At 71.7% G+C, this 57066-nt stretch carries 47 protein-coding genes (1 of these 47 only partly in view); 23 read left to right on the top strand and 24 right to left on the bottom strand.

Annotated features, from left to right (window positions below; all coding sequences use genetic code 11):
• From G6O68_RS23660 to G6O68_RS23640, 5 genes are all read right to left on the bottom strand, one after another.
• A protein-coding gene (locus G6O68_RS23660; protein ID WP_165251128.1) for an FG-GAP-like repeat-containing protein crosses the window boundary here: on the bottom strand, nt 1–1913 show its 5' portion. The gene continues 1009 nt to the left of window position 1, outside the view; 1913 of the gene's 2922 nt are visible here — the first part of the coding sequence; its start codon is at nt 1911–1913; the stop codon falls past the left edge of the window.
• Nucleotides 1914–1971: 58 nt separating this feature from the next.
• The gene (locus G6O68_RS23655; RefSeq protein WP_165251127.1) at nt 1972–4845 is read right to left on the bottom strand and encodes an FG-GAP-like repeat-containing protein; all 2874 of its coding nucleotides are present in this window, start codon (nt 4843–4845) and stop codon (nt 1972–1974) included.
• A 133-nt stretch (nt 4846–4978) separates the two neighbouring features.
• Nucleotides 4979–6061 (bottom strand): DUF1559 domain-containing protein, encoded by a 1083-nt coding sequence (locus tag G6O68_RS23650; protein ID WP_165251126.1) that lies wholly within the window; start codon nt 6059–6061, stop codon nt 4979–4981.
• 112 nt (nt 6062–6173) lie between these two features.
• A complete protein-coding gene (locus tag G6O68_RS23645; RefSeq protein WP_165251125.1) occupies nt 6174–6434 on the bottom strand; it encodes a hypothetical protein in 261 nt (86 codons plus the stop codon).
• A 576-nt stretch (nt 6435–7010) separates the two neighbouring features.
• Nucleotides 7011–8201, bottom strand: coding sequence for a heparan-alpha-glucosaminide N-acetyltransferase domain-containing protein (locus tag G6O68_RS23640; RefSeq protein WP_240911480.1), 1191 nt, complete (start codon nt 8199–8201; stop codon nt 7011–7013).
• 330 nt (nt 8202–8531) lie between these two features.
• Here G6O68_RS23640 and menC point away from each other — a divergent pair, with 330 nt between their 5' ends.
• From menC to G6O68_RS23625, 3 genes are read left to right on the top strand one after another with little or no spacing between them, the layout of a single operon-like run.
• On the top strand, nt 8532–9644 hold the full coding sequence (menC, locus tag G6O68_RS23635; RefSeq protein WP_165251123.1) for an o-succinylbenzoate synthase: 1113 nt from the start codon (nt 8532–8534) through the stop codon (nt 9642–9644).
• Between the two features lie 31 nt (nt 9645–9675).
• Entirely contained in the window at nt 9676–10815 is a 1140-nt protein-coding gene (locus G6O68_RS23630; RefSeq protein WP_165251122.1) for a M20 family metallopeptidase, read from the top strand.
• A gap of 25 nt (nt 10816–10840) precedes the next feature.
• Nucleotides 10841–11665, top strand: a complete 825-nt coding sequence (locus G6O68_RS23625; protein ID WP_240911479.1) for a hypothetical protein — start codon at nt 10841–10843, stop codon at nt 11663–11665.
• A 13-nt stretch (nt 11666–11678) separates the two neighbouring features.
• Here the strand turns inward: G6O68_RS23625 and G6O68_RS23620 are convergent, their stop codons facing one another.
• Nucleotides 11679–12245, bottom strand: coding sequence for a hypothetical protein (locus G6O68_RS23620; protein ID WP_165251121.1), 567 nt, complete (start codon nt 12243–12245; stop codon nt 11679–11681).
• A 131-nt stretch (nt 12246–12376) separates the two neighbouring features.
• On the opposite strand from G6O68_RS23620, the gene G6O68_RS23615 reads away from it, so the two are divergent.
• Nucleotides 12377–13519 (top strand): cellulase family glycosylhydrolase, encoded by a 1143-nt coding sequence (locus tag G6O68_RS23615; RefSeq protein ID WP_165251120.1) that lies wholly within the window; start codon nt 12377–12379, stop codon nt 13517–13519.
• Between the two features lie 103 nt (nt 13520–13622).
• On the top strand, nt 13623–14948 hold the full coding sequence (locus G6O68_RS23610; RefSeq protein WP_165251119.1) for a hypothetical protein: 1326 nt from the start codon (nt 13623–13625) through the stop codon (nt 14946–14948).
• A 95-nt stretch (nt 14949–15043) separates the two neighbouring features.
• Here G6O68_RS23610 and G6O68_RS23605 read toward each other — a convergent pair whose 3' ends face one another.
• Nucleotides 15044–16243: a pyroglutamyl-peptidase I family protein gene (locus G6O68_RS23605; protein WP_165251118.1), complete on the bottom strand. Its 1200-nt coding sequence runs from the start codon at nt 16241–16243 to the stop codon at nt 15044–15046.
• A 639-nt stretch (nt 16244–16882) separates the two neighbouring features.
• Nucleotides 16883–17392, bottom strand: a complete 510-nt coding sequence (locus tag G6O68_RS23600; RefSeq protein ID WP_165251117.1) for a hypothetical protein — start codon at nt 17390–17392, stop codon at nt 16883–16885.
• Nucleotides 17393–17654: 262 nt separating this feature from the next.
• On the opposite strand from G6O68_RS23600, the gene G6O68_RS23595 reads away from it, so the two are divergent.
• Together G6O68_RS23595 and G6O68_RS23590 are read left to right on the top strand one after the other, a co-directional pair.
• Complete coding sequence (locus G6O68_RS23595) at nt 17655–18560, top strand: spermidine synthase (protein WP_165251116.1); 906 nt, start codon at nt 17655–17657, stop codon at nt 18558–18560.
• Nucleotides 18561–19030: 470 nt separating this feature from the next.
• Nucleotides 19031–21970, top strand: coding sequence for an ATP-binding protein (locus tag G6O68_RS23590; protein WP_165251115.1), 2940 nt, complete (start codon nt 19031–19033; stop codon nt 21968–21970).
• A 34-nt stretch (nt 21971–22004) separates the two neighbouring features.
• On the opposite strand, the gene G6O68_RS23585 is transcribed toward G6O68_RS23590, so the two are convergent.
• The 4 genes from G6O68_RS23585 to G6O68_RS23570 form a co-directional block, all read right to left on the bottom strand.
• Nucleotides 22005–22277: a hypothetical protein gene (locus tag G6O68_RS23585; RefSeq protein ID WP_165251114.1), complete on the bottom strand. Its 273-nt coding sequence runs from the start codon at nt 22275–22277 to the stop codon at nt 22005–22007.
• A 156-nt stretch (nt 22278–22433) separates the two neighbouring features.
• Entirely contained in the window at nt 22434–23786 is a 1353-nt protein-coding gene (locus tag G6O68_RS23580; protein ID WP_240911478.1) for an NAD(P)/FAD-dependent oxidoreductase, read from the bottom strand.
• A gap of 146 nt (nt 23787–23932) precedes the next feature.
• Complete coding sequence (locus G6O68_RS23575) at nt 23933–24496, bottom strand: YqgE/AlgH family protein (RefSeq protein WP_165251113.1); 564 nt, start codon at nt 24494–24496, stop codon at nt 23933–23935.
• A gap of 89 nt (nt 24497–24585) precedes the next feature.
• Entirely contained in the window at nt 24586–25614 is a 1029-nt protein-coding gene (locus G6O68_RS23570; protein WP_165251112.1) for a GMP reductase, read from the bottom strand.
• Nucleotides 25615–25869: 255 nt separating this feature from the next.
• Between G6O68_RS23570 and def the strand changes: the two genes are divergently transcribed.
• Nucleotides 25870–26400 (top strand): peptide deformylase, encoded by a 531-nt coding sequence (gene def / locus G6O68_RS23565; protein WP_165251111.1) that lies wholly within the window; start codon nt 25870–25872, stop codon nt 26398–26400.
• 38 nt (nt 26401–26438) lie between these two features.
• Here def and G6O68_RS23560 read toward each other — a convergent pair whose 3' ends face one another.
• The 3 genes from G6O68_RS23560 to G6O68_RS23550 all read right to left on the bottom strand — a co-directional run bounded on the left by G6O68_RS23560 (nt 26439) and on the right by G6O68_RS23550 (nt 29675).
• A complete protein-coding gene (locus G6O68_RS23560) occupies nt 26439–26780 on the bottom strand; it encodes a cupin domain-containing protein (RefSeq protein ID WP_165251110.1) in 342 nt (113 codons plus the stop codon).
• Between the two features lie 54 nt (nt 26781–26834).
• Nucleotides 26835–29144: a nitric-oxide reductase large subunit gene (locus G6O68_RS23555; protein WP_165251109.1), complete on the bottom strand. Its 2310-nt coding sequence runs from the start codon at nt 29142–29144 to the stop codon at nt 26835–26837.
• Nucleotides 29145–29234: 90 nt separating this feature from the next.
• Nucleotides 29235–29675, bottom strand: coding sequence for a group III truncated hemoglobin (locus G6O68_RS23550; protein WP_165251108.1), 441 nt, complete (start codon nt 29673–29675; stop codon nt 29235–29237).
• Between the two features lie 164 nt (nt 29676–29839).
• Between G6O68_RS23550 and G6O68_RS23545 the strand changes: the two genes are divergently transcribed.
• A complete protein-coding gene (locus G6O68_RS23545; RefSeq protein ID WP_165251107.1) occupies nt 29840–30340 on the top strand; it encodes an RrF2 family transcriptional regulator in 501 nt (166 codons plus the stop codon).
• 317 nt (nt 30341–30657) lie between these two features.
• Here G6O68_RS23545 and G6O68_RS23540 read toward each other — a convergent pair whose 3' ends face one another.
• From G6O68_RS23540 to ligD, 3 genes are all read right to left on the bottom strand, one after another.
• Complete coding sequence (locus G6O68_RS23540) at nt 30658–31386, bottom strand: tetratricopeptide repeat protein (protein WP_165251106.1); 729 nt, start codon at nt 31384–31386, stop codon at nt 30658–30660.
• Between the two features lie 117 nt (nt 31387–31503).
• Entirely contained in the window at nt 31504–32232 is a 729-nt protein-coding gene (locus G6O68_RS23535) for a DUF72 domain-containing protein (RefSeq protein ID WP_165251105.1), read from the bottom strand.
• A 7-nt stretch (nt 32233–32239) separates the two neighbouring features.
• On the bottom strand, nt 32240–33700 hold the full coding sequence (gene ligD / locus G6O68_RS23530; protein ID WP_165251104.1) for a non-homologous end-joining DNA ligase: 1461 nt from the start codon (nt 33698–33700) through the stop codon (nt 32240–32242).
• A 563-nt stretch (nt 33701–34263) separates the two neighbouring features.
• On the opposite strand from ligD, the gene G6O68_RS23525 reads away from it, so the two are divergent.
• The 3 genes from G6O68_RS23525 (at nt 34264) to G6O68_RS23515 (ending at nt 37024) form a co-directional block, all read left to right on the top strand.
• Nucleotides 34264–35277: a DUF1559 domain-containing protein gene (locus tag G6O68_RS23525; RefSeq protein ID WP_165251103.1), complete on the top strand. Its 1014-nt coding sequence runs from the start codon at nt 34264–34266 to the stop codon at nt 35275–35277.
• 399 nt (nt 35278–35676) lie between these two features.
• Entirely contained in the window at nt 35677–35880 is a 204-nt protein-coding gene (locus G6O68_RS23520; RefSeq protein WP_165251102.1) for a hypothetical protein, read from the top strand.
• A gap of 580 nt (nt 35881–36460) precedes the next feature.
• On the top strand, nt 36461–37024 hold the full coding sequence (locus G6O68_RS23515; protein WP_165251101.1) for an H-X9-DG-CTERM domain-containing protein: 564 nt from the start codon (nt 36461–36463) through the stop codon (nt 37022–37024).
• Between the two features lie 344 nt (nt 37025–37368).
• Here G6O68_RS23515 and G6O68_RS23510 read toward each other — a convergent pair whose 3' ends face one another.
• Nucleotides 37369–37914, bottom strand: a complete 546-nt coding sequence (locus tag G6O68_RS23510; RefSeq protein WP_165251100.1) for an RNA 2'-phosphotransferase — start codon at nt 37912–37914, stop codon at nt 37369–37371.
• A gap of 54 nt (nt 37915–37968) precedes the next feature.
• Nucleotides 37969–38475: a hypothetical protein gene (locus G6O68_RS23505; protein WP_165251099.1), complete on the bottom strand. Its 507-nt coding sequence runs from the start codon at nt 38473–38475 to the stop codon at nt 37969–37971.
• A 175-nt stretch (nt 38476–38650) separates the two neighbouring features.
• Here G6O68_RS23505 and G6O68_RS23500 point away from each other — a divergent pair, with 175 nt between their 5' ends.
• Nucleotides 38651–39643 (top strand): aldo/keto reductase, encoded by a 993-nt coding sequence (locus tag G6O68_RS23500; protein ID WP_165251098.1) that lies wholly within the window; start codon nt 38651–38653, stop codon nt 39641–39643.
• 270 nt (nt 39644–39913) lie between these two features.
• Here G6O68_RS23500 and G6O68_RS23495 read toward each other — a convergent pair whose 3' ends face one another.
• From G6O68_RS23495 to G6O68_RS23485, 3 genes are all read right to left on the bottom strand, one after another.
• The gene (locus G6O68_RS23495) at nt 39914–40399 is read right to left on the bottom strand and encodes a carboxymuconolactone decarboxylase family protein (protein WP_165251097.1); all 486 of its coding nucleotides are present in this window, start codon (nt 40397–40399) and stop codon (nt 39914–39916) included.
• Nucleotides 40384–41316: an RNA polymerase sigma-70 factor gene (locus G6O68_RS23490; RefSeq protein WP_165251096.1), complete on the bottom strand. Its 933-nt coding sequence runs from the start codon at nt 41314–41316 to the stop codon at nt 40384–40386. Before G6O68_RS23490 ends, G6O68_RS23495 begins: the two co-directional genes overlap by 16 nt.
• A gap of 436 nt (nt 41317–41752) precedes the next feature.
• A complete protein-coding gene (locus tag G6O68_RS23485) occupies nt 41753–42238 on the bottom strand; it encodes a YfcE family phosphodiesterase (RefSeq protein ID WP_165251095.1) in 486 nt (161 codons plus the stop codon).
• A gap of 373 nt (nt 42239–42611) precedes the next feature.
• Here G6O68_RS23485 and G6O68_RS23480 point away from each other — a divergent pair, with 373 nt between their 5' ends.
• Both G6O68_RS23480 and G6O68_RS23475 read left to right on the top strand, forming a co-directional pair.
• Nucleotides 42612–42914: a hypothetical protein gene (locus tag G6O68_RS23480; protein ID WP_165251094.1), complete on the top strand. Its 303-nt coding sequence runs from the start codon at nt 42612–42614 to the stop codon at nt 42912–42914.
• A gap of 459 nt (nt 42915–43373) precedes the next feature.
• On the top strand, nt 43374–43940 hold the full coding sequence (locus tag G6O68_RS23475; protein WP_165251093.1) for an Hsp20/alpha crystallin family protein: 567 nt from the start codon (nt 43374–43376) through the stop codon (nt 43938–43940).
• 33 nt (nt 43941–43973) lie between these two features.
• On the opposite strand, the gene G6O68_RS23470 is transcribed toward G6O68_RS23475, so the two are convergent.
• Entirely contained in the window at nt 43974–45680 is a 1707-nt protein-coding gene (locus G6O68_RS23470; RefSeq protein WP_165251092.1) for an L-lactate permease, read from the bottom strand.
• 209 nt (nt 45681–45889) lie between these two features.
• On the opposite strand from G6O68_RS23470, the gene G6O68_RS23465 reads away from it, so the two are divergent.
• The 8 genes from G6O68_RS23465 to hemL all read left to right on the top strand — a co-directional run bounded on the left by G6O68_RS23465 (nt 45890) and on the right by hemL (nt 56608).
• On the top strand, nt 45890–46231 hold the full coding sequence (locus tag G6O68_RS23465) for an HPF/RaiA family ribosome-associated protein (RefSeq protein WP_165251091.1): 342 nt from the start codon (nt 45890–45892) through the stop codon (nt 46229–46231).
• 225 nt (nt 46232–46456) lie between these two features.
• Complete coding sequence (locus G6O68_RS23460; RefSeq protein ID WP_165251090.1) at nt 46457–46927, top strand: PTS sugar transporter subunit IIA; 471 nt, start codon at nt 46457–46459, stop codon at nt 46925–46927.
• Between the two features lie 179 nt (nt 46928–47106).
• Entirely contained in the window at nt 47107–47439 is a 333-nt protein-coding gene (locus tag G6O68_RS23455) for an HPr family phosphocarrier protein (RefSeq protein ID WP_165251089.1), read from the top strand.
• Nucleotides 47436–49388 carry a phosphoenolpyruvate--protein phosphotransferase gene (gene ptsP / locus G6O68_RS23450; RefSeq protein WP_165251088.1) on the top strand — a complete coding sequence of 651 codons (1953 nt, stop codon included), beginning with the start codon at nt 47436–47438 and terminating at the stop codon, nt 49386–49388. Before G6O68_RS23455 ends, ptsP begins: the two co-directional genes overlap by 4 nt.
• A 315-nt stretch (nt 49389–49703) precedes the next feature.
• Complete coding sequence (locus G6O68_RS23445) at nt 49704–50372, top strand: TIGR03936 family radical SAM-associated protein (protein WP_165251087.1); 669 nt, start codon at nt 49704–49706, stop codon at nt 50370–50372.
• Nucleotides 50373–50494: 122 nt separating this feature from the next.
• Nucleotides 50495–53854 (top strand): Rne/Rng family ribonuclease, encoded by a 3360-nt coding sequence (locus tag G6O68_RS32465; RefSeq protein WP_206108193.1) that lies wholly within the window; start codon nt 50495–50497, stop codon nt 53852–53854.
• 398 nt (nt 53855–54252) lie between these two features.
• Entirely contained in the window at nt 54253–55257 is a 1005-nt protein-coding gene (gene hemB / locus G6O68_RS23430; protein WP_165251086.1) for a porphobilinogen synthase, read from the top strand.
• Nucleotides 55258–55273: 16 nt separating this feature from the next.
• A complete protein-coding gene (hemL, locus tag G6O68_RS23425; RefSeq protein ID WP_240911477.1) occupies nt 55274–56608 on the top strand; it encodes a glutamate-1-semialdehyde 2,1-aminomutase in 1335 nt (444 codons plus the stop codon).
• Nucleotides 56609–57066 lie beyond the last annotated feature (458 nt).

The raw sequence follows: 57066 nt of genomic DNA, 5'->3' as shown, positions 1-57066 counted from the left end.
TGCGCCTCGAAGAGCGCGGGGGAGCAGTGGAGCGCCCGGCCGGTGCCGTCGCGACACTCCGGGACGTTCACCGGGTCGGCCGAGACGTAGGTGACGACGAACAGGTCGAGGTCGCCGTCGCCGTCGAAATCGCCGAAGCCCGCCGCCGTCGTCCAGCGGTCCGAGCCGACGCCGGCCTTCTCGGTGACGTCCTCGAACGTCCCGTCCCCCTTGTTCCGATACAGGACCGTCCGGCCCAGCCCGGTGACGAACAGGTCGTCGCGGCCGTCGCCGTCGTAATCGCCGACGACGCAGCCCATCCCGTAGCCCTGGCCCGGCGCGCCGGCCTTCTCGGTGACGTCCTCGAACGTCCCGTCGCCCCGGTTGCGGTACAGCTTGTTGGGGCCCGGGGGGTCGGCCGGGTCGTACGGCAGGCGGCAGCCGTTGACGAAATAGATGTCGAGCCGGCCGTCGTCGTCGTAGTCGATCAACCCCACGCCCCCCCCCATCGTGTCGCCGAGGTAGAGGTCCCCCTTCGCCGCGCAGTCATACTGGTACGAGATCCCGGCGGACGCGGTGACGTCCTCGAGCTGGAGCCGCACGACCGGCGAGGCCGTCTGGGCCGCCGAAGCGGCGAGCCGACCGACGTCCGACGCCGCCTTCGCCCGGACGGGGCGCGAGAGGGCCACCGGGGGGGGCGTCGGCGCCTCGGGCAGCTCGCCCAGGGCCGATCGCGCCGAGGCGCTCGACGGGTCGACGCCGGCGGCGAGTTCGTACCAGGCCCGCGCCTCGGCCGTCAGGCCGGCCCCGCGGCAGAGTGCGCCGAGAGTTTCGTAAGGCGGGTCGACGTCGAATCCTTTGCGGAGGGCGGCGTCGAACGCGCGGCGGAACTCGACCTGCTCCGCCTTGATCGCGGCGGCCCGGTCGAGGCTCCGACGGGCCTCGTCGGCGCGGCCCAGGCGGTTGAGCGCCTGGCCGAGCCGGTAGTGCGCCTCGGGGTCGCGCGGGTTCGCGGTCGCGGCCTCGCGGAAGCTGGCGAGCGCGTCGTCCGGGCGGTCGAGGGCCTCCTGCAGCCGGCCGCGCAGGACGGACCAGCGCGCCGCGTCGGCGGGGGCCTCCGGGCGCGGGCCGAGAATCGATTCGTCCCCCCGGAACCGGCCGAGCGTGAGCAGGCACTCCGCGAGCGCGAATCGCCCGACCGGGTCGTCGGCGAGGGCCTCGGCCGCCGCCTCCAGGTGGGGGAGCGCCTCGGCGGGCCGGCCCTGCATCGCCAGCGCCAGGCCCTTGATCCGGCGCAGGAACGGGTCGGTCGGCGTGCGGGCGAGGAACTCGTCGACCTCGGCGGTGAACCCGCGCGCGTCGTTCTCGTAGGCCGAGAGGTTCTGCACCAAGCTGGAGAGCACGCGCGGGTCGCGGGTGGCGCGGAACAGCTCCCAGAGCACGTCGCGGGCCTCGCCGTGGCGTTGCTGGAGGCTCAGGAGATAGATCAGCCGGCGGCGCGGCTCGGCCTCCTTCGGATCGGCCGCGGCCTGGCGGAAGGCGCGCTCGGCCTCGGGGGCGTCGTGGAGCCGGAGCGCGATCTCGCCGACGGTCGTCATCGCCCGGACGCGCTCCGGCGCCGAATCGGGCACGCCCCGGAGCAGCTCGGCCGCGTCCGCCGACTTGCCGATCCCGGCCAGCAGCATCCCGCGCATCAGGCGGGCTTCGCCGTCGCCCGGATGGGCCTCGATCCAGCGGGCGAGGCGGCCGTCCACCTCGGCCCAGCGTCCCTGGGAAGCGGCGGCGCGAATGGCGGCCATCGAGTCGGCGGGGCGCGAGTCGCGGGCGGAGGCCGCCAGCCAGAAGGCCGCCCCCACGGCGACCGCGGCGAGGACGACCAGGACGAGGGCGACCCGCCAGACCCTGCGACGGGCCGGTTTCCGCTTGGCGGCCATGCTCACCACCCCTCCCGAACGAACGATCCCAGGCCGCCGTGCTCGCCCCTCGCGCATCTTACGGCCCCCCCGGACGCGCGGTCAACGCGGCCGGTCGCGGAGCCGCCTCCGGCGAACCCTCGCGCAGCCGGTAGGTCGCGCCGGCGGCGAGGCCCTCGTGGCGATCGACGCGGCCCGAGGGCCAGCGGACCTCGACTCGCTCGGCCTTCGCCGCCTCGCCCAGCCCGACGTGGAGGATCGGCGAAGACGCCGACTGGTAGCTCCCCCCGCCGATCCGCTGCACGACCCGACGCCGCCCTTCCGGGTCGACCACCGTCACCGTCGCGCCGACGCCGTCGCGGTTGGACTCCGTCCCCTCCAGCTCGAACGCGATCGAACGGCCCCCCTCGGAGACGTTGCGAAGATAGGCGGCGGGCTCGTCCTGCGACTGCACCACCACGTCGACGCGGCCGTCGCCGTCGAGGTCGCCGACCGCCAGTCCCCGCGCGATCCGGGGGACGGCGAACGCCGGCCCCGCGTCGGCCGAGACGTCGACGAGGCGGCCGCCGGGCGTCCCCTGCAGAAGCTGAAGGGGCATCTTCCAGGGATAGACGGGGCGGCCGTCGTGGATGTGGCCGTTGGCCGTCATCAGGTCGAGCCGGCCGTCGTCGTCGGCGTCGAGGAAGTCCATCCCGAACCCGAGCAGGTTCCGGCTGGCGGCCTTGAGGCCGATCGCGGCGGTCCGGTCGGCGAACAGGCCGTCGCCCAGGTTCTGGAAGAACGAGGTCGACTCGCTGTAGAAATTGGTCACCGTCAGGTCGGGCCGGCCGTCGCCGTCGAGGTCGCCGCAGGCCACCCCCATCCCGGCCTGGTAGCCGCCGCTCGAATTCGCCGCCACGCCGGCCTCCAGCGCCCGCTCCTCGAACCGCATCCCCCCCTTGTTCAGGAAGAGGTAGTTGGCCGACATGTCGTTGGCGACGAACAGGTCGACCCGGCCGTCGCCGTCGAGGTCCGCCGCCAGCACGCCCAGCCCTCGGCCTTCGCGTTCGAGGACGCCGGATTCCTCGGTCACGTCGACGAACCGCCCGCCGTCGTTGCGGAAGAGGTGGTCGGGGAGCGCCGGGAAGTCGCGCGGGTTGCAGTTGTAGCGCGAGGGGTCGTCGGGGTCGACGCAGGTGCGGTCGTCGCGATCGTCCCAGGCGAGGTAGTGGCAGACGTAAAGATCCAGGTCGCCGTCGCCGTCGAGGTCGGCGAACGCGGCCGACGTCGGCCAGTCGCGGTCGCCCGCCAGGCCCCAGGACGCGGTGGCGTCCTCGAACGTTCCGTCGCCCCGGTTCCGGTACAGGGCGTAGCTCCGCCAGCGGGTGACCAGCAGGTCGGGGAAGCCGTCGCCGTCCACGTCCCCCACGGCGACGCCGTGGCCGTAGCCGTGCGCGCCGCCGAGGCCCGCGGCCCGGGTCGCGTCCTCGAACGTCCCGTCGCCCCGGTTGCGGAACAGGCGGTCGCCCGGGTCGGCGGAGTCCGGCCCCTGGGGGAAGCGTCCCGACTGCACGAGGAACACGTCGAGGCGGCCGTCGCGATCGTAGTCCAGCAGGGCCACGCCGCCCGAGAAGGTGACCGGCGGGATGAGCCGGCCCGCGCCCGCGCCGCTCTCGTGGACGAACCGCAGCCCGGCCGACTCGGCGTCGTCGCGGAAGCGAGGGCGGGCCCGAGGCGTCTCGTCGGCGAGGGCGGGACCGGGCTTCGCCGCCGTCAGGGCCGCGACCACCTCGGGCATCGCTTCGGCCAGCGTCCGCCCGGGGGCGGATCGCGGGGCGAGCTTCCGGCCGGAGGCCCGCGCCGTCCAGAATTCGGCGTCCGCGACCCGGCCCGCGTCGGCCGCCAGGGTCGCCAGCTCGGCGGGGCGGTCGGCGGCGTCGGCCGTCCCGAGCCGGCGGAGGTAGGCGAGGAGCTTCCGGTCGTATTCGGCCCGTCGCTCGCGGTATCCGGCCGCCTCGTCGCCCCGGCCGGCCTCGATCGCCAGCTCGGCCAGCCGTTCCAGGGTGCGCGGGCTGGCCGGCCGGGCCTCCAGGGCGCGTCGCTCCGCCTCCGCGTCGCGGCCAAGTCGCGCCGCCCAGACGCGAAGCTCGGCGATGCGCGGCTCATCCTGCGGGCCGGCCGGCAGGTGGGCCATCGCCCGCGCCACCAGGTCGGGACGCTCGGCCTGGAGCCCGCACTCCAGGACCATCTCCCAGGTCGGGCGATCGTCGGGCCGGCGCAGGAGGCAGATTTCCAGCAGCTCCAGGGCCTTGGGGAACTCCTGCGCGCGGATCGCCAGGTGGGCCAGGCCGAGCCGGACCCGGTCGTCGTCGGGCGCGAGGCCCGCCGCCGTCGCGAAGTAGTCCCGCGCGGCCTCGGCGGGGAACGGCTCGATCTCCAGCCGGTACAGGCTCTTCAGGGCCTCGACCGGGTCGGGCTGCTCGTCGAGCCCGTCGGCGAACAGCCGACGCGCCTCGGCCCCGCGCCCCTCCAGCGACAGGAGCTGCACAAGGGCCCAGCGCACGCGGGGGCTGGGCGATGCGGCCAGGGCGGCGCGGAGGCGGTCCTCGGCGTCGGCCAGGCGGCCCCGCTCGCGGTCCAGCTCGGCCCATTTCGTCGCCGCCATCCCGGCGTGGGGCGCCTCGCCGGGCGCGATCCGCGACCAGGACGCCCGGGCCCGGTCGTTGCGGCCGAGGGCCATCTCGCCGAGGCCGATCAGGTAGTGGACCTCGCCCGTCCCCGGCCTCCCGGTGGCGAGGGGCTCCAGCCGTCGCAGGGCCTGGGCGGTCCGGCCGGCGAGCAGATCCTGCTTGGCCGCCTCCAGGTCGGCCTGGAAGCGACGCTCCGAGAACGCCCGCCAACCGATGGCGGCGAGCCCGGCCGCGACGATCAACAGGGCGACGCCCCACCGGGAGACGGAGCCTTTCCGCTGCATCGGCGATCCCTCGGCGGTGGGGACGTGAAAGGGCCGGCCGGCGAGACGGGCTCGCGGGCCGACCCTTGGATTGGGAACTGCGACGAGGCCGGCCGGGGCGTTCCGGCCCCGGCCGCCGCGGTCGATCGATCGATCAATACTGGTCGGCGCTGATGATCTCGCCGCCGGCCCGCGTGTGCAGGGCCTGGTAGATGCCGTAGGGGGGCAGGGCGCCGCCGCCGGTGCCGGTGTAGGGCTGGGTGCGGTCGGTGAAGTTGACCAGGAGCGGGTTCCAGGAGTTGATCGAGTCCTTGAGGAACCGGACCGAGCCGTCGCACATGCCGACGTTCACGCCGCCGGGGTGGAGGCTGGTCGCCGTGCAGGTGTAGTTGTTGCCGGTCGGGAACTTGTTCGGCACCAGCAGCGCCGCGGCCCGCGACTTGAAGAAGTTGGGCGGGAAGATGGCGGAGTAGGCGCCGTCGCCAACCATGCCGGTGGTCCACCAGTTGGGATCCCACCAGTTGACGTTGGTCCCTTGGGCGGCCTTGGTATACGACTTCTCGCCCATCATGACGGTGTTGCTCGTGCCGTCGGTGATGTCGCCGAGCTTGATGCACTTGCCGTTGGGCTCGGCGCGGGGGGGGTTCGCCGTCGCCGGGCGCCCGGCGTGCTCGAAGATGCCGCTGTTCTGGCTGACCAGGGCCTGCGGGACGTTGTCGCGGCCGGCGTAGTAGTAGAGCACGCCCGCGTTGGCGCCATAGCTGGTGAAGGTCATCGGGATCGGGGCGTCGTCCCAGCCGTCGGTCGGCTGGCCGGCGTAGCGCTTGCCGACGATGTCGCCGTCGCTGGGGCACCACAGCGCGCTGAGGCCGATCCCGTTGACCGTGGCGTTGGTGGCCACGTACAGGAAGACCTGGTTGTTGTACGCGTTGTAGACGTTCGACTGCTCGATGAACGCCGCCATCGCCAGGAAGGGGCCGGCGTTCTGCCGCACCCAGCCTCCCGTCCAGTAGCCGAACTGGTCGCCCATCGGGAACGACCCGTTGACGTCCTGATAGTTGTGCATCGCCAACCCGAGTTGCTTGAGGTTGTTCGTGCACTGGATACGGCGGGCGGCCTCGCGGGCCGACTGGACGGCCGGCAGGAGCAACGCGATGAGCACGGCGATGATGGCGATGACCACCAGCAGCTCGATCAGGGTGAAACCGAATCGAGGATTCCGACGCGACAATGTCATGGATGGCACTCCACTCGAGGGACGAAATGAGGACCGAGAAAGGGGAACGGGCCCGGTCGCCGGGTTGGGGCGAGATGCCCCGCCGACGCGGCCCGTGAAGAGACGAGGGACGTCAGGAGCGCCGCTTCTTGCCCTTGCCCTTGGCGGCCGCTTCCTGCTTCGACTCCTCGATCTCCTGGCGGCGCAGCTCGCCGCGACCGAGCTCGGCGTTGGGGTCGGCCTTGACGGTCGCGCCCTCGGGCTTGGGGAAGTCCTGGCTGTAGGCGACCTGGCCCTCGCCCTCCCCGCAGCCGGTGAAGGCGAGGCCGGACGCGAGGACCAAGGGCGCGAGGCACCGGAACCGCGTACGCGAGATCGACGCTGCAAGAGGCATGGGTGGGAGTCTCCACTCGACGTTCGGGAAGCTGCGACGCAACCGACGAAGACGCAACGTTGCGGGGCCCACCTTCAGCGTGGGCCAGGGGACCGTCACGGAAGCAAGCGACGAGTGAGGCGGGACGGGAAAGTGCCAGACGGTGCGTGAACGCCGCCCATCGACACGCGCTCATCCTTGATCGATCGTTCCTTCGTGTCAACTGAAAATCGACTCACGGTGAGACGACGCCGGGAAGTCCGTCGGGCGGGCCGCGAGACTTCCTTGAAGTCGGGGCGAGCGGGTCGCGGGCGAGATCGCTTCGCCGCGGCTCAGGCGCCGCAGGCGTCGGCGATCACGCCCGCTCTACGTATTTCCTCGGAGTCGCAACGAATATCTTCGGGGTCGCCGGAGCATCCGTCATGAATGGACGGAGCTTGCCGGCATGCAGCGAGGCCTTGAATTGGGACATCGAGAATGGTACCGCGCGACCGCGGAAAACGAAAACGGATTCCCGATGATTCATCGATTTTTCAGGGGCTCGTCATCATAGGCTCGCCGAACGTGCCGAAAATCAACAAATGACGACGCGACGGCCTAAAGCCTCAGGTAGATCTTGCGGCTTTCCAGGGACCTGACGAACATCCAGGAGATCCCGAAGAACACCGCCAGCGCGATCAGGCAGTACCAGAGGGGCGAATCCTTGGGTGTCACCCCCAGGACGGACTCCTCGACGTAGTGGTGGATGATGTACGCCGCCAGCGGGTTCTGCCCCAGGGTGCGGAAGAGGCCCACGTGCACCCCGGCCACGTCGCAGGCGGGGATGAACAGCGCGTAAAGCGCGATCGCGAAGCCCGACGAGAAGAACATGAACGGCAGGCTCACCAGCTTCTTGTTGATCTGCCAGTAGTTCACCGGCAGCACGTCCTTCGGCGGCGGCTGGATGAACGGCGGGGTCGCCAGCAGGCTGGTCAGGCCTCGGCCCGAGGCGTTCCCCCAGGGGGGGACCACCGGCGACGCCGCGACGTTCTTGCCCGCGACCTCGACGCTCCCCTGCCGCGTGTCGTAGAGCGTCGCCAGGCAGTTGAGCCCGTAGCCGACGGCCATCATCGCGACCCCAGCCGCCAGCAGCCGCCGCGCCGCGACCGCCGGGGCGTGCGCCGTCATCACGTCGTAGACCAGGGTGCCGAAGAGCATCGGCACGGCCCAGCTCAGCGGTCCGAAGAAGCCGCCGTCCCAGGCCCCCTTGCCCGTCGTCCCCCAGAGGTCGTCCATCCAGTTCGGCAGGCCGTAGATGTAGAAGACGTTGAACGAGTACGCCATCCCCAGCGCCAGCGCCATCAGCGCCGCCGTCGCCGCCGCCCGCACCCGGAATCCCGCCGCGATCACCGGCATGATCACGATCTGGGTCACCCCGATGATCGCCAACACCTCCCACAGGTCGGCCTTCAAGACCCCCAGGATGAACCGCCCCGGGGCGTCGGCCAGGTCCTCCCACTTGCCGACCCCGAAGTCCTCCCGGCCGTACATCACGATCGAGATCAGGACCAGCGCCAGGCTCCGGACGAAGAACCCGCCGTAGGTCGCGGCCGCCCCCTTCTTCTCCAGCCGGCGCAACACCGACAGCCTGTACGAGAAGCCCGCCGCGAACAGGAACGCGGGCATGATCGTGTCGGCGTAGCTGAAGTAATGGTCGTGATGCTTGAGCACTTCCGGGAGCGCCTTCAGACCCCCCACGAAGTTCACCACGAACATCCCGGCCACCGTGTAGCCGCGGAACTGGTCCATCGACACGATCCGCGGCGCCGCGGTCGGGGTCGACGGGGGACTGACGGGGACGGCGCTCATGGGCGACCCTCGATTCGATTCCAAGGCGAAGGGATCCGGCGCGCGACGGGGACGCCGGCCCCGAAGGACCGGGCGCGAATGATCCTATCGGCTCGCCCCCGCCCCAGCAACGAGCCCGATCGGGCGGTTGTCGATTTTCACCAATCCGAACGACTTCATCCTCAAATCATCGCCCGATCCAAACGTCTTTATTAAAGCCCCGGCCGCGGCGCCGACTCGCGGAGGCCGGCGATCCTTGACATCCCCCGGCCGGAAAACGAAGCTGGGACGATGCGTATCGAACAGATCGACCTCGCGATCGTGCGGCTGCCCTTGATCCGTCCCTTCCAGACGAGTTCGAGCCGGAAGGCGCACCTGGACCACATCCTGGTGCGGATCGTGGCCGACGGCGTGGAAGGCTGGGGGGAATGCGCCAGCCCCTCCGACCCGTTCTACTGCCCGGAGACGACCGAGACCTGCTGGCACATCCTCCACGACTTCCTCGCCCCGATGACGCTGGGGAAGCCCTGGGCGACGATCGAGGAGCTGACCGCCCTCTACAAGAAGGTGAAGGGGAACGGCTTCGCCCGCGCCGGGCTGGAGATGGCCTGCTGGGACGCGCTCGCCCGGTCGCAAGGGATGCCGCTGCACCGGCTCCTGGGGGGCACGCGCGGCGAGGTCCTCTCGGGCGTCAGCCTGGGGATCGAGTCGAATATCGGCGCGGTCTTCGAGAACATCGACCAGTACCTGGCCGAGGGCTACCGCCGGATCAAGCTGAAGATCGCGCCCGGCTGGGACGTCGACGTGGTCCGCCAGGTCCGCGAGCGTCATCCCGACGTCGCCTTGCAGGTCGACGCCAACTCGGCCTACACGCTCGACGACCTGGACCTGCTGAAGCGGCTCGACGAGTTCGACCTGCTGCTGATCGAGCAGCCGCTGGCGCACGACGACATCATCGACCACGTGAAGCTCCAGGCCGCGCTGAAGACGCCGGTCTGCCTGGACGAGAGCATCCACTCGGCCGAGGACGCCCGCAAGGCGATCGAGCTGGGGGCCTGCCGGGTGATCAACATCAAGGTCAGTCGGGTGGGCGGCCCGCTGGAGGCCCGCCGGATCCACGACGTCTGCCGCGAGCGCGACGTCCCGGTCTGGTGCGGCGGGATGCACGAGTTCGGCATCGGCCGGGCGGCCAACGTGGCCGTCGCCAGCCTGCCCGGGTTCTCGCTCCCGGGCGACGTCTCCGGGTCGGACAAGTATTACCGCGAGGACGTGGTCGAGCCGGCGATCCTGGCGACGAACGGGTCGATCGCCGTCTTCAATGGCCCCGGCCTGGGGGTCGAGCCCGTCCCCGACCGGATCCGCAAGAACACCCTCCGCGCCGCGACCCTCCGCGCGGGCGCCTGAGCCTCCATCCGATCCCGAGCCCGAGCCCGCCATGACTCCGCAAGCCGTCCGCACGTTCGTCGAAGACCGCCTCGAAGGCTACCTCGCCGAGCTGAAGGGGCTGGTCGAGCACGAATCCCCCAGCGGCGACAAGGGGCGGCTCGACCTGCTGGCCGGGACGATCGCCGAACGCTGGGCGGGCCTCGGCGGGGCCGTCGAGCGCGTCGCCAACGACTCCGGGGGCGACCACCTCGTCGGCCGGTTCTTCGCCGAGGCGCCCGGCCGCGCGGCGCTGGTCGTCGGCCACTTCGACACCGTCTGGCCGGTCGGCACGATCGGCCGCCTCCCCTTCCGCCGCGAGGGGGATCGGCTGTATGGCCCGGGCGTTTACGACATGAAGACCAGCCTGATCCTGGTCGCCGCCGTGCTCGAAGCGTTCGCCGCGCACGGCCTCGCCCCGGCCCGGCCGATCACCCTGCTGTTCACGTCGGACGAGGAGGTGGGGAGCAAGACCTCGCGGCGTTTGATCGAGGCCCTGGCCCGCGAGAGCGCCCACGCCCTGATCCTGGAGCCCCCCCTGGCCGACCGCTCGCTCAAGACCGCGCGGAAGGGGGTCGGCCGATTCACGCTGACGGTGGACGGCAAGGCGGCGCACGCCGGGGTCGCGCCCGAGCTGGGGGCGAACGCAATCGTCGAGCTGGCGCATCAGGTCCTCAAGATCGTCGCCCTGAACGACCCGGCCGCCGGGACGACGCTGAACGTCGGGCTGGTCGCGGGGGGGACGACCCCGAACGTCGTCCCCGCGAGGGCGACGGCCGAGATCGACGCCCGCGCCGTGACGATCGCCGGGGCCGAGGCGGTCGAGAGGGCCATGCTCGGCCTGACGGCGGTCACCCCCGGCACCCGCGTGACCGTCGAAGGAGGCTTCAACCGCCCGCCGATGGAGCGGAGCCCGGGCGTCGCCCACCTGTTCGCGAAGGCGCGGAAGCTCGGCGAAGGACTCGGCCTGGCGCTGACCGAGGGCTCGACCGGCGGCGGCAGCGACGGCAACTTCACCGCGGCCGTCGGCACGCCGACCCTCGACGGCCTGGGGGCGCACGGCGGCGGCGCCCACGCCGACGACGAGCACGTCGCGATCGAATCGATCCCCGAGCGAGCCGCGCTGCTGGCGGCCCTCCTCCTGGAAATCTGACCCCGAGAATCCGCGAAGGAATCCCATGCCCAATTTCCGCCGCGTGCTGGAAGGCGGCGTCGTCCTGCGACGCGCCGAGAGCCCCGAGGACTACCGCGCCTGCCAGCACGCCCAGCGCAGGGCGTGGGGGATCTCCGAGGACGGCTACGTCATCCCCGTCGCCACGATGGTCGGCGCCAACCTGCACGGCGGCCTGGTGCTGGGGGCGTTCCTGGAGGACGGCTCGGCCGTCGCCATGTCGTTCGGCTTCATGGGCCGCATCGACGGCCGGCCCTGCCTGTACTCGCAACTCACGGGGGTCGTCCCCGGCCGCCAGTCGCTGGGGCTGGGCCGCGAGATGAAGCTCCTCCAGCGCGACTTCGCCCGCGCCGAGGGCCTGCCGATCATCGCCTGGGCGTTCGACCCGCTGCAGTCCGGCAACGCCCGTTTCAACCTGGTGAAGCTGGGCGCGAAGGTCCGTCGCTACGTGGACGACATGTACGGCCCCCGCACCGACGCCCTCAACGCCGGCGTGCCGACCGACCGCGTGATCGCCGAGTGGGAAGTCATCGACGAGCCCACGCCGCAGCCCGAGCAACCCGCCGAGGCCGACCACGCCCCCAGCCTGATCGAGGTCCGCGACGGCTTCCCCCGGGTCGTCTCGACCCCGGCCGCCGACCGCCTCCGGCTGCCGATCCCGTACGACGTGGCCCCGATGCGCCGCGACCACCCCGAGACCGCCGAGGCCTGGCGCAAGGCCGTCCGCCAGGCGATGAAGACCGCCTTCGGCCTGGGCTACGAGGCCGTCGGCTTCCACCGCCAGGACGACCGCCGCTGCGGCTACATCCTCGCCCGAAGGCCGAGGGCCTGACCGCCCCGCCCCGCTACGACCAGGCCAGCGCCCAGGGGAGCAGGTGCCAGGAGACCGCGTACACCGCCGCCAGCCCTCCCCCGATCGCCAGGATCCGGCCGAAGGCGCGATCCAGCAGGCTCAGCAGGACGATCACTACCAGAACGCAGGTGCAGAAGACCAGCAGGCCGAGCAGGATCGGCACGGACTGCCTCGGGGCCGAGACGGCCAGGGCCGCGATCACGAGCCAGGCGACCCCCAGCGCGCTCGCGAGGACCCGGACGACGCCGTCGTACGCCCGGCCCGTGTAGCCGCCCCGGAAGAGCGTCGACGGGAACTCGCCGTCGCCCAGGGCCGCCTCGGCCCGCGCCCGGCGGTCGCGGACGAAACGTCGGAGGCGCAGCAGCTCGCGGCCCCCGAGGAGGGCGAAGAACGGCAACGGCAGGACGAGCGCCGCCAGGCTGGGTCCGACCCAGCCCCGAAGCCCCCCCGGCGTCGCGCGCAGGAGCCCCAACGCCGCCGCCGTCCCGGCCGCGAAGATCAACAGGTCGGAAGTCGTGAGCCAGGAATTTCGCCTCGGCGGCAGCACGATCGACGACATCGCCCCTTCTCCCTTTCGCGGCCACCCCCCTCGCCGGCGAGATGCACGGCGGCGCGGGCTCGATTAGAATCCTAGGCCGTGCGCCGCGATACCACCCGCCCCCTCTTCCGATCGTGGAGGTCCGGCAACTCATGTCGATTCCAAGACCGGCCTGCGCCTCGGCCCTGCTCGTTCTCGCCCTCGCCGCCCCCCTCCCCCGGACGCTCGGCGAAGGGCCGAAGCCCCCGGCCCTCGCCCGGGTCGTCGTGAGCGCGGACAGGACGCACTTCGTCCTCGACGGGTCGGACCGGCGTTTCCTCCTCTGGGGGGTCAACTACGACCACGACGACGCCGGCCGGCTGCTGGAGGACTACTGGGCCGACGAGTGGGACGCGGTCGTCGAGGACTTCCGCGAGATCAAGGACCTGGGCGCGAACGTCGTCCGGGTCCACCTCCAGACGGGCAAGTTCCTGAAGTCCGCCGTCGAGGCCGACGAGGTCAACCTCAAACGCCTGGCCGAGCTGGTGAAGCTCGCCGAGGCGACCGGGCTGTACCTCGACCTCACCGGCCTGGGATGTTACCACAAGCAGGACGTCCCCGCCTGGTACGACGCGCTCGACGAATCCGCCCGCTGGGACGCCCAGGTGACCTTCTGGAAGGCGGTCGCCGGCGCCTGCAAGGGGAGCCCCGCCGTCTTCTGCTACGACCTGATGAACGAGCCCGTCCTCACCGGCGGCAAGGATCCCGAGAGCTGGCTCGTCGGCGAGCCCCTGGGGGGCAAGTACTTCGTCCAGCGCATCACGACCGACATGAAGGGCCGCAAGGACCGCGAGGTCGCCGCCGCCTGGATCCGCCGGCTGACCACGGCGATCAAGGAGGTCGACGACCGCACCCTGATCACCGTCGGCGTGATCCCGTGGGCCCAGGTGTTCAAGGGGGCGAAGCCCCTGTTCCACGACCCCGAGGTCGGCAGGCCGCTCGACTTCGTCGCCGTCCACTTCTACCCCAAGGCCGGCAAGCTCGACGAGACCCTGGAGGCGCTCAAGGTCTACGAGGTCGGCAAGCCGCTGGTCATCGAGGAGATCTTCCCCCTCGGCGCCAGCCTGGAGGAGACCGAGACGTTCATCGAGCGGTCGAAACAGCACGTCGACGGCTGGATCACCTTCTACTGGGGCAAGACGGCCGCCGAGTGCGAGAAGGTCGGCGACATCCCCCACGCGATCACCGCCGCCTGGCTCAAGCGGTTTCGCACGCTGGCCCCCGCCGAGTCGCGGGCCGAGATCGGGGTTCCCTGAGGGCGGAGGGGGCGGGACAATGGAGCCCTGCCGCGAAGGGTTCGAAGGCGAACCCGCCCCGCTCGGGGGCCAAGCCCACGCATCCCGACCCAGGACTCCGCCGATGCCTCGACGCTCGACCTTGCTGCTCGCCGCCCTGTTGATCGCGCGCCCGGCGGGGGCGTCGGACGGCTTCCACCCGGCGGGGCACGTCGCCGAGGGCCTGCCGGCCGACGGGACGCCGGTCCGGGCCTACGCCGCCGACCCGGACTCGCCGCTGAACGCCCTGTTCACGCTGCTCTTCCAGGTCGAGCGCGTCCCGGAGGAAGTCGGCGCGGCCCTGCCGACCGAGCGCCAGGCCGGGGGCGAAGACGACGCGGCGTTCTACAAGCCGGGCTGGTACTTCCGCAAGCGGCCCGGCGTCGAGGCCGACCGCGTGGTCGTCGGCGGCGACGTCCGCACCTCGCCCGTGCAGTCCCTCGACCCTTCGGACGCGGCCCGCGCGATCGAGCTGCTCGCGATGATCGCGACCCCGGAGAAGGTCGACGCGATCCCGGAACTCCGGTCGCCGACCGCCCGGCTCCTCCTCCAATGGGACCTCTGGAACGCCCTGCGACGGTTCGAGGCCGAGGGCGGCGACCCCGCGCTCCTGCAAGCGCTGGCGAAGGGGGTCCGCGCGTGCGGCCAGCCGGCCGAGGTCCTTCGCGGCCTGCCGAGCGGGACGGACGAGCTGCACGCGCGGTTCGCGAGCGGCCGTCCCCAGGATCGCCGCGCCCCGTATTTCCCGGCCGGGCTGCTGGCGGACGACCCGGGCTCGCCCTGGGTGGAGCTGGATCGGGCGTCGACCAAGCTCTTCCACGGCGCGAGCAGCTACCGCGCGGCCCGGGTCTTCGTGAACGCCGGCAGCCGAGCGGCGTCGACCGCCCTGATCGAGTCGGCGAAGGGGACCGGGGCGGCGGGCGCGGGGCCGGCCCGCGTGCCCGAGGGGACCGAGGCGGCCATCGTCCTCTCGCTGATCGGCCTGACGCCCGATCTGGAGCCGGTCGCCACCCCGATGGTCGACGAGGTCCGGGTCCGCGCCCTGGCGGGGCCCCGCGTGCTCGACCCGGCGGGCGACACCACCTCGCGCGACGGCCTGAACACCTGGATGTACCTGCGGACCCGCAACGGCACGCTGGTCGACCCCGACCGGGGTGCCTTCCGGTTCGTCCCGGACACGGCCCAGTCGATCTTCCTGGAGTACGGCACGGCCAAGCGGACGACCTACGCCGCCCAGTGCACCCTCTGCCACCGGACCACGTCCGACGGCGGCCAGGTCGACGCCGGCTTCCGCTCGCTGGGCAAGTACGCGAAGCCCCGCCTGGCCGAGTCGCCCGACGTCCGTTTCCGCCTCGCCGAACGCGAGGTGGCGCACGCCGTCGCGTCGCTCAAAGGTCGACTCGCCGAGTGAGGCCGGAGCGGGCCGAAAAGCTTATGATCGTCGGCCGGATTCCCGTGGTCCGGGCCCGGCCCGGAATAAGCTGCGGGGTCGAATGCCTCCGACCCCTACTCGTCCTCGGTCGAGTAGAACAGCAGGTTGACGATCCGCCAGCGGCCTCGATCCTCCTTCAGGGTGAAGTGATCGTAGCCCTTGTCGACGCGGGAGCCGGCGGTGAGCTTCCAGGAGACCACCGCGCGGGCGAGCTGCTGCTCGAACCGGATCTCGATGGACTCCGGGACCTCGACCATCCGGACGGGCGAGCGGCGGTGGACGTCGCGCTGGCTGGCGACGAACCGGGGGCGGGCGAGGGTGAAGAGCTGGCCCTGCTCGTTGATGTGCTGGATGGAGGCGTCGGTCATGAAGCAGTCGTCGTAGCCGTCCATGTCCTGATCGGACCACACCTTGAAGTAGTGCTCGACGAACGCCCGGACCTCCTTCTCGCGGGCCGTCGCCGAGGACGCGGCGGGGGCCGCGGGCACCTGGGACCGGAACGAGGCCGGCCGCACGACGGGGTCGGTCTTGGGGCGAGGCGCGGCCTGATCGAGTTCGCGCCAAGCGTCCAGCAAGTCCATGACGTAGCTCTCCACGTAGGGGGCGTCCACGTCCCGATACGGGACCTTCACGCCGAGCGGCGGGACGTGGCTGAACAGCACGGGCCCGCGGATCTTCCCCGCCTTCTTCAGGTATTCGAGGCTGTAGAGCATCTCCTCGCAGAGGTACCGGCCGGCCTCGTCGGAGACCTTGACGGTCCGGCCCCGCTCGACGAGGGCCCCGACGAGCCGCTCGACGTCCGCCGTGGCCACGAACGCGATCGGGCCGTCGGCCGCGATGGCCGGCCTGCCGGGCTTCTTGCCGTCGTTGTCCGGGAAGGCCCAGCGGTCCCGACGCGCGAGCCCCTCGATCGTGAAGTAGCCCGGCCGCCCCTGGCCGAACGCGAAGACGGCGACCGGGTCGTGCTCGGCGACCAGGGCCTCCAGCCGCTTGAGCGGCTCGTCCCAGACCACCGGGAGCTGCCGGGCGACCAGCTTGTAGCCCCGCCACTCGCGGCCGTCGAGCCCCTTGATCCCCTCCCAAGAGGAGTTCGGCGGCTTCCCCTTGCCGAAAGGCTCGAAGCCGGTCAGCAGAATCACAGGCGGGTCGGCCGCGGCCGGGATCGGGGCCGGCGCCTCCTGGGCGGACGCGGGGCGGGCGGTCCCGAGGGCCGAGGCGAACAGCAGCAGGAAGGAGGCCGCGAGCGTCGCGCGGCGGGAGATCGGAGGCGTCACGGGCGGGGCTCCTCCCGGGGGCTCGGGTCGCGGGGCGCCCCGGCGTCCGGGCCGGGGCCGATCGGCGGCGCAGCCATTGGAGCAGAGCGCCCCGCCGGACGCAACCCGCGCCGGCGCGCCCGACGGGGCGGTCCCTCCGATCCGGGCCGCGCCGCCCGGCCCCCCGAGGATCGGCTTCGATTGGGTTCGTTCGCGCGCGGACATCGGGCCGGTTTATCCACACAAACGATTACCCGAAAGCAACTTGCGACCGTCATAAGGATTGGCTTCGTTCGGCGCGTTCTTCGACGTTCCGCACTCGACATCACCGGCCCGGGAGTGTTTGGAGAGGGTCGAATTCGGGTGCCACGGGTTCCCCGAACCCGTGGATCGGCGTCGGGCCGTTCCTGGGCCTTCGGCGAGATCCCCGGCCGGTTCACGGGTTCGGGGAACCCGTGGCACCCAAAGGACTTCCTTCGCCGTTTGGTGGCGTCGGGCGAGGAGGCTCCGCTTCGGCCCATCGTCCGCGATCGCGAGTCTGGTGTTGGCCATCGGGGACCACGCTCCGAGAATCGAAGGGCGCGCAGAATCCCCCCATTGATCCTGGCCCGCGATCGAGGATCGGGGAGCTGGGAAACTCCCAATCCGGCCCGGCCGCGATCAATCCACGGGGGCCTTCCGCTTCATGGTGAAGGTCCCCTGAACGCCCGAGATGTCCCACGTCCCTTCGAGCACCTGGGACGAGTCGGACGAGACCGTCCCCTTGTAGACGACGTCGTGGCTCTGGCCGGCGGTGCCGTCATAGGTTTTGATGAGGGTGAGCCCCTGCGTGGCGGGGTCGAGCCGGCCCTCGGCGGTGGCGTGGAGCCAGGGGGAGTCGGCGTCGCCGAACGTGTTGGGCTCGCGGATCATCGCCTTGATCCGGTCCCCCTCCTGGAACAGGTAGGCCGTGAAGACCACGGGGCGCTGGCCCGAGCCCTCCGAGTAGCGGTACTCGCCCGACCAGATCCCCGACATCGCCCCCAGCCGCGCCGCGCAGTTCTCGCAGCAGGCGGGCTTGGCTTTCTCGTCGCCGTCGTCGAACGCCGTCGCGGCCGACCCGAGGGCCAGGACCGCCGTCACCACGAACCCGCACGCCACACTGGACCGACCATTCCGCATTGCGACCATTGGAAGTGACTCCCGAGAGAGAGAAGGGACCGGACGCCTCGTCGCACGACCCGGCGGAGCCGCCGGGAGACGGGCGACGCCGGATTCTGGGCGCGCCGTCCGACGTTTGTAAAGAGGCGAGGCCCGCGTCGGGGGCCGTCGCGCCTTGACCGACCCGCGCGGTCTCCCCTACGATCGGTGTCGCCGGGCCCGTCGGGATGGGCGGGCGGCCGGGCGCGTGGCGTCCGCGAATCGAGGTCCGACGAGGGCGAGGAGAGGTCGCATGCCGCTGGTCCGGTTCTTCCGCAAGGCCCCGCCGTGGGCCACGACCGCGACGGCCCTGGTCCTGGCCCTCGCCGCCGCCTGGCACGCGCCCGCGGGGCTGGCCCGGGGCGCGGCCTTCCAGGTCCCCGGCCAGCTCGAGCTCGACGAGGTGTCCAACTACTCCCACGTCAAGGTGACCCGCGACCGCGGCACGCGCACCCTCTGGTTCGTCCGCGACAACGGCGAGCACGTCGTCGAGAGCAAGCTCGACCTCGACCGCCCGGACGACCTGCTGATCGAATACACCCGGTTCATGTTCCTCAGCTACGTCTTCCGGCCCGAGCCCAAGAAGGTGCTGATCGTGGGCCTGGGCGGCGGCTCGATGGTCCACTTCCTCAAGATCCACGACCCCGAGGTGAAGGTCGACGTCGTCGAGATCGACCCCCTGATCGTCAGCATCGCCGACCGCTACTTCGGCGTGAAGACCGGCGGCAACGTGGACGTCAAGGTGACCGACGGCTTCGCCTACCTGCGGGAATCCGAGGCGAAGTACGACGTCATCTACATGGACGCGTTCCTCCGCCCGTCGGGCGGGACCGACATCACCGGCGTCCCGCTCCACCTGAAGACCCTGGCCTTCTACGAGCAGATCAAGAAGCGGCTCAACCCCGACGGCGCGGTCGTCTTCAACCTGAACCCCCACCTGGCGGTCCAGCAGGACATCCGGACCATCCGCGAGGCCTTCCCGAACACCTACGTGTTCCGCCTCCAGGGCTACGACGGCTTCGTCGTGGTCGCCTCCACGGCCGCCGAGCGGATGTCCCCCACCGCCGTCAGCGCCGCGGCCGCCCGGCTCGACAACGCCGGCCGGTTCAAGGCGCCGTTCTCCTTCCGCGCCATGGCCGGCCGGCTCAGCCGCCGATGACCCGCGCCGCGATGCGGCCCCCCGGGCAAACTCCCGCGCCCAGCCGTGAAGCTCGCTTCCCGGGGAAGTCGACCGGAGTCGCCGCTTTCCGGGCCCCCGCGCCACGCAAGGGGCGAAAATCCTCCCATACGTTCAACGTCGGAGGGATGACCCGCGTGACTCCCGGGCCGAACGTTTTTTGGCACACTATTTGCACTAACGGCTTAGGGCATCCCGTAAACGAAAACTCGATTGAACGTGCGGCGAGGTGGACAGGGGCTGGAAGAACGCCGGCCGGGGGTCGGACGGATCAAGTGGGGTAAGCTGACATAATGGATGCCTCCGTGTCGTGGCGTCGTCTTTGCTCCCTCGCGGACGCTGATCGCCCGTCTCCCTTTCCCCAGCATGACGGGGACCTGGAAGTCCAGGGCCCACGCCGGCGCGGCCGAAGATTCTGGCGGATCGGCCCCCTTCTGAGGAGGCAGACCCCCATGCCCCCCTCGGGTCCCGGCGGTGTCGGGACCAAGGGTCGGGCGTCGGCGAGGCGTCGGTACGCCGGGGGCCTGGCGCTGGGGGTGGCGGGGATCGGGCTGCGGCAGGCCCTGGCCCCGGCGCTCGGCGCCGAATTCCCGCTGCTGACCTTCTTCCCGCCGGTGATCGCCGCCTCGTGGCTGGGGGGCTTCGGCCCGGCCGTGCTGGCGCTGGGGGTGACCCTGGCCGGCGGTGCCTGGGCGATGATCCCGGCGGGAGGGGCGGTCGGGCCGTCGCTGGGCCTGGGGATCTACGCCCTGACGGCGGGCGGGCTCGCGTACTGCGGGGACCGGCTGAGGGCGAGGCTGGGGACCGCGGAGGCCGAGCGATCGGCCGCGACGGCCCGGCTGGCGGAGCTGGAGGAGCATCGCCGGGCCGACCGCGAGTCCGAGGCCCGGCTGCGTCGCGAGCAGGAGGCGCTGCGGGAGACCTCCGCGGCGCAGGCCAGGCGGCTGGAAGACCTGCTGGGTGAGGTCCGGGAGAAGAACGCCTTCATGACGGCGATCCTCCGGCAGGCCCCCTCGGGCATCGTCGTGGCGGAGGCCGGCACGGCCCGGCTGCTGCTGAGCAACGACGAGGCCGAGCGGATCGTCCGCGGCGATATGCAGCCCGGACTCCAGCTCGACGGCCGGAAGCACCCCGGCGAACTGGTCGGCCTCCGCCCCGACGGCACCCGTTACGAGCCCGACGAATGGCCGATGAGTCGGTCGCTGTTCCGGGGCGAGGTGGTGAGGGACGAGGAGATCGAGCTGGCCTTCGCCGACGGCCTGCGCCGGCGGATCAGCATCAACTCGGGCCCCGCCCTCGACGACCGCGGCCGCGTGATCGCCGCCGTCGCCGCCTTCGACGACGTGACCGAGCGCCGCGCCGCCGAGGCCGACCTCGCCGAGAGCGAGCGGCGGTTCCGCCAGCTGGCCGAGGCCATCCCCCAGATGGTCTACATCACCCGGCCCGACGACTCGATCGCCTACCTGAACCGCCGCTGGTTCGAGTACACCGGCGCGTCGGGCGACCACCTGGAGGTCCGCGACGCCTGGCTGGCTTCCATCCATCCCGAGGACGTCCCCCGCGTGAGGGCCGCCCGGATCCGGTCCAAGGAGGCGGGCGAGCCGACCGAGCTGGAGTATCGCATCAAGGGCGCGTCGGGCGCCTACCGATGGTTCCTGGGGCGGTCGATGTGGATCCGCGACGATCGCGGCGAGCTGCTCTACCGCTTCGGCACCATCACCGACATCGACGGCCGCAAGCGTTCCGAGCAGGCGGCGCGGTTCCTGGCCGACGCCGGGGCCCGGCTGGCGGCGGTGGCCGACGCCGAGACCACCCTCCGCGAGATCGCCGGCCTGGCCGTCCCCTTCTTCGCCGACTGGTGCGCGGTCGACGTCCTCGACGAAGGCGGGGGCCTGCGCCGGGTCGCCGTGGCCCACGACTCGCCCGACGCCGCCGAGGTGATCGAGACCGTCTCGCACCGCTATCGGCTGCGGGAGGACATGCCCCAGGGCCTGTTCGAGGTCGTCGCCTCGCGGCGGCCGACCCTCATCCCCGAGGTCGCCGAGGAGCACCTGCGGTCCGGGGCCCGCGACGACGAGCACCTGGCGGCGCTCCGCGCGTTCAACCCCCGGTCGTACCTCTGCGTGCCGCTGGCGGGCCGCGAGGGGGTCCTGGGCGCGCTCTCGTTCGTCGCCACGACGTCGGGACGCCGCTACGACCAGGCCGACCTGGAGCTGGCCGTCGACCTCGCCGGCCGCGCCGCGATCGCCCTGGAGAACGGCCGGCTGTACGACCGGCTCCGCGAGGCCGACCGCCGCAAGGACGACTTCCTCGCCACCCTGGCGCACGAGCTGCGCAACCCGATGGCCCCGATCCGCAACTCGGTCCAGATCCTCCGCAAGATGGGCGGGGCCGACCCCGACTCCCAGTGGGCGGGCGAGGTGATCGAGCGCCAGGTCGGCCACCTGTCCCGGCTGATCGACGACCTGCTGGACGTCTCGCGGATCACGCGCGCCAAGCTGGAGCTGAAGGCCGAGCGGATCGACCTGGCGGCCGCGGTGGGCGACGCCGTGGAGATCACCCGGCCGATCGTCGACCGCGAGGGCCACGAGCTTCGCCTGGAGCTCCCCGCCGAGCCGTTGCCGATCCACGGCGACCGGACCCGGCTGGCCCAGGTGGTCGCCAACCTGCTGGACAACGCCTCCAAGTTCTCCGAGCGCGGGGCCCGGATCGACCTCCGGGTCGCCCGCCGCGGCGGCCAGGTCGAGGTCCGGGTGGAGGATCGCGGGGCGGGCATCCCCCCGGAGCAGCTCCCCCGCGTCTTCGAGATGTTCGCCCAGGTCACGCCCATCCTCCAGCGGCCCAAGGGGGGCCTGGGGATCGGCCTCGCCCTGGTCAAGGGGATCGTCGAGCTGCACGGCGGCTCCGTCGAGGCCCGCAGCGCCGGGCCCGGCCGGGGGAGTGAGTTCGTCGTACGCCTCCCGCTCGCCCGCGACGAGGGCCAGGGAGGCGAAACCGGGGCCGAGGCCGAAGCGGCCGGGGATCGGTCGAAGCCCCGGGTGCTGATCGTCGACGACGGCGAGGACGTGGCGGCCACCCTGGGCCGCGTGCTGACGCTCGAGGGCTGCGAGGTCCACCTCGCCCGCGACGGCGTCGGGGCGCTCGCCATGGCCGGCGCCCTCCGGCCCGACTACGCCGTGCTCGACATCGGCCTGCCCGGCATGGACGGGTATCAGGTCGCCCGGGCCATCCGCGACCAGCCCTGGGGCCGCGACCTCACCCTGATCGCCGTCACCGGCTGGGGACGCAACAACGACCGCAACCGCTCGCGCGAGGCCGGCTTCGACCACCACCTCGTCAAGCCGGTCGACCCCTCGGCCCTCGCCCGGCTCATCGCCCGCCCCGCCTCCTGATTCGATCGTCGGAGGGGCGCGGGCGCAAGGCCGCTCAGGCGTCCGAGCGGACCCGGGACGCCTGATGCTCGCGGCGGGTGGCTTCCAGGTCGAACCGCAGGGCCGCCAGCTCCAGGCGGTAGCGTTCGAGGCCTTCCTTGGCGATCGTCAGGACGCGCGAGCGGAACATCGCCTGTTCCACCACGTCGTCCATCAACGGCTCCAGCTCGGCCCTCGCGTCGGGGGGCAAGGCCAGGATCCGGTCCCGGAGGGAAGTCAGCTCGGGGGGGACGCCCGCCCGCATCGGTTCAGGATTCGTCGCGTTCATCGGTGCCGCTCCCAGGTGGTGTCGACCCAAATCTAACACGCGAACCTGGGTAAAGACGACCGATCGCGCCGGATTTCCGGCCTCGCGAAACCTGAACGGCCGCACGATCGCCACGACCCGCCCCGACGGATCGCCGGGGCGGGTCGGCGGGGGGCCTCAGCCGTGGATCGCCTCGGCCTCGGTCGTGGAGGGGAGCCGTTTCTCGGTCAATCCCTGGACCAACGGGCCCTCGGCGCGGCCGGTGATGAGCCGCGCGCCGCGATCGTAGCTCAGGTAGGACCAGGCCCACTGGATGATGACCAGCAGCTTGTTGCGGAAGCCGATCAGGAACAGGACGTGGACGAACATCCAGAGCAGCCAGGCGACGAAGCCGGAGATGTTCCAGCGGCCGATCTGGGCCACCGCCGCCCCTCGGCCGATGGTCGCCATCGAGCCCTTGTCGACGTATTTGAACGGACGGGTCGGCTCGCCCTTGAGCGCCAGCAGGATGTTTCGGGCGGCGTGCTTGCCCATCTGGGAGGCGGCGGGGGCGACGCCCGGGATCGCCTTGCCGTCCTGCTCCAGGTGGGCCAGGTCGCCGATGACGTAGATCTCGGGATGACCCGGAACGGTCAGGTCGGGCTCGATCATCACCCGACCGGCGCGGTCGAGCGGGACGCCCAGCGAGCGTCCCAGCGGCGAGGCCGCCACGCCGGCCGCCCAGAGGACCGTCCGCGACGCGATCCGCTCGTCGCCGATCGCCACGCCCTCGGCGTCGATCTCCGTCACGATCGCGCCGGTGCGGACCTCCACGCCCAGCCCCTGCAACTGCCGCAAGGCGCTCTCCGAAAGCTTGGTCGAGTAGGGCGGCAGCACGCGGGGCGAGCCTTCCACCAGGATCACCCGGGCCGTGGCCGGGTCGATGTGGGCGAAGTCCTTCGCCAGGGTCATCCGGGCGACCTCGCGGAGCGTGCCCGCCAGCTCCACGCCGGTCGGCCCGCCGCCGACCACCACGAACGTCAGCCATTCGCGGCGGACGGCCTCGTCGGTCTCGCGCTCGGCGATCTCGAACGCCAGGAGCATCCGCCGGCGGATCTCCAGGGCGTCCTCGACCGACTTCAACCCCGGCGCATGCTCCTCCCACTCGGGATGCCCGAAGTACGAGTGCGTCGCGCCGGCGGCCAGGACCAGGACGTCATACGGCGTCTCGCCGTCGGCCAGGGTCACCACCCGGCGGTCGACGTCGATCCCCGTCACGTCCGCCAGCAGGATCTCGGTATTCTTCTGGCCCCGGACGATCCGCCGGATCGGCGCGGCGATGTCGCTGGGGTTCAGCGAGGCCGTCGCCACCTGATACAACAAAGGTTGGAACAGGTGATGATTCTGTCGATCGATCACCGACACGCACGCCGGGGCCTTCTTCAGCCCCTGGATCACGGCCAGGCCGGCGAACCCCGCGCCGATCACCACGACCCGCCGCGGGCAGTCGCCCCAAATCCGTTGGTCCGCTTCTCCGTCCCAAATCGACACGTTCTCGGGTCTCCTCGACGATTACGACGCGCCTCCTCCCTGGCCGGGCGCGTCGCCTTGCCTCCTTTTCATCATAGGGCTTCGCCGAGGATCCTGCAGGCTCAGATCCGTGCGAATCTTACAGACCGAACGGAAATTTTCTTCACTTAGTTCAAACTGGGGTCTCTGGGTAATTCAGCTAGCCCCAGAATGTCCTGAAGGATGGAGGCGCGGAGGTCGCGCATGGTGGTCCACCAGAGGTCCTGGTCGAGCCCGCCGAAGATCCGGCGGGTGTCGGCGGGGGCCACGACCCAGACGTCGTCGCGCAGCTCCTGTTCGAGCTGGCCCGGGGCCCAGCCGGAGAAATTGGCGACGACCAGCGACGGCTCGATCTCCTGGGTGATCAGGTGCTGCGACTTGGCGGCGTCGAGCGCCACGTAGACGCCCGAGGCGACCTCCAGGTCGGCCAGCTTGGCGCGGGTGTGCAGCACGAGCAGCGGGCCGGCGACCGGCCCCCCCAGGTGGAGCGGCTTCTCCCAGGCGAAGTCCTCGTCGAACAGCTTGCCCGCCAGGTCGGCCATCGTGGCGCTGGTGGGCAGGTTGAGGATGACCCCCTTGGCCCCGTCCTCCTCGGTGTGCTCCAGCACCAGGACCACCGACCGGGCGAAGAGCGACGACTGGACCTGGGGCGAAGCGATCAGCAGTTGTCCCTTGAGCGATTGGTGATTCATGCGACGCCCCGGCGTTGAAGATCGTGGGATGCGTTCCTCTCCGTTCTACGCCCCTCCTCGCAAAAGGGTTCATCCGTCCACTCCGGAATCTAGGCGAACATGCTGCCGTGGGGACGCTGGCAGAGGACGAACGTGGTGCACTTGGACAGGTCCTTCAGCCGCGTCGCGCCGACGTAGGCGCAGGCGCTGCGGATGCCGCCGGCGACCTCCTGCATGGTGTCGAGGACGGGCCCCTTGTAGGGCACGGAGACCGCCCGGCCCTCGCAGGCGCGGTAGTCCCGCCGGCCGCCGGCGTACTTGTCCAGGGCCTCGCGGCTGGACATCCCGTAGAACTCCAGGGCGACCCGACGGCCGTCCTCCTCGACCCAGGTCCCCTCGCATTCGTCGTGCCCGGCCAGCATCCCGCCGAGCATCACGAAGTCGGCCCCGGCGGCGAACGCCTTGACCACGTCGCCCGGGTATCGGCAGCCGCCGTCGGCGCAGACGTGCCCGCGGAGGCCGTGGGCGGCGTCGGCGCACTCGATGATCGCCGAGAGCTGCGGGTAGCCCACGCCCGTGGTCCGCCGGGTCGTGCAGACGCTCCCCGGCCCGATCCCGATCTTCACGATGTCGGCCGCGCCGGAGATGAGCAGCTCCTGGACCATGTCGGGCGTGGCGACGTTCCCGGCCATGACGACCAGCTCGGGGAACGCGTCGCGGATCCGCTTCACGCGCTCGACGAAGTACTTGGTGTAGCCGTTCGCCGCGTCGACGCACACCATGCGGACGTCGGCCTTCTTCTTCACGGCCGCCAGCTTGTCGTACTCGTCGTCCTGGAGCCCGACGGTGAAGAAGGCCGAGTCTGCGCGCCCCTCCTCGCCGAAGAAGTCGACGAGCGCCTCCTCGGGATAATGCTTGTGCAGGCAGGTGAGCATCGGCGGCCCGAGCGCCCGGGCCATCGCGAACGTCCCGACGGTGTCCATGTTGGCCGCCACGATCGGCACGCCCCGCCACGTCCCGCCGTTGAGGAACCGATATTCCCGCGCCAGCTCCACCGACGCCCGGCTCGGGGCCTCGGAACGCTTGGGTCGGATCAGCACGTCGTCGAAATCCAGCTTCGGGTCGTTGTCGATGCGCATGGGGTTCTCCGGCCTCGATCTCATGCCGTCGTGATGAAGGAAGCGAATGACGCGCCGAAGCCGATGCGGCCCCCCGTTTTCCAAGCCCACTCGCCTTGTGCCGGCCGTCGCCCTGGGCCATCATCGGTTGGATCGGCGCGAAGAGGCTATTCCTTCCCCCCTGGCGGGGGAAGGCCGTTTCCAGCCGTCGCCCTCCCGTCTCGTCCGCCTTGATGATGCCCCTGATCGACCGCGAGATGCCCCGAGGACCCGCCCATGCCCGTGCTCAGGCAGATCGCGCAGCTGGGACACCCCGTGCTCCGGACGCCGGCCGAGGCGGTCGCGTTCCCGCTCTCGGCCGAGGTCCGCGCGCTGATCGACGACATGCTGGCGACGATGCGCGAGGCCGACGGCGTGGGGATCGCCGCGCCCCAGGTTTACGAGTCGCTGCAGATCTTCCTCGTCGCGCCGAGGCCGAATCCGCGCTACCCGGACGCGGTCGAGGAGCCGCCGATCGTCGTCGTCAACCCGGAGATCGTCGAGCGCTCGGACGAGTTGGTGAAGGGCTGGGAAGGCTGCCTGAGCATCCCCAGCCTGCGGGGCGAGGTCCCCCGGCATCGCCGGATCGTCGCGAGATATCGGGACGCGGAGGGGGCGGTCGTCGTCCGCGAGTTCGAGGACTTCGTCGCCCGGATCTTCCAGCACGAGGACGACCACCTGCGCGGGCTGGTCTTCCTCGACCGCCTGGAGAGCCCCCGCGACCTGGTCGCCGAGCGCGAGTACCGCAGGCGGCTCGCGCCCGGCTGATCGATCGGCGTCGATCGCGACGGCTCGGCGGGGCTCGGTCAGGACCCGGCCGGGGCCGCCAGCTTGGTGACCAGGACCACCGAGTCCTCGGTCGCGACGAGGGCGTGGGGCTCGCGCGCGGCCAGGTGCAACAGGTGGCCGGCGGGCAGGTCGTGCTCGACGCCGCCGGCCCGGAAGGCGACCCGGCCGGCGAGGCAATGCACGGTGATCGGCCCCGGCGCGTGGTGCTCGGGGACCTCGGCCCCCTGCGACAGCGTCAGCCGCTTCAGCTCGAACGCGTCCGTCTTCGCCAGGGTGTCCACCTTCCGCCCGCCCGACGGGGCCGAGGCCCCGCCCAGCAGGTCGACCACCGCCACGTATTGATCAGGATTCGCCGACATGGTGACCTCGTTTCCGATGGATGGGAAAGGTTGCGCCAGACGACCCGGCCCGCCTCAGCGCGAGGCCGTCGCCTCGGCCGGGTAGTGCCGGGCCACGGCGTCGGGCCCGGACTCCAGCGACCAGCCCCCCTTGAGCCCCAGGACGAACCAGCCCAGGGCCACGATCCCGACGGCGAAGATCGTGTCGCCGACCACGCGCATCCAGCGCAGGGCGTGCATGGTGGGCGTCTGCATGAACTCGGACGAGCGGGCGTACCACATGCCGTGCTCGACGCTCGCCCAGGTCTGCAACAGCCCCAGCGGCAGCAGGCTGAGGAGGACCATCAAGGCCAGGCCGATGTTGATCGACCAGAAGGCGAACGACAGCACGCCCGTCTTCCAGACCTGCCGGACGGTCAATCCCTTGAGGCAGAACAGGGCCAGCCCGATCCCGAGCATGCCGTAGACCCCGAACAGGGCGGTGTGGCCGTGCACGGCCGTCGTGTTCAGCCCCTGCATGTAGTATAGGGCGATCGGCGGGTTGATGAAAAAGCCGAACAGGCCGGCCCCCACCAGATTCCAGAATGCGACCGACACGAAGAAGAGGATCGGCATCCGGTACGCCTCGACCCACGGCCGCGCCCGGCTCAGCGACAGGTTCTCATAGGCCTCGAAGCCGATCAGGACCAGCGGCACGACCTCCAACGCGCTGAAGACCGCCCCCAGGGCCGTCACCACCGTCGGCGTGCCGGTGAAGTACAGGTGGTGGAAGGTCCCGATGATCCCGCCCGAGAGGAAGATGGTCGTCGAGAAGAGCACCGCCGCCGCCGCGGTCGCCGTCCGCAGCAGGCCCATCCGCGTGAACAGGAAGGCGATGACCACCGTCGCGAAGACCTCGAAGAAGCCCTCGACCCACAGGTGGACGACCCACCAACGCCAGTACTCGGCGATCGCCAGGTTCGTGTGCCGGTGCCACATCAGGCCCGGCGTGTAGAAGATGGGGATCGCCGCCGAGGCCAGCAGGAACAGCCCCAGCAGGTGCCGGTTCGTCTCCGGGCGACGGAAGGCCGGCGCGATGGCGCGGATCATCAGCCCCAGCCACAAAAACAGCCCGATCGTCAGGAAGATCTGCCAGAAGCGGCCCAGGTCGACGTACTCGTAACCCTGGTGCCCGAACCAGAAGTTGGCGACGTTCCCCAGCCGCTGCTGGACGCCGAGCCACTGGCCGAACATCGAGCCCACGATGATGATCACCACGCAGACGAACAGGAAGTCCACCCCCAGCTTCTGGAACCGGGGCTCATGCCCCGAGACCGCCGGCGCGATGAACAGGCCCGTCGCAAGCCACGCCGTGGCGATCCAGAAGATGCCGAGCTGCGTGTGCCAGGTCCGCACCACGCTGTACGGCAGCCACTGCGCCAGCGGGATGCCGTAGAAGCCCGAGCCCTCCACCCCGTAGTGCGCCGTCACCGCCCCCAGCCCCACCTGCACCACCGCCAGGGCGATGACCGCGTAGAAGTACTTGAGCGTCCCGCGCATCGAAGGGGTCGGGTTCAGGGCCAGCAGCGGGTCCCCCTCCGGATACTCGTGGTGATGATGGTGGTGATCGTGCTCCTCGCGGCCGCGCTGGACGGCGAAGATCCACGTCAACGCGCCGACGCCCGCAAGCAGGCAGACGAAGCTGATCACCGACCAGACGACGATCTGGCCCGACGGCCGGTTCTCGATCAGCTCCTCGGCCGGCCAGTTGTTCGTGTAGGTGATCGCCGAGCCCGGCCGCTCGGTGGAGCAGGCCCACGAGGCCCAGAAGAAGAAGGCCGCGATCTGCGCCCGTCGCTCGGGCGTCTTGATCGAGTCGGCCGGGATCGCGTAGGCGTCGCGAAGCTCGTGGAGGTCCGGGTCGGTCCCGAAGAGCGCGTCGTAGTGCGACGCGACAGCCGCCATCGCCTCGGCCCGGATGGGCGAGACCGTCAGGTCGCCGGTCGACGGCTCGTACGTGTTGAGGCGGATCTCCCGCTTGAGCCGCTCTCGCAGCGCCGCGCGGCTCTCGGCGTCAAGCTCCACATACCTCGCCGCCCCCTTCTCGGGCGCCCAGCGGTCGAGGATCCAGGTCAGCTCGCGGTGCAGATAGTCGGCCGTCCAGTCGGGCGCGACGTACGCGCCGTGGCCCCAGACCGAGCCCACCTCCTGGCCCCCCATCGACTGCCAGACGTTCTGCCCCTCCTTCACGTCCTCGCCGGTGAACAGGACCTTCCCGTCCGTCGTCACGACCCGATCCGGGATCGGCGGGGCCATCCGGTAAAGCTCGGTCCCGAAGTAGATCAGGACCACGAACGAGCCCACGATCACCGTGGTCAAGCCCAGCCACAACCTGCCGTAGCGCATGATCGCTCCCTTCTTCGTTCGCTCGGCGCGCGGAGGGGCCTCGGCCCCGACCGCTCCGCGCGGGTCTCCGAAGGGCGGCGTCCCCGATGCTCAGCGCGCGGCCGGGGCCTCGGCCCCGCCCAGTTCAAGAACCTTCGTCATCGCCTCGCGGATGTGAAGCGCGCGGCCCAGGAACGCCGCGGCCTCGTCGGGAGGGCAGACGTCCCGGGTCGTGGCGTCGAACAGCTCGATCCAGCGGTCGAAATGGCCGCCGGAAAGCCCGTCGATCGCCCGATGGAGCGGCAGCGGACGGCCCCGGTAGCGGCCCGTCCCGCGCATCACGGCCGACCAAAAATCGACCATCCGCGCCAGGTGACCGTCCCATTCGGCGATCCGATCTGCAAAAATCGGCCCCAGCAGGGAGTCGGCCCGGGCGCGGCGGTAGAACTCCTCGACCACCTCGCGGACCCTCGCCTCGGTCGGGCCGACGTCGGCCTCCCGGGGCGGCCCCGCCACTCGGGCATCAAGCCCGTTCCGGTCTGAAGGCGTCACGGCCCGTCCTCCCGGAAGCTCCCGGCCGCCCCCGATCGACGCCCGGCGTCGCACGGTTCGGACCGCCGGGCTTTTAAACTGCATTCCGAATGCATATTATTGAGGCCGTCGGCCCCTGTCAATCGGGCGGCGGGATGGGACGCGGAACGGAGCGGCGGACGACGATGCACTTGACGCAGTTCTCGGACTACGCGATGCGGACGGTGCTCTACCTGGCCAGCCGGGGCGACGGCGACCGCCTGGCGTCGGTCGAGGAGATCAGCCGCGCGTATCGGATCTCGCGCCATCACCTGGTCCGGGTGGCCCAGACGTTGACTGAGCTGGGGATCGTCACGGCCCAGCGGGGGCGCGGGGGGGGCCTGAAGCTGGCGAAGGCCCCCTCGGAGGTCAACGTCGGCTGGCTGGTGCGCCGCACCGAGCCCAACTTCCACATCGTGGAATGCTTCCGCCCCGAGACCAACACCTGCCCCATCGCCTCGGCCTGCGGCCTCAAGGGCGCCCTCATCCGGGCGCGCGAGGCGTTCCTCGCCGTCCTCGACGAGTACACGCTGGAGCAGTTCCTCACCACCAGGTCCGAGATGGTCGCCCTGTTCGACGCGGCGTTGAAAGCCGAGCCGCCGACGCCGACGGAGCCTGAGGCGGAATCGAAGCCGGAGGCCGACTGAGGGCGTCGGGGCAGCCCTCTTCCCTTCCCCCCTGGCGGGGGAAGGTGGCCCGCAGGGCCGGATGAGGGGGACCATCAAGGCGGATTAGGCGAGGGGCCGACGGCTTTTCGAGGCGCCCCCTCATCCGGCCTTCGGCCACCTTCTCCCACCAGGGGGGAAGGACGATCGGCGAAGGTCAGCTCGCCCGATCCTCCACCGGCTATCGTGCTCGTCTCCCCCCTCATCCGGCCCTGCGGGCCACCTTCCCCCGCGAGGGGGGAAGGACCTTGAGATATCAGGGAATCTCGATACGCAGGCGCGAGGTCGGTTCGCGGCGTTCAGCAGCCCTCGGCCTCGTCGCCCGTCTTGCGGCGGCAGGCGGAGCCGCGCGCGGCGTCGCCGGCGGCGAGGAAGATGGTGGTCATCCGCCGCAGGCAGCAGCGGCACGAGACGCGGTCGAGGTCCACGCCCCGGAGCAGCTCGTACGCCTCCTCGCGACGGCCGGCGTGGTCGAGCAGCGTCGCCAGCGAGATCCGGTACAGGTCCACGTCCGGGGCCAGCTCGCACGCCCTCGCGACGAACGGCAGCGCGGCCTCGGGGGGACGGCCCAGGCGGCGGACGTAGAACGCCGCGCCGAAGTGGGCCTCGGCGTGATCGGGGAGGCGGCGGATCAGCTCCAGGCAGACGTCGAGCGCCAGGCCGAACTCCCCCAGGTAGCCCAGCCCGGCGGCTATGGCCGGCAGCAGCCTGTCCGGGGATCGCTCGTCGGTCGCCAGCTCCCGGTAGACCTCCAGCGCCGGGCCGGTGTGGCCGGTCCTCGCCAGCGTCTCGGCCAGGATGCAGCTCGTCGAGGGGTCGAACGGCACCAGCACCTGCGCCGTCTCCAGGGCGTCCCGCGCGCCCGTGAAATCCCCGGCGCGATGCCGCAGGAGCCCCACGAAACGCCAGAGCAGCCCGTTCTCCCCCTCCAACGCCAGAGCCTGCTCCGCCAGGTCCCCCGCCTCGTCCAGCTCGCCCGCCCCCGCCAGCTCGAAGCAACGCTTCAGGATGTCCCCGCCCTGACTCATGGATGCCATCCCCCTGATCGCGGCGACTCGCTCGTTTGCAATTGAGATTCAGTCTCAACTGACTGCACCATGATCCGCTTTTCCGGGGTCGCTGTCAAGCGGCGGGCGGGCGCGAGTTCATTCGGCGACGAGTTCGCGGAGGCGGAGGGCGTTGCGGACGGCGTGGCCCTGGCCGTCGTTGTTGAAGTAGGCGTAGACGTCGCGGCCCTGGGCGCGCCACTCGCCGAGGCGGTCGGCCCACCAGCGGAGGTCGTCCTCGGGGTAGGAGCCGGCGTAGAGCTGGTGCGGGTCGGGGCCGTGGAGGCGGACGTAGACGAACGGGGCCGTCGCCCGGAGGATGCACGCCAGCCCGGCCCCGCTGGTGACGCAGTACGCCGCCTTGTGGCGTTCGAGGACGGCGAAGGTCTCCTCCACGTCCCAGGTCGGGTGCCGGAACTCGATCGCCGCCAGCCGGCCCGAGGGGAGCACGCCTAGGAAGCGGTCGAGCCGGTCGAGGTCGCGCGGGAAGTGGGGAGGGAGCTGGAAGAGGAGCGGGCCGCGCTTCGCGCCCAGGCGTTCCAGGCCGGCCTCCATCCGGTCGAGCCAGGGGACCGGGTCGTTGAGCTTGCGGAACTGGGTCAGCCCGCGCGAGGCCTTGACGGTGGTCACGAAGCCTTCGGGCAGGCGCTCGCACCAGGTGGCGAACACCTCGTCCCTCGGCCATCGATAGAACGTGTTGTTGACCTCGACGGTGCGGAACCGTCGCGCGTAGGCGTCGAGCCGCTCCAGGCTGGTCGCCTTGCGGGGGTAGAGCACGTCGACCCAGTGATCGTAACTCCAGCCCGAGGTGCCGACGAGGACGGACATGGGGGCCTCATCTCGGGGCGCCGAGGAGGACGGCCATCGGGTCGGCCTTGCGCCGGGCGAGCCGCGCCAGGACGACGTCGGCGGTGAACGCGGCGGGGTCCAGCCCCGGGCGGACCTCGCGCCAGGCGATCGGCGTCGAGACGGTCGCGCGGGGGATCGCGCGCAGGACGTAGGGGGGGACCGCGTGGTGGCCGCGCGCGTTCTGCATGACGTCGATGTAGACGCGGCCCTTGCGCCGGACCTTGCGGATGTCGGTCGTCGCGCGGTCGGCCGTCGCGGCGGCCACGCGCCCGGCGACGTCCGACGCCCAGGCCCTGGCCTCGTCGTGGCCCCCCTCCCCCGTCCAGGGGGCCAGGACGTGCAGGCCCGACTTGCCCGAGGTCTTCACCTGAGCGTCGAGCCGCTCGCGCGTCAACTCGTCGCGCACGGCCAGGGCCACGGCGATCACGTCGTCGAACGCGGCGTCGCCGGGGTCGAGGTCGAACAGGACGAAGTCCGGCCGGTCGAGGTCTTGCACCCGCGAGGCCCAGACGTGGAACGTGAGCGCCCCCTGGTTCACCAGATACAGGAGCGTCGGCTCGTCGTTCACCACGATGTAACGCACGACCTTCCCGCGCCCCGCCCTGATCGCGACGCGCGGGATCCAGTCCGGGTAGTAGTCCGGGGCGTCCTTCTGCCAGAAGTGGGGCGCATCGGGGCCCGAGAGTCCGTCGGGGAGCCGCTCCAGGGTGATCGGCCTGTCCTTCAGGAACGGCAGGAGCCGGGGGGCGACCTTGCGGTAGTACGCAAAGACGTCGGCCTTCGTCAGCCCCGCCTCGGGATACATCAGCTTGTCGCCGTGCGTCAATTCGATCGCCTCCGGCGGCGCGGACGCGGGGGGCGGCTGCACGAGCGCCTTGCCGGATCGGGCCCGCGACCTGGGCGGCGGGGCCTCGTCCGACTCGCCGGCCTCGGGCGGGCCGACCGCGGCGAACTCATCCTGCTTCTTGACGAGGAGCCACTGCGGCTTGCCCCGACCTCGGGCCTTCATGCGGATCAGGGCGAACGCCCCCCGGAGCTTCTCGCCGTGCAGCGCGAACTCCAGGCGCCCGTCGGCGAGGGCCTCGACCACCGATCGACCCGACGAGAGGTCTTCATAAGTGCCGTGGTCCCAGATGGCGACGGTCCCGCCGCCGTAACGGCCCCGGGGGATCTCGCCCGCGAACGAGGCGTAGCCGAGCGGGTGGTCCTCGACCTCCACCGCCAGCCGCTTGACCGAGGGGTCGAGCGTCGGCTCCTTCGGCACGGCCCAGCTCTTCAGCACGCCGTCGGCCTCCAGCCGGAGGTCGTAATGGAGGCGCGACGCGTGGTGCTCCTGCACGACGAAGATCGGCCGGGCGCGGGGGCCCGCCTTCGCGGCCGTCCCGGGCTGCTCGCCAGTCCCATTCCCGCGGTGGGCGCGCGTGGCGCGAGACTCGTCGGGCGGCATGACGGATTCCTCTCGGCTGGAGACGCTACGGGACCACGCAAGGCGCTGATGGGCAATCTTCATGCCGTCCGCCCACGAGACCCTTCCGCCGAAGGCTCGGCCGTACCCCCGACCGATCGGCCGCCGAACCCCGGGCCCCTCGCGACGGCCCGGCCGCGCGACCCGAGGGGGCATGGGCCGACGCGGGAACGCATGAACCCAGCCTCACATACTCACACAATCAATGCACTCCCTCATTCCAAGCGGCACGACTTCGAAATCTCGACGCGAGCCGATCGCAGACCTCGGTTCCATCGACTCTATCTTGTTCCTGTAAAACATCTTGCAAAGCGACATCGGGATGTCGCGGCGAGATGAATTTTCTTTTGCGGACCGGCCGAACACGATGCTATAATTAGCCGATACGGGAGCGACGTGGGTCGCTCTCGCCTCTCATCCGACGTCGAAGCCCCGAGGCGGCCCTCCCGCCGATACGGGCCTTCGACCCTGGTACGCTCCCCGCGACCCTCTCCCCAGAACGTTCGTCGCACGACACCCGTCCCGTCCCATCGGAGTGCCTCGTCATGCGCGCATCGTCCCGAGAGCGATCGGCGTTCACGCTGATCGAGCTGCTGGTGGTCATCGCGATCATCGCCGTCCTCATCGCGCTCTTGCTGCCGGCCGTGCAGTCGGCCCGCGAGGCGGCGCGACGCGCCCAGTGCGTCAACAACCTGAAGCAGATCGGCCTGGGCCTGCACAACTACCACGACGTCTGGGGCGTGTTCCCGCCCGGCGAGGGCTACGGCGCGATCGCCGTGAACGTCGCCATGCTGCCGTTCGTGGAGCAGCAGGCGCTCTACGCCTCGTTCAATTCCAACATCGACAACCGCTGGCTCTGGACCCTGGCCGAGAACACGACCGTCCTCCGCGCCCGGGTGGCCGGCTACAACTGCCCGTCCGAGGTCTACACCGAGCGCTCCAGCGACGGCTGGAACACCTACGCGGTGAACTACGCCTGGAACGCCGGGACGTGGTGGCCCCGCACCCAGAGCTGGGACGGCGTCTTCGGCCGGACCTACGACGACGACGCGGCCGTCCAGCCCTTCTCCCGGACCAACATCACGTTCGCCTCGGTCCCGGACGGCTCCAGCAACACCCTGCTCTGCGCCGAGGTCGCCAACGGCCCGCTCACCCCCGGCGCCGGCCGCACCCGCGTCTCCGACTGTTACGAGGTCCGCGGCCTCACCCGCACCTCCACCGTCGAGCAGGCGACCGCCGCCGCCAACGCCGTCGACTGGTCGCGCGGGCCGATCCCCTGGGCGGGCGGCTGGCGGTACAAGGGCTACCCCTGGGTCGAGGGGAGCATGTGGCGGAGCTGGTTCAACACCATCCGCACCCCCAACCAGACCTGCCTCACCATGGACGACCAGTCCTGGTGGTACATCATGAAGCCCGCCTCCTCGTACCACCCGGGCGTCGTCAACGCCGCCCTCTGCGACGGCAGCGTCAAGGCGTTCAAGAACTCGGTGAATCAGCAGGTCTGGATGGGACTCAGCACCCGCGCCGGCGGCGAGGTCCTCTCGTCCGACTCGTTCTGACGCCCCGGTCGATCGTCCTCCTCCCCTCGTGGGAGAAGGTGGCCGCAGGCCGGATGAGGGGGGCGTCGCAAGAGACCGTCGCTCCCTCGCGCCGTCTGCCTTGATGGTCCCCCTCATCCGCCCCTTCGGGACACCTTCCCCCACCAGGGGGGGAGGGAAGACGCGCACGAACGCCGTCCGGGGAATCGGGCGGGCCTTCGCCGATCGTCCTTCTCCCCTCGTGGGAGAAGGTGGCCGAAGGCCGGATGAGGGGGGGCATCTCGAAAAGCCGTCGGCCCCCCGGATGGTCCGCCTGGATGATCCCCCTCATCGACCCCTCCGCGATCCTTCCCCCGCCAGGGGTGAAGCGAAGACATGCACATTCCAACAACCCACACGACTCGACAGGAGCACCCGCCTTTGAAGAACCGTCCCGTATCCGCGGCGCTTTTGGGCCTGGCGACGGCCATCCTCCTCGTCCCGCTCGCCCCCGGCTGCGACGGCGACGCCGAGCCCCCGCCGATGGCGGCCGAGGACCTCGCCGAGGTCCAGAAGAAGCAGCAGGAGATGATCGCCAAGGAGTACGGCCCCAAGGCCGGGAAGCCCGCCGCCAAGAAGCCCTGAGCCCCGCCCGCCCCGCCCGCCCCGACCTTTCCGAGACGCCCCGCGCCCGCCGCGCGGGGCGTCTCGACGTTTCGAAGCCGGCCGCCGCGACGCCGCGCCCCCGCCCGGAAACCCCTTCCGGATCACCACTTGCGGATGCCACATTCTAGTCACCGAAGTCCTTAATCGATAGTTGCCAGCCCGCGATCGGCGTTGTACCCTTCGTGGCTGACGTGAGGGACGGCCCTCCCCTGCCCCGATCGTCCGGAACCGAGCCCGGCCGGCCCCGAATGATGCGGGCTGGCCCCCGCCCCTCGACCCTTACGAGGACGGCGGTCGCGACTCGGCCTCCGGCCCCCGCCCCGACGAGACGCCCCGACTCGCGACGACGCCCCGGGCCGCCGACGGCCCCCGCGCGCCCTCGCCCGCGGTGCCGACCGACGGGGGCGGGCCCGCCTCGGAATCCCCCTGACCACATTCCGTCCCACGCATCCGAAGTAGTCCTGACAGGGCTCGGGCGGACCGCGGCCGATAGGATGAAACTTTGCAAATATTTTCATCCTAGGCGGCGTCGCGCCCCCGCGTCCCGGAGCGATCGCCCATGAAGACAACGAATCGTCGTCCCGGCGGCTTCACGCTGATCGAGCTGCTGGTGGTCATCGCGATCATCGCGGTGCTCATCGCGCTCCTGCTGCCGGCCGTGCAGTCGGCCCGCGAGGACACCCTGCTCTGCGCCGAGGTCGCCAACGGCCCGCTCGCCGCCTCCGCCGCCCGCACCCGCGTCTCCGACTGCGACGAGGTCTGCGGCCTCACCGCCAACTCCACCGTCGACCAGGCCACGGCAGCCGTCAACGCCATCAACTGGTCCACCGGCCCCATCGCCTGGACCGGCGGCTGGCGGTACAAAGGCTACCCCGGGGTCGAGGGGAGCGTCTGGCGGACCTGGTTCAACACCATCCTCACCCCCAACAAGATCTGCGCCACGATGGACGACCAGTCCTGGTGGTACATCATGAAGCCCGCCTCCTCGTACCACCCGGGCGTCGTCAACGCCGCGATGGCCGACGGCAGCGTCCGCGCCATCAAGGAGTCGGTGAATCAGCAGATCTGGATGGGCCTCAGCACCCGCATCGGCGGCGAGGTCGTCTCGGCTGACTCCTACTGAGCCGGACCGGGCCGAATCCGCCCACTCGATCGAACCGCGAGACCTCGTCAGGAGCGTTCCCTTGAAGAAGTCTTCCCTCCTCGCGACGCTCGGCCTGGCGGCCGTCGTCGCCCTCGGCTCCCTCGCCTCCGGCTGCGGCGCCGAGCCCGAGCCCCCTCCGCCGCCGACTTCGAGGCGGCCAAGAAGGACCATCAGGACGTCATGCAGCGCGAGCGCAGCGCCGGCGGCAAGACCGCCAAGAAGGCCGGCTCCTGAGCTGGACCGAGCCGAGACCGACCGCACCGAAGCGCGACATGACGCCCCGCGAGGATCTCGCGGGGCGTCGTCGTTCCCGCCCTTTCGCTTCATCCCATCCGCGACAGATAGCCCGACGGGACGGCGTCGACGAGCCAGACGCCGTTCTCGGACCGGTAAAATGTCAGGCCGTCGCGGTGCATCCGGCCGGCGGCGACCTGCAGGATCGCCGGCCGCCCCCGCCGGGCGCCGACCTTGCGCGCCGTCTCGACGTCCGCCGACAGGTGGACGTGCCGCCGCGTCCCCGGCACCAGCCCCCGCTCGAAGATCGAAGTGAGGAACCGCTCGACGGTGCCGTGCCAGAGCGTCTCGGGCGGCTCGCGAGGCTCCAGCCCCAGGTCGACCGCCACGCTGTGCCCCTGCACCGCGCGGATGCGGTCGCCCGTCGCGTCGAACGCGTACCGCCGCTTGTCGTTCGTCTCCACGACCGCGACCAGGTCGTCGTACGCGATCGCGAATCCGTGCCGCGCCGAGGCGGCGAGCAGCTCGTCCACCCCCGCCCACCCCTCGCCGTCGAGCGTCAGCCCGATCTCCCCCGGCGCGTGGCGCAGGTGCTTGGCGAGGAACTTGCTGATCGGGACCAGTCGCGGGTCCATGGTCGGGGTCCAGGAGTCGTGAGGAGCACGGGAGACGGGCCCGCCCTCGTCGCCCTAATCCAGGTAGCTCCAGGTCCGAGTGTCGAAATGGTAGATCTTCCGCAAGTACGGCGGGACCACCACCCAGAAGAGCATGGGCTTGCCCCCCTGGGAATTGGAATAGAAGAAGCCGCCCATCATGCAGTGTTTCGCGAGCGGGACCGACTCCAGATACCGCGGCGCGAGTTCTTCGAGCTTCCTGGGGAATCGGCCCTCGTCGACGTGATACGCCTCGCAGGCCGCCACGACGCGCCGGGCGTTCGCCTCGGCGATCCGGAGCTGGACCGCGTCGTTGGCCCAGACGATCGCCAACGTCGCGACCGGGATCCCGACCCTCGCGAGGGCGAGTCTCCGACCGGGGAGCTGGATGGTACTCTTCAAGAGACTGATGAGGATCCAGATCGGGCAGAAGATCATCGACATGAGGAACGACCCGGTCATCACCACGTCCCAGAACAGTAGGGCGGCCGCGGCCCCCAGGCTCCCCCGGATGCTCCGATAAAAGGCTCTCACGTCCGCCACCCCCACGGTCGCCTCCTCCCGCATCGCTCCGGCCGAGTCGCCCGCGACCGAAGCCGCCTTCGCTCTCGCCCCATCGTAGTCGACGGGATGGATCGCCGCGCTATGATGAAGGACGACCGTCGCGCCCGGGGGTGCGGCGGACCTGCGAGAGGTCGGGATGCGAGGAGGCAGACGGATGCAAAAGGTGAAGCTCGGGTCGCAAGGGGCGGTCGTCTCCCGGATGGGGCTCGGCTGCATGGGGATGAGCGAGTTCTACGGCGCGCGCGACGACGCCGAGTCGGCCGCCACGCTGTTGCGAGCGCTCGACCTCGGGATCGATTTCTTCGACACGGCCGACGCCTACGGGATCGGCGACAACGAGGAGCTGATCGGCCGGACCTTCCGCGACCGTCGCGACGAGGTCTTCCTGGCCACCAAGTTCGGCAACGTGCGGAGCAAGGACGACCCGTCCGCCTGGTCCGTCAGCGGCCGGCCCGAGTACGTGAAGGCGGCCTGCGACGCCTCCCTCAAACGGCTCGGGTTCGACCACATCGACCTGTACTACCAGCATCGCGTGGACTTCGACGTGCCGATCGAGGAGACCGTCGGCGCGATGGCCGACCTCGTCCGCGAGGGGAAGGTGAAGTACCTGGGGCTCTCCGAGGCCTCGCCCGCCACGATCCGACGTGCGCACGCCGTCCACCCGATCACGGCGCTGCAGACCGAATACTCCCTCTGGACGCGTGAGGTGGAGGCCGAGATCCTCCCCGCGGTCCGCGAGCTGGGGATCGGCTTCGTCCCCTACAGCCCGCTCGGCCGGGGCTTCCTCACCGGCGCGATCACCGCCCCGAGCGACCTCGACCCGACCGACTCCCGCGCCAGCCGCTACCCCCGCTTCACCCCCGAGGCCCTGCTGGCGAACCGCGTGCTGGTCGACCGCGTTCGGGCCATCGCCGCCCGCAAAGGGTGCACCGCCGGCCAGCTCGCCCTGGCCTGGGTCCTGGCGAAGGGCGACGACGTGGTCCCCATCCCCGGCACCAAGCGCCGCAAGTACCTGGACGAGAACGCCGCCGCCGCGAGCCTCACGCTGACCCCCGCCGAGGTCGCCGAGCTGGAGGCCGCCGTCCCGCCCGAGGAAGTCGCCGGCGAGCGCTACACCCAGGCGAACCTGGACCGCATCGACCGGTGAGTCCCGGGCTCACGGCCCTTCCCACGCTGGGGATGGGCGTCGCAATTCGAACGTCTTCCCCCCTCGCGGGGAAGACAGACCGCGAAGCGGTCCGATGAGGGGGCGACGCTGGCGGGGAGCTTTGGAGTCCGACGCCCGGCCCGCCTGACCGACGGCCTCGGCCGGCCCCGCTGGAACTCCGTCGGCCGACTCGCTCGTCCCCCCCTCATCCGGCCCTTCGGGCCACCTTCCCCCGCCAGGGGGAAGGAGTGGAGATCGGGGTCGGACGGCTCACGCGCCGGCGAGCTGCTTCTCCAGCGCGGCCTTCATGCTCGGCTTGTAGGTGCCGGGGACGACGCGGAAGGCGATGGCGAGGCGGTTCCAGGCGTTGATGGCGACGACGGCCCAGGTCAGGTCGGTCAGCTCCTGCTCGGTGAAGTGGCGGCGGGCCTCCTCGTACACATCGTCGGGGACGCCGTCGGCGATGCGGGTGACGGCCTCGGTCCAGGCCAGCGCGGCGCGTTCGCGGTCGGTGTAGAAGGGGGTCTCGCGCCAGGCGGTCAGGGCGTAGAGGCGCTGCTCGGTCTCGCCGTGGGCGCGGGCGTCCTGGGTGTGCATGTCCAGGCAGAAGGCGCAGCCGTTGATCTGCGAGGCGCGGGTCTTCACCAGCTCCTGCAGCGAGAACTCCAGGCCGGACGCGGCCAGGTGCTTCTGGATGGCGTACAGGCCCTTGATCGGCTCCGGCGCGAGGCTCGTGTAGTTCAATCGCGCTTCCATGGGTTCACGTCTCCCTGTTCGGGGCTTGTGGATGTCGACGCGGGCCAGTGGCCCAGCTTGTCGGGGTTGAGGACGATGTAGACGGCGGACACGGACCGGCCGTCGGGGTCGGCGGCGAGGGTGGCGACCTTGAAGGTCCGGCCGCCGTGGGTGAAGACGACGCCGGGGCGGCCGTTGACGACCGTGAAGGACGCCTCGCCGACCGCCCGGATCTTGCGGAAGACCACGGTCAACAGCCGGGCGACCTTGCGGACGCCGACCACCGGCCGGGGCGAGGCGAAGACCTTGCCGCCGCCGTCGGAGTAGAGCGTGACGTCGGCCGCCAGCATGGACTCCACGGCGTGAACGTCGCCGTCGCGGCAGGCGGCGAAGAACCGCTCCGCCAGCGCGTCGGCCGCGCCGGCGTCGGGATGGAACCGGGGCGTGCGGTCCTCCAGCCGCTTCTTCGCCCGCGAGGCGATCTGGCGGACGTTGACCGGCGACTTGTCGATCAGCCCGGCGATCTCCTCGAACTCGTAGCCGAACACCTCGCGCAAGAGGTGCACGGCGCGCTCGGCCGGCGAGAGGGTTTCCAAAAGGACCAGGAACGCCATCGAGAGCGACTCCGCCAGCTCCGCGCGGTCGACCGGCCCCGCGCCCGGCCAGCCCGCCGGCACCGGCTCGGGGAGCCAGGGGCCGACGTACGACTCGCGGCGCGTCTTCGCCCGCCGCAGCCGATCCAGGCAGAGCCGCGTCACCGCCTTGACCATCCAGGGCTCCGGGTCGAGCACCTCGGCCGCGTGGCGATGCAGCCGCAGATAAGCGTCCTGCACCGCGTCCTCGGCCTCGGTCGCGTCGCCGAGCATCCGGTAGGCCACGCCCAGCAGCTTCGGCCGCAGCCGCTCGGCGGCCTCGACCTTCTCGTCCGCCTCGCTCATGTCGACGCTCCGACTCGGGCCGTCCCCGTCCGTTCTCCGCCGCAAGGACGCAAGGCCCGGCGATTCCGTGACGTCCGCGCGCGGATTCCCGATTTCGGCGCCATTGTCAGGGTGAAGCGTTGTCGAATCGGCCCGGCGACGATTCAGTCCCCAGGGACGCCTGGGTGCCACGAGTTCGACGAACCCGTGGATCGGCGTCGGGCCGCTCCCGAGCCCTTGCCTAGATCCAAAGCCGGTTCACGGGTTCGTCGAACCCGTGGCACCCAAAGTCCTTCCCGGGGTGTGCTCGAGAAATCCGGAGGCGTCGAAAACGCGATCGAATCCGCCGAACGAAGCCAATCACAAAAACCGACGCAAACTCATTCCCAACAACACATTACCACCCAACTCGAACACAACTCCGTCGACGAACGAAGCCAATTTGGAAGCCAATCCCTCAGCGGGGGATGGTCAGGGAACGGTACTCGTCCGTGAGGAGGTCGAGGAGGCCGACGGTGAACGTCGAGGCGCGGTACAGCGCGCCGGGGTTGATGAAGCGGGTGGGGCCCTCGCGTTCGTCGCGGCGGACGTGGGTGTGGCCGGAGAAGAAGTAGTCGGGGGCCTCGTCGGTCAGGCGCTGGTATTCCCGGCGGGAGTCGCCGTGGGCGACGGCGATGCGGCGGCCGGCCAGCTCGATCAGGCCGCCGCGCTCCAGGCAGGTCGCGCCGACCTGGCGCATGGCGAGGCGGAGGGCGTCGAGGTCGTAGTCGCAGTTGCCGAACACGAGGTAGGCGGGGGCACCCACGCATTCGAGGACCACCTCGGGGGTGGTCAGGTCGCCGCAATGGATGAGGGCCTCGGCCCCGGCTTCGAGGAGGGTCGCCACGGCGCGCCGCGTGCGGAGGGCCTGGTCGTGGGTGTCCGAAAGGATGCCGATGCGCATGGGCCGCTCGTCCTCGTCGGCCGCGACGCTCCAGGTCGTCCGGGCCGTCCCGATGCGGCCGAAGACCGGGCCTGGATCCCGAGCCTGCATGGTGGCGGCCGAGGGCCGTCGCGGCAAGGGGGAGGCCGGGGGAAATCCGCGCGGCGGGGCTGGCGGAACCGAATCCCGGGGTATACATTTACCCTGGAGACGTTCGCCTTCCGGAACATCGAAGGGCGATGTCTCCGCACCCGTCCCGTGGGCGGGTGCGCGATCGGTTCGGTGGAGCGAACCATCGCGGGAGGCGCGGATCCGTCGCGGGACCTTTCGGCCCCTGACCAGCGACGAGCCCGCGTTTTCCAGGGTTTTCCCGCGTCGCGCGGGGAGGTGTCCCATGTCGACTGGAATGAAGATGCCCACCAAGAAGGCCGCCAAGTCCGGCGGCAAGAGCAAGAAGAAGGCCGCCCGCAAGGCCGCCGAGGCCGCCACGCGGACCGAGGTCCAGCAGCCCGCCCGCGAGATCGAGGCCGCCGCCCCGACCCACGTCGTCGGCAAGCCGGCCGAGGTCGAGCCCCGCGAGTACGCCGCCTGCCCCGCCGAGGAGCCCGAGGCCGCCGTCCAGAGCGCCGAGGCCCCCGACGCCGGCTACGGCCGCTGCACCGAATCGTCCGACTGGGAGAACCGAGGCCGGAGCTGACGCTGGAACGGAGCGGTCGGGCCAGGACGTCCTGGCTTTCCCCAAGGCCCCACCGCACCGTCCCACCGGCGCCCCTCCTGCCCGATCCCGACCCTCCCGAGGCCGCCGCCGGTCGAGCGAAGCCCCTTCGGAGCCCACGAACCATCCCGCCGAAACGGCCGGGGGCCACGCGACCCTCGGCCGTTTCGCGCGCGGGGGCTGGCCGACTCCCGACCCCGATGGTCGCCGCGCGACCAACGCCGGGGCACGAACCGGCCCCCGGACGCCTGATCCCGCCCTTCTTCGGCGTGGCGCGCCATGTGCTCGGAATGTCTTGATGGATCGAGGCGCCCTCGCGACGAGCGGCGTCGCGTCCATCGGGGCCGACGGGGCGACGCCGCCCGCGACGGTCGTCCCCCCGCCCCCGCAGCCGCGCCTCGACGCTCCGCATCCCGCGACGTGTTTCCAGGAGGTCCCCAAATGGCCGCCCAGAACGCGACGATGGAGAAGCCCAAGGCCCAGGAAGCCACCCCGACCACGACCCCGCCGCCCGCCCCGACGTCGACGATGAAGCCGACGAAAGCCGCCTCCAGGACCGTCCCCGCCACCCGGCCGATGGCCTTCTCGCCGATGGGCTGGGAACCGATGCGGCGGATGCGCGAGGAGCTGGACCGGCTCCTCGAACAGGCCTTCGGCGGCTGGCCCGCCCTGATGGAAGCCCCGATCGGCAACGACCGCTGGGGCTTCGACCTCCAGGAGAAGGACGACGCCCTGATCGTCCGCGCCGAGGCCCCCGGCTTCGAAACCGGCGACTTCGACGTCCAGATCCGGGGCGACCACCTCATCCTCCGGGCGACCCACGAGGCCGAGCCCGACGAGAAGGCCGGCCGTCACGAATGGAGCCGCCGCGAACTCTTCCGGTCGGTGCCGCTCCCCTCGGGGATCGACGCCTCCCGCGTCGAGGCCGACTACCGCAACGGCGTCCTCACCGTAACCCTCCCCAAGCCGGCCGAGATCCAGGCCCGGCGGATCGACGTCCGCGGCTGACGCGACGCCCGCCCCCCGGCCGCCCCGAAGGCCTCAGCCCGCCGGGACGGCCGCGATCCACGGGGCGAACCGGGCCGCGACCCAGACCACGGCCGCCACGCCGGCCACCATCGCCAGGCTGTGACGCAACGCGGCGCGGAGGACCTCCCCCTCGCGCCCCCCCTCCCCCGTCGCGGCGGCGGCCACCACGATCGACGCCGCCGCGATCATCTTCCCCATCGCCCCGCCGGCCGTGTTCGCCGCCCCCATCAGGATCGGCGACAGGTCCAGGTTCGTCGCCGTGATCCGCTGGAGGTTGCCGAACAGCACGTTGCTCGACGTGATCGAGCCCGTCAGCGCCGTCCCCAGCCAGCCCAGCAAGGTCCCGAAGATCGGGTAGAGCGCCGGGCCCGTCCGGGTGAACGCCAGCCCCAGCACGGCGTCCATCCCCGAGTACCGCGTCACGAACCCCAGCGCCAGCATGCAGACGATGGCCAGCGCCGCCGTCTTCATCCGCCGGGCGGTCCCCAGGAAGATCCGCCCCTGCTCCCGGGGCCCCACCCCGGTCAGCAGCCCGCCGACCACCGCCGCGACCAGCACCGCCGTCCCCACCGCCGAGAGCGGCGTGACGTCCAGCACCGCCGCCTCCAGGTCGGCCTCCGTCGGCGTCTCGCGCCCCGTCACCGCGGCCCCCCGCACCACCTTCTTATGGAGGCCGCCCACCTCGGGCTTCCACGACCAGGCCGCGTCGAGCACGTCCTTGGCCGACCGCGTCCCGAGCGACGGGAAGGCCGGCGTCACCCAGGCCATCACGACGACCGTCAAGAGCGCGAACGGCATCCAGGCCCGGGCCACCTCGCGGCGCGAGAGCTTGGCGGCGGGGGTGCCGAAGTCGGGGTCGGCCGCGGCCTCCGGCTCGGGCTCGTCCTCGCCCTCGAACCGGAAGGTTTCGCTCGGCCGCCAGAAGCGGAGGACGACGACCCCGGCGACCAGGCTGGCGATCGCCGAGGCGATTGAAACAAGCTCCACCGCGACGAACCGGGACCAGAGGAGCTGCACCGCCGCGTAGGTCGCGCCGACCGCCAGCAAGGGGGGCCAGGCGCCGAACGCCCGCCTCGGCCCGGCCACGATCGCCGCCAGCCAGAACGGCAGCCCCAGGGTGGCGATGGTGAGGAGCCTCGCCGTGGTGACGCTGAGCGCCGGCACGTCCAGGCCCGAGACCGCCCCCAGGGTCGTCAGCGGGATCCCCACGCTCCCCCAGCTCACCGGGACCGTGTCGGCCGCGAGCGCCAAAACCGCCGCCTGCAACGGCCGGAAACCCAGCCCGACCAGGAAGGCCGACGCGATGGCCACCGGCGCGCCGAACCCGGCGCAACCTTCAAGGAAGCTCCCGAACGAGAAGGCGACCAGCACCGCCTGGATCCGGCGGTCCGGCGAGAGCCGGGCGATCGACGCCTTCATGACCTCGAACCGGCCGGTCTTCACCGCCAGGTCATAAAGGAACATCGCCGCCACGACCAGGTAGACGACCCGGATCAGGGCGAAGACCGCCCCCACCCCGGCCGCCGACGCCGCCATCGCCCAGGGCATGTGGAAGCCCAGCACGGCCGCGCCGAAGGCCGTCGCCAGCGCCGCCGAGGCCGCCAGCCAGGCCGGGACCCGGTTCGAAGCCAGCAGGCCCATCAAGGTCAGGATCGGCAAGGCCGCGAGCAAGGTGGAGAGCGGCCAGCTCCCGAACGGGTCGTAATCCTGCGTCCACATCCGCGGCTGCCCCCCATCGACGGAAAGGCCGCCACACTAATCGATGCGACCTCCGGGCGGTAGGGGCCGCCCCCCGCCCCGAAGGGCCTCGGATCGGGGAGGAGACTTGACCTCGGCTCGGACGGGCGGTTAAGTTAGATTGACTGTTTCGTCGCCTGGATCGCGGGCCCTCCCCGGCTCGCGCACGGCGCCTGACAAGGAGTCGACGGGTGCAAATCGAGATCTCGACGCGGCATGGCGAGCTGACCCCGGACCAGCGGCAACGCCTGGCGGAGAAGGCGGAGAAGCTGACCAAGTTCGGCCGCCTGATGGCGATCGAGATCACGACCTCGCACGAGAAGGGGGCGTGGAACGTCGAGTTCCAGGTCTCCGCCGAGCACAAGAACGACTTCGTGGCGACCGAGATCGGCCCGACGCTCGAGGCGGCGGCGGACCAGTGCCTGCACAAGATCGAGACCCAGCTGCGGCGATACAAAGAGAAGTCACAGAACCACAAAGGCGACGTCCCTCACGGCGGGGACCCCTCGCGGTCGGTCGGCGAGGCCGGTTGACCGGGGCGGATCCCCGGACGAGTTTGGAACCAACCCGAGGCGCGTTCTGTCGGGGACGTCTCCCGGCGCCTCCGCCCCGAGCGGAACCCCAAGGTCGGCCTTCGCCGACCCCGACCGGCGGCCGGGACCCGGACGCATCGCCCCCCTTCGAACGCTCGAGGTGCGGGGGCGGGGCCGGGACGAATAGCAAGCGATCGGCCTGGCGGCCCGTCGATGGAGGGGCTGATGAAGTTATTGGATTTCGTGGTCCGGGACAGCATCATCGTGGACCTGAAGGCCACGACCAAGGAAGAGGCGATCCGCGAGATGGTCGCCGCCCTGAACGCGGCCGGCCAGCTCCCCGACGGCGAGGTCGAGAGCGTCATCCGCGCGATCCTCAACCGCGAGGAGCTGGGCTCGACCGGCATCGGCATGGGGGTGGCGGTGCCCCACACCCGGCACCCGACCCTGCAGCGGCTGATCGGCACCGTGGCCCTCTCGTCGCACGGGGTCGACTTCGCGGCCCTGGACGGCGAGCCGGTCGACATCTTCTTCCTGCTGGTCTCGCCCCACAACCAGCCCGGCGACCACCTGCGGGCGCTCGAGAACATCTCCCGACACCTGAAGGACGAACGCTTCGTGAGCTTCCTGCGGCAGTCGAAGTCGCCGCGGGACGTGGTCGAGGTCCTGGAAGAGGCCGACGGGGCCGCCGTCTGACGACGCCCGACCCGGCCCGGACGCCCCCCCGTCCGCGGGGGGACGCCCGCGCCGGCGGGACGAACCGCGAACGAGACGACACAACACGCCGCGACGGGACGGCCCCCCGGCCGGCGGGACGAACCGCCGGCCGCCGCGAGGGCCGACCGCCTCCGGCGCGCACGCCGATCGAGCCGCTGATGATCCACGAAACGACCGTCGCCCGCCGCTGGATCGAGATCCTCAACAGTCTGGGGCTTCATTTGCGGCCCGCCGACAAGTTCGTCAAGCTCGCGCTGAAGTATCGGTCGGACGTGCGCGTTCATTACAACGGCGGCTGCTTCAACGGCAAGAGCATCCTCGACCTGACCTCGCTGGCCGCCGAGTGCGGCACCAGGCTGGAGGTGGAGGCGCGCGGCCCCGACGCCGAGGAGGCCGTGGCGGCCCTGGCCGCCCTGGCGGAAGCCCGATTCTACGAAGACGACGACGGCGAGCCCCTCGGCCCGCCGCCGGACGCGGAGCCGCCCCGATGACCTTGGGGATCGACGGCACATCGTGGGGAGGCGGGGACGGCGGGCCGTCGCGAGGCGTCTCGCCCGAGCCGGCCCGGCCGGCATTCGCGCCGGCCGCGGCCCCCGCGACGACGCCCCGCCCCGCCCCGGCGCCGGACGCGGGCCCGTCCCCGGCGCACCCGGAGCCGGCCGGCGAGCAGGTCTTCCGGGGGATCGGCGTGAGCCCCGGGATCGCCATAGGGCCGGTGGTCGTGCTGGACCCCCAGGGGATGCGGCTCCCCCCCCGCAAGATCGCCCCCGAGGCGGTCGCCGGCGAGATCGCCCGGCTGGAGGCGGCGCTGGCCGCCGCCGCCGCCGAGGGCGCGCAGGCCGAGGCCGAGGCCCGCCAGCGGCTGGGCCCGCAGTACGCCGAGATCCTCGCCGCCCACGCGGCCATGATCGAGGACCCCCAGCTCCGGGCGGACGCCCGGGCCCGCATCGAGCGGCACCGGATCTCGGCCGAGCACGCCGTCATCGAGGTCCTGGAAGGCCACGCCGGCCGGCTGGAGAGCCTCAGCGACTCCCACCTGGCGGCGCGGGCCGCCGACGTCCGCGACATCGAGGCCCGGATCGTCGGCCAGCTCGTCGGCCTGCGGCCCAGCTCGTTCCAGGACGACCTGGCGACCCCCTCCGTCGTCCTCGCCCACGACCTGACGCCGAGCGAGGCGGCGCAGCTCGACCCCAGGCGGGTTCTGGGCTTCGCCACCGAGTCCGGGGGCCGGGCCAGCCACACCGCGATCGTCGCCGCGGCCCTGGAGATCCCCGCGGTCGCCGGCCTGGGGACGATCCTCGGCCAGGCCCGCTCGGCCCGCACGGCGATCCTCGACGGCGAGGCCGGCCTGGTCGTGCTCGACCCGGCGGCCCCGACGCTCGAACGCTACCGCGCCGCGGCCGAGGCGCGGTCGGCCCGCTACCGCACCTTCTCCGAGGAGTCGGGCCTCCCCGCCGTGACCCTGGACGGGGTCGAGGTCGGCCTCTGGGGGAACATCGAGTTCGTCGACGAGGCGGCCGCCTGCCTGAAGTGGGGCGCCGCCGGCGTCGGCCTGTACCGCACCGAGTTCCTGTACCTCCGCTCCGTCGCCCCCCCCACCGAGGAGGAGCAGTACGAGGCCTACGCCGAGGCCGTGCGGTCGCTCGAGGGCCGGCCGGTCGTGATCCGGACGCTCGACCTGGGGGCCGACAAGCTCGCCCCCCAGATCGGCGGCGGCGGCGTCGAGGCCAACCCCGCCCTAGGCCTGCGCAGCCTGCGGTTCTCGCTGCGGCGGCCGGAGCTGTTCCGGACCCAGCTCCGGGCCCTGCTGCGGGTCTCGGCCCTGGGGGACGTGCGGATCCTGCTGCCCCTGGTCACCACCCTGGACGAGCTGAGGCGCGCCCGCGACCTGATGGGCGAGGTCGCCGCCGAGCTCCGCGCCGAGGGCCGCCCGCTGCGCGAGGCCCTGCCGCTGGGGATCATGGTGGAGGTGCCGGCGTCCGCCCTGATGGCCGACCGCTTCGCAAAGGAGGTGGACTTCTTCTCGATCGGCACCAACGACCTGATCCAGTACACCCTGGCCGTGGACCGGACCAACGAGACCGTCGCCGACCTGTACAGCGCCGCCGACCCGGCGGTGCTCCGCCTGATCGCCCGGGTGGTCGAGGCCGCCGCCGCGCGGGGCATCCCCTGCAGCGTCTGCGGGTCGATGGGCGGGGAGCTGCTGTACACGCTCTTCCTCCTGGGGCTGGGGGTGCGCGAGCTGAGCATGCCGCCGCACCAGCTGCCGGAGGTCCGCCGCCTGATCCGCGGCGTCCGCCTCGACCGCGCGCAGGCCGTGGCCGCCGAGGCCCTGGAGCTCGACACCGCCGGCGAGGTCGTCGCCCTGCTGGAGTCCGCCCTGAGGCCGACCGCCGACGCGGCCAGGCCGGGCCGACCGGCCGGCGAGCCGGCCCCCTGACGTCACCCGGGATCGCCCGGGCGATCGGCCCCCCCCGCCGCGAGGCGCGGAGGGCCCCGACCGCCGGCGACCTTCACCCCGAAGCCGCAACCCGAATGGAATCGACCCGAGCCGAGACGCCTCACGACGCCCCCGCGACCAGACGCCCCCCGTTCACGCCCCCCGACGCCCCCGGCCGGAGCCCCCGGCCCGCGGCCCGTCGAGCGGAATGAACCTCTCCCCGCGGCCCCGGGATCGATCCCCGGGCCGCGACCGCTCCGGGACGCCGAGCCTCGTGAACGCCGATCGACCGATCGACCGAAGCCGCCCCCTCCCATGACCCAAGCCGCCGCCGTCAAGGTCCGCCTCCGATTCGCCAAGCGCGGCGACCTCCGCCTGACCAGCCACCACGACGTCATGCGCTGCTTCGAGCGGCTGATGCGGCGGGCGGCGATCCCGGTGGCCGCCACCCAGGGCTTCAACCCCCGCCCCAAGATCACCTTCGCGCTGGCGATGGGCCTGGGGATCGCCGGGCTCCGCGAGGTCGTCGACCTCGAGCTGACCGAGCCCACCGACCCCGACGAGCTGCTGACCCGACTCGCCGCGGCGTCCCCGCCCGGCGTCGACTGGCTGGAAGCCCGGGCGCTGGAACCCTCCGCGCCCCCCCCTCGGCCCGCCTGGGTCGAGTATGAACTGCCGATCCCCGAGGGCCGCCGGGAAGGCCTGGCCACGGCCCTCGCATCCCTGCTGGAGAGCGAAAGCCGCATCGTGACCCGGCGCCGGCCGGACCGGAAGCGCGACGTCGAATTCGACCTCCGCCCGCTCCTGCTCGACGCCCGACTGACCGAAGAAGGGACCCTCCGCGCCCGCCTGAAGGCGTCGCCCGAAGGCTCGGCCCGGCCCGAGGAAGTGCTCGAATGCCTCGGCGTCCGCGACCTCCTCGACGGCGGGGCCTTCCTGACCCGCACCCACGTCGAGCTGGCCGGCCGGCCCGAGCCGAGCTGACCGAGACAGAGACCGAATCGATCGAATCGAGACCGGGCCGACCCGACCCCGCACCGGCGGGCCGTCGAGGCCCGGACGCACGAAACAATCCCCGCTAACCGCGATCACCCGGAAGACAGCGCATGAAGAAAGAAATGCTGATCAACGTCCTCCAGCCGGAGGAATGCCGGATCGCCATCATCGAGAACGGCGTCCTGGAAGAACTCTACGTCGAGCGGACCAGCCACGAGAGTTACACCGGCAACATCTATAAGGGCAAGATCGTGAACCTCGAGCCGGCCATCCAGGCCGCGTTCGTCGACTTCTCGGTCGGCCGCAACGGGTTCCTCCACGTCTCCGACGTCGAGGCCCAGTATTACGACCGCCACGGCGTCGAGGGGGACGACCCCGACGCCCCCGACGCCGGCCCCTCCGCCGAAGGCGAGGCCGGCCCCGCCGGGCCCTCCGCCCGCCCCCGGGACCGCGAGCCCCGCCGCGACCGCGAGCGCGAGCCCCGCCGCGACCGCCCGTCCCGCGAGCGTCCCGACCTCTCGATCAAGGGCCGCCGCGACCGCTCCGAGCAGCCCCGCAGCTTCGGCGAGGGCCTCGACGACGAGCGCGGATTCGCCCCCCCGCCCCCGCCGCCAGCCCCGGAGCCGGCCCGCGAGCGCGAGCCCGAGTACCGCGACGACGAGGGCCGGGGCGCCGGCCGCGCCCCCCGCGACGCCGGCCCGACCTCCTGGTCCAAGTCGGTCGAGTACGGCCGCGAGCGCGACGTCGAGGACGTCGAGCCGGCCGAGCCGCGCTGGGGACGGGCCCGCCGCGAGGAGCCCGAGCCGTTCGACCCCGACCTCCCCCCCAGCCGCACCGCCCGCCGCCAGCCCCCGGCCCCGCAGCCGCAGGCCCCCGCCAGCCGCGAGCCCGCCGCCGAGCCCGAGTTCGGCGGCTTCGGGCGCGGCCTGGACCGGGATCGAGACCGAGACGATCGCGGCCGCTCGCGCTCGCTCTTCGACGAGCCCGAGGCGCCGGCCCCCCGCGAGCCCGAGGCCGACTTCGGGCCCGACGCCGAGGTCGACGCCCCGCCGGCCGCCCGCCGCGAGCGCGAGCCCCGCCGCGGACGCGGACGCGGCCGGTCCCCCCGGGCGCCCGAGCCCGTCGACGAGGAGATCCTGGAGCCGATCGACGACGAGGCCCCGGCCCCGATCGAGGACTTCCCGGACGTCGACGTCGACGCCCCCCCCCGCCGTCGCGGCGGCCGCGCCGCCATCCGCTCGCGCGGCGGCGACCGCCCCGAGCCCGAACGCCCCCGCGAGATCACGCCCGTCACCCCGGACGAGCCCCCGGCCCCGCCCGCGCGGCGGGCCCGGCCGGCCGCCGAGGCCGACATCCCCAGCTTCCGCCCCGCCGCCGAACGCGCCCCCGAGGCCGATCGCGAGCGTGAGCGCGAACGCGAACGCCCCTATCGCCCCGCCGCCGCCGAGCGCCCGTCGGCGCCCGCCGAGCGAGCCCCGGCCCCCGCGGCGGAGACCGACGTCGAGCGTCGTCGGCGGCTGGCCAACGACCGCGCCGGCGAGCCCGGCTACGTCCCCCGCCGCGAGCGGCTGCGGTCGCCCGACCTCGACTTCGGCGACCGCCCCGCCCCCCCCGCCGGGCGCGGCTACGAGGCCGTCGAGGACGAGGACCCCCGCGGCTTCGGCGCGGGCGTGGACGACCTGCTGGACGTCGACGCCGACCTCGAAACCGACGCGGACGTCGAGGCCGACGCCGAGTCCGAGACGGGCCGCCCCGAGCCCCGCGACGGCCGTCGCCGCCGCCGACGCCGGGGCCGCCGCCGCGACCGCGAGCGGCCGGAATCGCTCGAAGCCCCCCGCGCCGGCGACGCCGACGCCGAGGCCGACGACCTCGAAGGCGACGACGAGATCGTCTCGTTCCGCGAGCCCGCCCCGGCCTACGGCCGCGGCGTCCCCGAGCTGGAGGACGACGAGGTCGACGACCTGGAAGACCTGCTGGGCGAGGGGGACGACCTCCACGACCACGACGAGCCCCCCCGGGCCGTCGTCGAGGAGGAGATCGACCCCGAGCTGGAGCAGGAGATCCGCAAGGAGATCGAGGAGATCGAGGAGCTGGAGCGCGAGATGGGCCTGCGCGGCCCCATCGAGGCCCGCCCCCGTCGCGGCGACAAGCCCGAAGGGGGTCGCGGCGGCGTCCGCGGCCGGGGCCAGGTCAAGCCGCCGATCCAGGAGATCTTCCGCCGCGGCGACGAGGTCCTGATCCAGGTCATCAAGGAGAGCATCGGCACCAAGGGGCCCACCCTCTCCACCTACATCAGCATCCCCGGCCGCTACCTCGTGCTCATGCCGGGGCTCAACCGCGTCGGCGTCTCCCGCAAGATCGTCGACGAGGGCCAGCGCCGCAAGCTTCGCGAGATCATGCACGAGCTGAACCCCCCCAAGGGGCTCGGCTTCATCGTCCGCACCGCCGGCCTGGAGCGCACCAAGCGCGAGCTGGCCCGCGACCTGGCGTACCTGCTGCGGCTCTGGAAGGTCATCCTCCGCCGCATCAAGAAGGCCAAGGGCCCGGCCCCGATCTACCAGGAATCGGACCTGATCACCCGCACGATCCGCGACGTCTTCACGTCCGAGATCGACACCATCTGGATCGACGAGCCCGCCGCCTTCGAACGGGCCCAGGAGTTCCTCCGCGTCGTCATGCCCCGGTTCGCCAACCGGGTCAAGCTGTACGACGAGAAGATCCCCCTGTTCCACAAGTACGGCATCGAGGACGAGATCGCCAAGATCCAGCGCCGGCACGTGCCGCTGCCGGAAGGGGGCTCGATCGTCATCGACCAGACCGAGGCCCTCGTGGCGATCGACGTCAACTCGGGGAACTTCCGGGTCGAGGACGACGCCGAGCGTACGGCCTACGAGATGAACCTCCGGGCCGCCAAGGAGATCGCCCGCCAGCTCCGGCTGCGGGACCTCGGCGGCGTCATCGTCAACGACTTCATCGACATGCGCGAGGAGCGGCACCGCCGGGGCGTCGAGCGCGCCCTGCGAGAGGCCATCAAGCGCGACCGGGCCCGCACCAAGGTCCTCCGCATGAGCGCGTTCGGGCTCATCGAGATGACCCGCCAGCGGATCCGGCCCAGCCTCAAGCGGTCGGTCTACGAGGACTGCCCGAACTGCGGCGGCGCCGGCGTCGTGAAGTCGGCCGAGAGCATGGCCATCGACGTCATGCGGATCATCGCCCTGGCCTCGCACCGCGAGGACGTGCGGCGGATCCAGGTCACCGTGGCCCCGGCCGTGGCGACCTATCTCAACAACCGCAAGCGCAAGGCCGTCGCCCGCATCGAGGCCGAGACCGGCCTGAGCGTGGCGATCCACATCAAGGAAGGCGTCCCCGCCGAGCACCTCCAGATCGAGTGCCACGACGCCAACAACGGCGAGATCCGGCTCTTCCCGGCCCCCCCCCACAGCCACCGCCGCGGCGGCGGCGGCCACTGAGCCGCGACGCACGCCCCGCCCCTCGGTTTCCGGGGGGCGGGCCCACACCAACGACCTTCCCCCCTGGCGGGGGAAGGTGGCCCGCAGGGCCGGATGAGGGGGGGACGAGCCGAAAGGCCGTCGCTCGCTCATCCGGCCCGTCTTCTCCTCCCCCCTTGTGGGTAAGGTGGCCGCAGGCCGGATGGGGGGGGCGTTCCGAGAAGCCATCGCTCATCCGCGTCGTCCGCCTTGACGGTCCCCCTCATCCGGCCCTTCGGGCCACCTTCCCCCACCAGGGGGGAAGGAATTACGGAGGGGCCGTCGCCTCTTGATCCGTCCGCCTTGATGGTCCCCCTCATCCCGCCCTCCGGGCCACCTTCCCCCACCGGGGTGAAGGAAAGACGAGGCATCGCACCGCCATGTTCGACCCCGCCGCCGGGCATCCCACCCACCGCCCTCGCCGACTCCGCGGCAACCCCCGGCTCCGCGACCTCGTCCGCGAGAACACGCTGACCCGCGACGACCTGATCTACCCGCTGTTCGTCTACCACGGGACGAACCTCAGCCGCGAGATCCCCTCGATGCCCGGCCAGCGGCAATGGTCGCTCGACCGCCTGGGCGAGGTGATCGACCAGGTCGTCGAGCTGAAGATCCCCGGCGTCATGCTCTTCGGCATCCCCGAGCGCAAGGACGCGACCGGCTCGGCCGCGCTCCGGGACGACGGGATCGTCCAGCAGGCGATCCGGCTCATCAAGAAGCGGGCGCCCGAGCTGCTGACGATCACCGACCTCTGCTTCTGCGAGTACACCGACCACGGCCACTGCGGACCGCTCGTCGAGGTCGCCGGGCGGATGGACGTCGATAACGACGCCACGCTCCCCCTGCTGGCCGAGCAGGCCGTCAGCCACGCGAAGGCCGGGGCCGACGTCATCGCCCCCTCGGGGATGATGGACGGCATGGTCCGCGCGATCCGCGCGGGGCTCGACGGATCGGGGTTCTCGCACATCCCGATCATGTCTTACGCGTCCAAGTTCGCGAGCGCGTACTACGGCCCATTCCGCGACGCGGCCGAGAGCGCGCCGAGCTTCGGCGACCGGCGGGGCTACCAGATGGACCCGGCCAACGGCGACGAGGCGGTCCGCGAGGCGGCGATCGACCTTGCGGAAGGCGCCGACGTCATCATGGTGAAGCCGGCGCTGGCCTACCTCGACGTGGCCCGCCGGCTCAAGGACGCTTTCCGCGTCCCCCTGGCCGCCTACAATGTGTCGGGCGAATACGCCATGATCAAGGCCGCCGCCGATCGGGGCTGGATCGACGAGCGGCGGATCGTCCTGGAAACCCTCACCGGCTTCAAGCGCGCGGGGATCGACATGATCCTCACCTACCACGCCCCCGACGTCGCCCGATGGCTCCAGCAAGGTTGAGCGCCCGACCATGAGCATGAGCACGCCCACGCCGACCACCCCCGCCCTCTCGCGCCCCGACTACCGGCTCCCGAGGAGTTCCGAGGCGTTCGCCCGCGCGCAGCGGGTGATCCCCGGCGGCGTGAACAGCCCCGCGCGGGCGTTCGGCGGCGTCGGCGGCGAGCCCCCGTTCATGGCCCGCGCCGAGGGCCCGTACCTGTTCGACGTGGACGGCCACCGCTATATCGACTACATCGGCTCGTGGGGGCCGATGATCGTCGGCCACGTCCACCCCGAGGTGAAGGCGGCGGTGTCGGAGGCCCTGGAACTCGGCTCCAGCTTCGGCGCGCCGACGGAGCGCGAGGCCGAGATCGCCGAGGTCGTCGCCGCGGCCGTCCCGTCGATCGAGATGTGCCGATTCGTCTCCTCGGGCACCGAGGCGACGATGTCGGCCATCCGCCTGGCGCGGGGCTTCACCGGCCGCGACAAGATCGTCAAGATGGCCGGCTGCTACCACGGCCACGCCGACTGCCTGCTCGTCCAGGCGGGCTCGGCCGCGACCACGCTCGGCCACCCCAACAGCCCCGGCGTCACGGCGGGGGCGGCGGCCGACACCCTGCTCGCCCCGTTCAACGACGCCGAGGCCGTCGAGCGCCTGCTGGAGGCGAACCCCGGCCAGGTGGCGGCGGTCCTGCTGGAGCCGATCGCCGGCAACATGGGCCTCGTCCCGCCCCGCCCCGGCTACCTGGAGAGGCTCCGCGAGCTGACCACGAAGCACGGGACGCTGCTGATCTTCGACGAGGTCATGACCGGCTTCCGCGTCGCCTACGGCGGGGCGCAGGAGCGTTACGGCGTCACCCCCGACGTCACCGCGCTGGGCAAGATCATCGGCGGCGGGCTGCCGGCCGCGGCGTACGGCGGCTCGCGCGAGATCATGTCGCGCGTCTCCCCTTCCGGGGCGATCTACCAGGCCGGCACCCTCTCGGGCAACCCGCTGGCGATGGCCGCGGGATTGGCCACGCTTCGCCTCCTGCGCGAGCCCGGCGTGTATGACCGGCTGGAAGCCCTGTCCGCCCGGCTCGCCGAGGGGCTCGAAAAGGCCGCGAGCGACGCCGGCGCGCCGCACGTCGTCCAGCGCGTCGGCAGCATGGTCACCCTCTTCTTCCACGACGGCCCTGTGCACGACTACGACGACGCGAAGCGGTCCGACACGGCCCTCTTCGCCCGCTTCTTCTGGGAGATGCTCGCGCGGGGCGTCTACCTCCCCTGCAGCCAGTTCGAGGCCGCCTTCGTCTCCGCCGCCCACACCGAGGCCGATATCGACCACACGATCTCCGCCGCCCGCGAATCCCTCGCCGCCGCCCTGGGATGATCCGCTCCGCCCCCTTTCCCCCCTGGTCGATGAAGGTGGCCCGAAGCGCCCGACGAGCGGGAAGACCAGAGCGGACGCCACGCGGAGGATAGGCAGGGCCCGGAAGCTGGTGCACGGCCGCCACTCGGCCCGCACAGTCCCAGGTCGCCGCCCTCCCTCGGGTCGCGATCATCCGCAGCGGCGGATCCTGCGACCTCACCCGCTCCTGGTTCCCGTCGCCGGTCTTTCCGCCGGTGTGGCGTCGCGCCGGCCGGTCCAGGACCGTGGCCGCTTCGGCCAGCTTGACCCATCCGACGCCGGACCGCCGGGCTATGAGCGTGGGCGGGCCGGTCCTAGAGCCTGTTATTGACTTATCGTCTTTCGTTTGCTCGTGTTAAGTCATGAGCACGACACGAAAGGGTTACCCCAGCGACGTGAGCGACGCCGAGTGGGAGTTCATGCTGCCGTATCTGACGCTG

It is taken from the genome of Paludisphaera soli (assembly GCF_011064595.1).
GTDB lineage: Bacteria > Planctomycetota > Planctomycetia > Isosphaerales > Isosphaeraceae > Paludisphaera > Paludisphaera soli.
This window is presented reverse-complemented; position numbering and strand designations above follow the sequence as displayed.

Bases quoted from the DNA above. Each gene is read 5' to 3' on its own strand.
- G6O68_RS23655 (WP_165251127.1), bottom strand. From the start codon at position 4,845: ATGCAGCGGAAAGGCTCCGTCTCCCGGTGGGGCGTCGCCCTGTTGATC.
- G6O68_RS23650 (WP_165251126.1), bottom strand. From the start codon at position 6,061: ATGACATTGTCGCGTCGGAATCCTCGATTCGGTTTCACCCTGATCGAG.
- G6O68_RS23645 (WP_165251125.1), bottom strand. From the start codon at position 6,434: ATGCCTCTTGCAGCGTCGATCTCGCGTACGCGGTTCCGGTGCCTCGCG.
- G6O68_RS23640 (WP_240911480.1), bottom strand. From the start codon at position 8,201: ATGGACCAGTTCCGCGGCTACACGGTGGCCGGGATGTTCGTGGTGAAC.
- menC (WP_165251123.1), top strand. From the start codon at position 8,532: ATGCGTATCGAACAGATCGACCTCGCGATCGTGCGGCTGCCCTTGATC.
- G6O68_RS23630 (WP_165251122.1), top strand. From the start codon at position 9,676: ATGACTCCGCAAGCCGTCCGCACGTTCGTCGAAGACCGCCTCGAAGGC.
- G6O68_RS23625 (WP_240911479.1), top strand. From the start codon at position 10,841: ATGCCCAATTTCCGCCGCGTGCTGGAAGGCGGCGTCGTCCTGCGACGC.
- G6O68_RS23620 (WP_165251121.1), bottom strand. From the start codon at position 12,245: ATGTCGTCGATCGTGCTGCCGCCGAGGCGAAATTCCTGGCTCACGACT.
- G6O68_RS23615 (WP_165251120.1), top strand. From the start codon at position 12,377: ATGTCGATTCCAAGACCGGCCTGCGCCTCGGCCCTGCTCGTTCTCGCC.
- G6O68_RS23610 (WP_165251119.1), top strand. From the start codon at position 13,623: ATGCCTCGACGCTCGACCTTGCTGCTCGCCGCCCTGTTGATCGCGCGC.
- G6O68_RS23600 (WP_165251117.1), bottom strand. From the start codon at position 17,392: ATGGTCGCAATGCGGAATGGTCGGTCCAGTGTGGCGTGCGGGTTCGTG.
- G6O68_RS23595 (WP_165251116.1), top strand. From the start codon at position 17,655: ATGCCGCTGGTCCGGTTCTTCCGCAAGGCCCCGCCGTGGGCCACGACC.
- G6O68_RS23590 (WP_165251115.1), top strand. From the start codon at position 19,031: ATGCCCCCCTCGGGTCCCGGCGGTGTCGGGACCAAGGGTCGGGCGTCG.
- G6O68_RS23585 (WP_165251114.1), bottom strand. From the start codon at position 22,277: ATGAACGCGACGAATCCTGAACCGATGCGGGCGGGCGTCCCCCCCGAG.
- G6O68_RS23575 (WP_165251113.1), bottom strand. From the start codon at position 24,496: ATGAATCACCAATCGCTCAAGGGACAACTGCTGATCGCTTCGCCCCAG.
- G6O68_RS23570 (WP_165251112.1), bottom strand. From the start codon at position 25,614: ATGCGCATCGACAACGACCCGAAGCTGGATTTCGACGACGTGCTGATC.
- def (WP_165251111.1), top strand. From the start codon at position 25,870: ATGCCCGTGCTCAGGCAGATCGCGCAGCTGGGACACCCCGTGCTCCGG.
- G6O68_RS23560 (WP_165251110.1), bottom strand. From the start codon at position 26,780: ATGTCGGCGAATCCTGATCAATACGTGGCGGTGGTCGACCTGCTGGGC.
- G6O68_RS23555 (WP_165251109.1), bottom strand. From the start codon at position 29,144: ATGCGCTACGGCAGGTTGTGGCTGGGCTTGACCACGGTGATCGTGGGC.
- G6O68_RS23545 (WP_165251107.1), top strand. From the start codon at position 29,840: ATGCACTTGACGCAGTTCTCGGACTACGCGATGCGGACGGTGCTCTAC.
- G6O68_RS23540 (WP_165251106.1), bottom strand. From the start codon at position 31,386: ATGAGTCAGGGCGGGGACATCCTGAAGCGTTGCTTCGAGCTGGCGGGG.
- G6O68_RS23535 (WP_165251105.1), bottom strand. From the start codon at position 32,232: ATGTCCGTCCTCGTCGGCACCTCGGGCTGGAGTTACGATCACTGGGTC.
- ligD (WP_165251104.1), bottom strand. From the start codon at position 33,700: ATGCCGCCCGACGAGTCTCGCGCCACGCGCGCCCACCGCGGGAATGGG.
- G6O68_RS23525 (WP_165251103.1), top strand. From the start codon at position 34,264: ATGCGCGCATCGTCCCGAGAGCGATCGGCGTTCACGCTGATCGAGCTG.
- G6O68_RS23515 (WP_165251101.1), top strand. From the start codon at position 36,461: ATGAAGACAACGAATCGTCGTCCCGGCGGCTTCACGCTGATCGAGCTG.
- G6O68_RS23510 (WP_165251100.1), bottom strand. From the start codon at position 37,914: ATGGACCCGCGACTGGTCCCGATCAGCAAGTTCCTCGCCAAGCACCTG.
- G6O68_RS23500 (WP_165251098.1), top strand. From the start codon at position 38,651: ATGCAAAAGGTGAAGCTCGGGTCGCAAGGGGCGGTCGTCTCCCGGATG.
- G6O68_RS23495 (WP_165251097.1), bottom strand. From the start codon at position 40,399: ATGGAAGCGCGATTGAACTACACGAGCCTCGCGCCGGAGCCGATCAAG.
- G6O68_RS23490 (WP_165251096.1), bottom strand. From the start codon at position 41,316: ATGAGCGAGGCGGACGAGAAGGTCGAGGCCGCCGAGCGGCTGCGGCCG.
- G6O68_RS23485 (WP_165251095.1), bottom strand. From the start codon at position 42,238: ATGCGCATCGGCATCCTTTCGGACACCCACGACCAGGCCCTCCGCACG.
- G6O68_RS23480 (WP_165251094.1), top strand. From the start codon at position 42,612: ATGTCGACTGGAATGAAGATGCCCACCAAGAAGGCCGCCAAGTCCGGC.
- G6O68_RS23475 (WP_165251093.1), top strand. From the start codon at position 43,374: ATGGCCGCCCAGAACGCGACGATGGAGAAGCCCAAGGCCCAGGAAGCC.
- G6O68_RS23470 (WP_165251092.1), bottom strand. From the start codon at position 45,680: ATGTGGACGCAGGATTACGACCCGTTCGGGAGCTGGCCGCTCTCCACC.
- G6O68_RS23460 (WP_165251090.1), top strand. From the start codon at position 46,457: ATGAAGTTATTGGATTTCGTGGTCCGGGACAGCATCATCGTGGACCTG.
- G6O68_RS23455 (WP_165251089.1), top strand. From the start codon at position 47,107: ATGATCCACGAAACGACCGTCGCCCGCCGCTGGATCGAGATCCTCAAC.
- ptsP (WP_165251088.1), top strand. From the start codon at position 47,436: ATGACCTTGGGGATCGACGGCACATCGTGGGGAGGCGGGGACGGCGGG.
- G6O68_RS23445 (WP_165251087.1), top strand. From the start codon at position 49,704: ATGACCCAAGCCGCCGCCGTCAAGGTCCGCCTCCGATTCGCCAAGCGC.
- G6O68_RS32465 (WP_206108193.1), top strand. From the start codon at position 50,495: ATGAAGAAAGAAATGCTGATCAACGTCCTCCAGCCGGAGGAATGCCGG.
- hemB (WP_165251086.1), top strand. From the start codon at position 54,253: ATGTTCGACCCCGCCGCCGGGCATCCCACCCACCGCCCTCGCCGACTC.
- hemL (WP_240911477.1), top strand. From the start codon at position 55,274: ATGAGCACGCCCACGCCGACCACCCCCGCCCTCTCGCGCCCCGACTAC.